The organism is Mycobacterium genavense ATCC 51234 (genome assembly GCF_000526915.1).
Taxonomy (GTDB): domain Bacteria; phylum Actinomycetota; class Actinomycetes; order Mycobacteriales; family Mycobacteriaceae; genus Mycobacterium; species Mycobacterium genavense.
Map to the genome: position 1 here is coordinate 287,283 of NZ_JAGZ01000002.1, position 57,671 is coordinate 344,953.

33 protein-coding genes, 9 pseudogenes and 1 riboswitch (2 of these 43 cut by a window edge) are annotated in these 57,671 nt (G+C 66.4%); of the genes and pseudogenes, 11 read left to right on the forward strand and 31 right to left on the reverse strand.

Going from position 1 to position 57,671, the window contains the following annotated elements:
• On the reverse strand, positions 1-280 hold the 5' portion of the coding sequence (locus T428_RS33485) for a hypothetical protein (protein ID WP_025735763.1). 245 nt of this gene lie to the left of the window's left edge; only the first 280 of its 525 coding nucleotides appear in the window; the start codon lies at positions 278-280; its stop codon lies off the left edge, out of view.
• A 535-nt stretch (positions 281-815) separates the two neighbouring features.
• On the opposite strand from T428_RS33485, the gene T428_RS35295 reads away from it, so the two are divergent.
• Both T428_RS35295 and T428_RS35300 read left to right on the forward strand, forming a co-directional pair.
• On the forward strand, positions 816-1,184 hold the full coding sequence (locus T428_RS35295) for a DUF5134 domain-containing protein (RefSeq protein ID WP_281173693.1): 369 nt from the start codon (positions 816-818) through the stop codon (positions 1,182-1,184).
• Complete coding sequence (locus T428_RS35300; protein ID WP_281173694.1) at positions 1,181-1,420, forward strand: DUF5134 domain-containing protein; 240 nt, start codon at positions 1,181-1,183, stop codon at positions 1,418-1,420. Before T428_RS35295 ends, T428_RS35300 begins: the two co-directional genes overlap by 4 nt.
• A gap of 9 nt (positions 1,421-1,429) precedes the next feature.
• Here the strand turns inward: T428_RS35300 and T428_RS0106075 are convergent, their stop codons facing one another.
• From T428_RS0106075 to T428_RS0106095, 5 genes are all read right to left on the reverse strand, one after another.
• The gene (locus T428_RS0106075) at positions 1,430-2,725 is read right to left on the reverse strand and encodes a fatty acid desaturase family protein (protein ID WP_025735764.1); all 1,296 of its coding nucleotides are present in this window, start codon (positions 2,723-2,725) and stop codon (positions 1,430-1,432) included.
• 85 nt (positions 2,726-2,810) lie between these two features.
• Positions 2,811-3,962 (reverse strand): ferredoxin reductase, encoded by a 1,152-nt coding sequence (locus T428_RS0106080; protein WP_025735765.1) that lies wholly within the window; start codon positions 3,960-3,962, stop codon positions 2,811-2,813.
• 76 nt (positions 3,963-4,038) lie between these two features.
• On the reverse strand, positions 4,039-4,563 hold the full coding sequence (locus tag T428_RS0106085) for a DUF6912 family protein (protein WP_025735766.1): 525 nt from the start codon (positions 4,561-4,563) through the stop codon (positions 4,039-4,041).
• Positions 4,560-5,423, reverse strand: coding sequence for a polyphosphate kinase 2 (gene ppk2 / locus T428_RS0106090; protein ID WP_036467239.1), 864 nt, complete (start codon positions 5,421-5,423; stop codon positions 4,560-4,562). Before ppk2 ends, T428_RS0106085 begins: the two co-directional genes overlap by 4 nt.
• Positions 5,424-5,467: 44 nt before the next feature.
• Positions 5,468-6,874, reverse strand: coding sequence for a WS/DGAT/MGAT family O-acyltransferase (locus tag T428_RS0106095; protein WP_025735768.1), 1,407 nt, complete (start codon positions 6,872-6,874; stop codon positions 5,468-5,470).
• A gap of 192 nt (positions 6,875-7,066) precedes the next feature.
• Here T428_RS0106095 and T428_RS0106100 point away from each other — a divergent pair, with 192 nt between their 5' ends.
• Positions 7,067-7,609, forward strand: coding sequence for an Rv3235 family protein (locus tag T428_RS0106100; protein WP_025735769.1), 543 nt, complete (start codon positions 7,067-7,069; stop codon positions 7,607-7,609).
• 4 nt (positions 7,610-7,613) lie between these two features.
• Here T428_RS0106100 and T428_RS0106105 read toward each other — a convergent pair whose 3' ends face one another.
• From T428_RS0106105 to T428_RS36000, 16 genes and pseudogenes are all read right to left on the reverse strand, one after another.
• Complete coding sequence (locus T428_RS0106105) at positions 7,614-8,771, reverse strand: cation:proton antiporter (protein WP_025735770.1); 1,158 nt, start codon at positions 8,769-8,771, stop codon at positions 7,614-7,616.
• 4 nt (positions 8,772-8,775) lie between these two features.
• Positions 8,776-9,258 (reverse strand): cation:proton antiporter regulatory subunit, encoded by a 483-nt coding sequence (locus T428_RS0106110; protein WP_025735771.1) that lies wholly within the window; start codon positions 9,256-9,258, stop codon positions 8,776-8,778.
• Positions 9,259-9,358: 100 nt separating this feature from the next.
• Positions 9,359-10,111 (reverse strand): annotated as a pseudogene (gene mddA / locus T428_RS26045) (methanethiol S-methyltransferase).
• A gap of 67 nt (positions 10,112-10,178) precedes the next feature.
• Positions 10,179-11,750: pseudogene (locus tag T428_RS26050) on the reverse strand (HD domain-containing phosphohydrolase).
• A gap of 31 nt (positions 11,751-11,781) precedes the next feature.
• A pseudogene (locus T428_RS26055) lies at positions 11,782-12,529 on the reverse strand (hypothetical protein).
• 76 nt (positions 12,530-12,605) lie between these two features.
• On the reverse strand, positions 12,606-15,455 hold the full coding sequence (gene secA, locus T428_RS0106130) for a preprotein translocase subunit SecA (protein ID WP_025735772.1): 2,850 nt from the start codon (positions 15,453-15,455) through the stop codon (positions 12,606-12,608).
• Between the two features lie 85 nt (positions 15,456-15,540).
• Positions 15,541-16,218, reverse strand: coding sequence for a ribosome hibernation-promoting factor, HPF/YfiA family (gene hpf, locus T428_RS0106135; RefSeq protein ID WP_425411987.1), 678 nt, complete (start codon positions 16,216-16,218; stop codon positions 15,541-15,543).
• A 322-nt stretch (positions 16,219-16,540) separates the two neighbouring features.
• Positions 16,541-17,165 (reverse strand): annotated as a pseudogene (locus tag T428_RS26060) (ComF family protein).
• A 248-nt stretch (positions 17,166-17,413) separates the two neighbouring features.
• Positions 17,414-18,202: an FAD-binding protein gene (locus T428_RS30940; RefSeq protein WP_051465138.1), complete on the reverse strand. Its 789-nt coding sequence runs from the start codon at positions 18,200-18,202 to the stop codon at positions 17,414-17,416.
• Between the two features lie 319 nt (positions 18,203-18,521).
• Positions 18,522-19,070 (reverse strand): annotated as a pseudogene (locus tag T428_RS31755) (FAD-binding protein); the annotation flags it as partial.
• Between the two features lie 15 nt (positions 19,071-19,085).
• Positions 19,086-19,805 (reverse strand): SDR family NAD(P)-dependent oxidoreductase, encoded by a 720-nt coding sequence (locus T428_RS0106155; RefSeq protein ID WP_025735774.1) that lies wholly within the window; start codon positions 19,803-19,805, stop codon positions 19,086-19,088.
• 24 nt (positions 19,806-19,829) lie between these two features.
• A complete protein-coding gene (locus T428_RS0106160; protein WP_025735775.1) occupies positions 19,830-20,855 on the reverse strand; it encodes a nitronate monooxygenase in 1,026 nt (341 codons plus the stop codon).
• Entirely contained in the window at positions 20,848-21,735 is an 888-nt protein-coding gene (locus T428_RS26070; RefSeq protein ID WP_025735776.1) for a Crp/Fnr family transcriptional regulator, read from the reverse strand. The genes T428_RS0106160 and T428_RS26070 overlap by 8 nt, the downstream gene beginning before the upstream one ends.
• A gap of 10 nt (positions 21,736-21,745) precedes the next feature.
• Positions 21,746-22,309, reverse strand: coding sequence for a helix-turn-helix domain-containing protein (locus T428_RS26075; RefSeq protein ID WP_156942869.1), 564 nt, complete (start codon positions 22,307-22,309; stop codon positions 21,746-21,748).
• Between the two features lie 351 nt (positions 22,310-22,660).
• Positions 22,661-23,158, reverse strand: a complete 498-nt coding sequence (locus tag T428_RS35995; protein ID WP_425411998.1) for a helix-turn-helix domain-containing protein — start codon at positions 23,156-23,158, stop codon at positions 22,661-22,663.
• Positions 23,156-23,752 (reverse strand): annotated as a pseudogene (locus T428_RS36000) (Y-family DNA polymerase); the annotation flags it as partial. The gene T428_RS35995 and the pseudogene T428_RS36000, both read right to left, overlap by 3 nt.
• A 39-nt stretch (positions 23,753-23,791) precedes the next feature.
• On the opposite strand from T428_RS36000, the gene T428_RS26085 reads away from it, so the two are divergent.
• Positions 23,792-24,364, forward strand: a complete 573-nt coding sequence (locus T428_RS26085; RefSeq protein ID WP_036467242.1) for a class I SAM-dependent methyltransferase — start codon at positions 23,792-23,794, stop codon at positions 24,362-24,364.
• Here T428_RS26085 and T428_RS26090 read toward each other — a convergent pair.
• Entirely contained in the window at positions 24,353-25,303 is a 951-nt protein-coding gene (locus T428_RS26090; RefSeq protein WP_036467244.1) for a dTDP-glucose 4,6-dehydratase, read from the reverse strand. The genes T428_RS26085 and T428_RS26090 overlap by 12 nt on opposite strands.
• A 170-nt stretch (positions 25,304-25,473) precedes the next feature.
• Between T428_RS26090 and T428_RS33155 the strand changes: the two are divergent.
• A pseudogene (locus tag T428_RS33155) lies at positions 25,474-26,462 on the forward strand (hypothetical protein).
• A gap of 9 nt (positions 26,463-26,471) precedes the next feature.
• On the opposite strand, the pseudogene T428_RS35655 reads toward T428_RS33155, so the two are convergent.
• The 8 genes and pseudogenes from T428_RS35655 to T428_RS0106230 form a co-directional block, all read right to left on the reverse strand.
• Positions 26,472-27,692 (reverse strand): annotated as a pseudogene (locus T428_RS35655) (peptidoglycan DD-metalloendopeptidase family protein).
• 111 nt (positions 27,693-27,803) lie between these two features.
• The gene (locus T428_RS0106200; protein WP_025735780.1) at positions 27,804-28,664 is read right to left on the reverse strand and encodes a hypothetical protein; all 861 of its coding nucleotides are present in this window, start codon (positions 28,662-28,664) and stop codon (positions 27,804-27,806) included.
• Between the two features lie 106 nt (positions 28,665-28,770).
• Complete coding sequence (gene ileS / locus T428_RS0106205; protein ID WP_025735781.1) at positions 28,771-31,896, reverse strand: isoleucine--tRNA ligase; 3,126 nt, start codon at positions 31,894-31,896, stop codon at positions 28,771-28,773.
• A gap of 282 nt (positions 31,897-32,178) precedes the next feature.
• Positions 32,179-32,415, reverse strand: a complete 237-nt coding sequence (locus T428_RS0106210; RefSeq protein ID WP_025735782.1) for an Rv1535 family protein — start codon at positions 32,413-32,415, stop codon at positions 32,179-32,181.
• A 277-nt stretch (positions 32,416-32,692) separates the two neighbouring features.
• A riboswitch (M-box (ykoK) riboswitch) is annotated at positions 32,693-32,862 on the reverse strand.
• Between the two features lie 155 nt (positions 32,863-33,017).
• Positions 33,018-34,140: pseudogene (locus T428_RS26105) on the reverse strand (NAD(P)H-dependent flavin oxidoreductase).
• 35 nt (positions 34,141-34,175) lie between these two features.
• Positions 34,176-34,745, reverse strand: coding sequence for a carboxymuconolactone decarboxylase family protein (locus T428_RS0106220; protein ID WP_025735783.1), 570 nt, complete (start codon positions 34,743-34,745; stop codon positions 34,176-34,178).
• Between the two features lie 59 nt (positions 34,746-34,804).
• Positions 34,805-48,229 carry an amino acid adenylation domain-containing protein gene (locus T428_RS26110; protein ID WP_025735784.1) on the reverse strand — a complete coding sequence of 4,475 codons (13,425 nt, stop codon included), beginning with the start codon at positions 48,227-48,229 and terminating at the stop codon, positions 34,805-34,807.
• 45 nt (positions 48,230-48,274) lie between these two features.
• Entirely contained in the window at positions 48,275-48,505 is a 231-nt protein-coding gene (locus T428_RS0106230; protein ID WP_025735785.1) for an MbtH family protein, read from the reverse strand.
• Between the two features lie 985 nt (positions 48,506-49,490).
• Between T428_RS0106230 and T428_RS0106235 the strand changes: the two genes are divergently transcribed.
• From T428_RS0106235 to T428_RS0106260, 6 genes are all read left to right on the forward strand, one after another.
• The gene (locus T428_RS0106235; protein ID WP_025735786.1) at positions 49,491-49,910 is read left to right on the forward strand and encodes an MmpS family transport accessory protein; all 420 of its coding nucleotides are present in this window, start codon (positions 49,491-49,493) and stop codon (positions 49,908-49,910) included.
• The gene (locus T428_RS0106240) at positions 49,907-52,792 is read left to right on the forward strand and encodes an MMPL/RND family transporter (RefSeq protein ID WP_025735787.1); all 2,886 of its coding nucleotides are present in this window, start codon (positions 49,907-49,909) and stop codon (positions 52,790-52,792) included. Before T428_RS0106235 ends, T428_RS0106240 begins: the two co-directional genes overlap by 4 nt.
• Before the next feature lie 7 nt (positions 52,793-52,799).
• Positions 52,800-55,736: an MMPL/RND family transporter gene (locus T428_RS0106245; RefSeq protein WP_025735788.1), complete on the forward strand. Its 2,937-nt coding sequence runs from the start codon at positions 52,800-52,802 to the stop codon at positions 55,734-55,736.
• Positions 55,737-55,860: 124 nt separating this feature from the next.
• On the forward strand, positions 55,861-56,808 hold the full coding sequence (locus T428_RS0106250) for a daunorubicin resistance protein DrrA family ABC transporter ATP-binding protein (protein WP_025735789.1): 948 nt from the start codon (positions 55,861-55,863) through the stop codon (positions 56,806-56,808).
• A complete protein-coding gene (locus T428_RS0106255) occupies positions 56,805-57,545 on the forward strand; it encodes an ABC transporter permease (protein ID WP_025735790.1) in 741 nt (246 codons plus the stop codon). The genes T428_RS0106250 and T428_RS0106255 overlap by 4 nt, the downstream gene beginning before the upstream one ends.
• On the forward strand, positions 57,545-57,671 hold the beginning of the coding sequence (locus T428_RS0106260) for an ABC transporter permease (RefSeq protein WP_025735791.1). It continues 668 nt past the right edge of the window; 127 of the gene's 795 nt are visible here — the first part of the coding sequence; its start codon is at positions 57,545-57,547; its stop codon lies off the right edge, out of view. The genes T428_RS0106255 and T428_RS0106260 overlap by 1 nt, the downstream gene beginning before the upstream one ends.

The following is a 57,671-nucleotide window of genomic DNA, read 5'->3' on the forward strand; positions in this document are numbered from 1 at the left end:
CGGGTTCCCAACCCTTGAATCGGGGATCGTGATGGGCCCGGTCCAACGTTCCCGGGGGACTCTCGGTGGATCCGAACAGGTCGACCCGCCACACCGGGCGGTTGAAGGCGATCGGGATGCCGGCATAGATCGAGCCCTGCGGCTCGGCCCGGTCGACGACACGCAGTTCCAGCCGTACTCCCCGTTCCGGGGTTTCCTGACCTTCGTTCGGGGTTGGGTCGACGAAGAACATGTCCCCGACGACGACACCCAGAGTTTCGAATCCAAACGCTGCAAGCATATTTCCGAGAGTAAACCCAGGCGGCAAGTGCGCCGCGACTACGACGCCACCGGTAACGCGGCCCCGAGAAGCTCGGCCAGGTGCTTCCCAGTACAGCCAGTCCCGGACGGCCCTGCGTGGCGCTCCCGAGTCGGCCGCGCAGCAGGCATCGTGGACAGCGATGTCGCGGGCGTGAGCTGCGTAGGCGTTGAAGGTCTCAGGTGCGGCACCTGTCGGCGAGGATCGCTGCTGACCATGGGTGTCATCACCGGTAGCCACAATCCGATGCACTGATCGGTGGGCGGGGTGGCTTCCGCCGGCGGCAGCAATCCGAGCAGGCTCGCGTCCGGCGTCTGCGCCAGCCGCCCAGCCTTGCACCGCCACCACCGGATATGTGGCCCAGCGGGCCCGCTCGGCGGCGGCTATCGCAGCGGATCGGCGCCGTGTCGGCGCGCGGCAACGTCGGTCTCCGCCGCGGCGCGCGGGTGGTCCGGTTGCTTGACCACAGTACCTAGGGGGGTACCGTTCGCCGCATGTCTACAGCTTCGGTGCCGAGTTGATCGGCGACGTCACGCTGCGGTGGGTTGTCACTGCGCTCTTCGGTATCAGTATTGCCATATACGTCTATCTCCTTGTCGCGCAACGTGTCCGATCGACGGACATCATCAACCATCTGCTCCACGTGGCAATGGCGGTGGCAATGATCCTGATGGCATGGCACATCGGACTGGATCTGCCGACCGTCGTGCCGATGACCTTCTTCACCGCGGCTGGGGCCTGGTTCGTGTGTACCGCCATCCGAGCTTCGTCGGCGACCGGCGAGCGACTCACCAACTCCTATTTCGCCTTGATGACGGCAGCAATGGCGTTCATGTACGCGGTGATGTGCGGCACGCTGCCGGGCCAGGCCAGCCACCGAGCGTGAATTCGTTGGCGATGAACATGTCCGGCATGGAGCTGCCCGAACACGAAATGTTCACGGCGCCAGCGGGACCCGGGTGGACCACCACCGCGAATTGGATCGCGGCTTTCGGGTTCGTGGTGGCGGCGCTGTATTGGTCAGGCCGGTGCGTAACCCGGCGGCAGTCCACCCGCGCGGAACCGGTGTATCAATTGTGCACTGCCGCCGGCACCGCCCTGATGTTCTTCGCCCAGGTCTAGGCGCCGGGCTCAGGCCGCCAGGTCGTTGGCGTCGGAGAGTAGCTGCTCCATTTTCTTCATCGCACGCTTGTTGCGACGCCAACCCCGAACGGTGGCGATGGCGGTCTTGAGTCCGCGGCGCCGGCCGGTCTGGGGATCGGTACCGGCGAAATCCGGGTCGAGTTCGGCGAACATCCGCTCGCTGCGGGTTTCCGGCGCGTCGTCGGCGTTGTCCAGCAGGTACTTGTTGGGCAACGACAACTTGGCCAGGGTGCGCCACGTCTTGCCGTACTGCACCAGGAAAGACCCTGTGGTGTAAGGCAAGTCGTACTTGTCGCAGACCTCGCGCACCCGCACCGAGATCTCATGCAGCCGGTTGCTCGGCAGATCCGGGTACAGGTGGTGCTCGATCTGGTGGCACAGGTTGCCGCTCATGAACCGCAGCGCCGGACCGGCTTCGAAGTTGGCACTGCCCAGCATTTGGCGCAGGTACCACTGACCCTTCGACTCCCCGATCATGTCGGTCTTGGTGAATTTCTCTGCGCCATCGGGGAAGTGGCCGCAGAAGATCACGGCGTTGGCCCACACGTTGCGGATCACGTTGGCCATGGCATTGGCCTTCAACGTGGACTTGTACGTCGCCCCGGGCGACAGCGAGGTCAGCGCCGGGAAAGCGATGTAGTCCTTGAGCACCTGCCGGCCCGCTTTGGCCAAGAACTCGTCCGTACGCTCGCGGGCTTCGTCGTGGTCCATGCGCTTCTTAACGATCTTGCCGATCTCGACGTGCTGCAAGCCGACGCCCCACTCAAAACCGAGGGCCAGCAAGGTATTCCACACCAAGTTGAACAGGTTGTACTCGCGCCAACGCTGGTCGCGGGTGACGCGCAGCATGCCGTAGCCCACGTCGTCGTCCATCCCGAGGATGTTCGTGTACTTGTGGTGCACGAAGTTGTGGGTGTAGCGCCAATGCTTGGACGACCCGCTCATGTCCCACTCCCACGAGGAGGAGTGGATCTCCGGATCGTTCATCCAGTCCCACTGGCCGTGCATGACGTTGTGGCCGATCTCCATGTTCTCGATGATCTTGGCCACGCCCAGGGTCACGGTTCCGGCCCACCACGCCGAACGCCGCGAACTCGCGGCCAGCAGCAGCCGGCCGGTCACCTCCAGCGCGCGCTGCGCCGCGATGGTGCGGTGGATGTAGCGGGCATCCCGCTCGCCGCGTGAGTCCTCTACGTCCTGGCGAATCGCGTCCAGCTCAACGGCCAGGGCGTCGATATCGGCCTCGGTCAAATGTGCGAATACGTCGACATCTGTGATCGCCATAGTTCTCACCTCCCGGCGGTTGTTCCTGTGGTCAGTACCTACGCTATCGTAATCTACGAATCCGTAGGTTACCTATGAGTAGCGGCTAAATGTCGAGCACACAATCGCCGGATGCGGCCGAGATGCAGGTCTGTACCCGGCTGCCGAGCTCGTGTTCCTGCCCGGTACGCAGGTCACGGACGTGGCCGTCCAGCAGGGGTACCACGCACGACTGGCAAATCCCCATCCGGCAGCCGAAAGGCATCTGGATTCCGGCGCCCTCCCCCGCGTCCATCAACGATGTCGCGGCGTCGGCGGTGACGGTGCGACCGCTTCGGCCGAAGGTCACGGTTCCGCCGGCTCCGGCCGGTGCGGCCTTGGCCACCGCGAACCGCTCCAGGTGCAGCCGGTCGCTGATGCCCGCGGCCGCCCACACCTTCTCGGCCTGGGCCAGCATGCCCTCCGGCCCGCACGCCCAGGTCTGACGTTGGCGCCAGTCCGGCACCTCGTCGTCGAGCCGGGCGAGGTCGAGCCGGCCCTGCGTCCGGGTCTCGCGAACCTGCAGCCGATATCCGGAATGCACCGACGCCAACGCGGTCAATTCGCTGCCGAACAGCACGTCCGATCCGGTGGGCGCCGAGTGCACGTGCCGGATGTCACCGATTTGGTTGCGGCGCACCAGCGTTCGCAGCATCGACATCACCGGCGTGATACCCGATCCGGCGGTGAGGAACAGGATCGACGGCGGCGCCGGGTCGGGCAGGACGAAGTTGCCCTGCGGCGCGGCCAGCCGCACGATCGTCCCGGGCGCGACCCCGGCCACCAGGTGGCTGGACAAAAAGCCTTCCGGCATCGCCTTGACGGTGATGGTCACGGTGCGCTCGGGCCCGGAGCCGGACCGCGCGACGGGGCTCGACGTCAGCGAATACGAACGCCAACGCCAGCGGCCGTCCATCCGCAGGCCGATCCCGATGTACTGCCCCGGCTCGAAGTCGAAGCTGAAGCCCCAGCCCGGTTTGATGACCAGGGTCGCGGAGTCCTCCGTCTCGCGGCGAACCTGCACGATGCGGCCGCGCAATTCCCGCGCCGACCACAGCGGATTGGCCAGCTGCAGATAGTCGTCGGGCAGCAGCGGCGTCGTGATGCGCGCGGCGATCTTGCGCAGCGCATGCCAGCCGGGATGCCGCTCAGCGCCCGCGACGGTGGGGCGCTTGGTATCGACCACGTTCGCGGTGAGCGATTGGTATTTCCTACCCATAACAAAGTCTACGGTACCGTAAGTTACGGTAATCTTTCCAGGCTTACTTGCCCGATTGCGTCACACCGCTCGGTCGTCACCACAGGTCGAGCAGGAACGGCAGCTCCTGGTTCGCATACCAGGCCAAATCGTGGTCCTGGGCGTCGCCGACGATCAGGTCGGCATCCTCGTCCCCCAGGTCAGCGGCATCGATGGCCTCGATCGCCTTCTCGACCGCCTCCTCCGCGGCGGCGGTGTCGACGTAGGCCGCGATCACCTGGTCCATCGAGACGGGCTCGGCGAGCCGGACCACCGCATCGTCGAGATCGGGACGGAAGGTGAGCCCAGACTCACCGGGATCGACCTCGGCCGCCAGCACCGCACGCCGCGGCCGCGCCGTCTGATCGGCTCCCCCGGCTTGGTCGTCCGCCAGCAGTCGCAGCGAGGCCAACGCCGCCTCACGCAGCGCGACGTCGGCGAGCTCGTCCTCGTCGCCCTCGGCGTAGGCCTCGCGCAGGGTCGGCGTCACCGCGAACGCGGTGCCGTTGACGGGCCGAAGCGAGCCGTCGGCGACGAGCCGCTGCAGCATCGCCACCGTGGCGGGAATGTAGACCTGAATCATGACTCGACCAGGGTGGCCACGTAGTCGTCGACGTATTTCGACAACTCGCGCGGCGGACGCCGGTAGTTGCCGCTGACGACCGGACGCTCGGGCAGCTCGACCTTCGGCTCTTCGACCTCGACGTAGGAGATGCTGGACAGCAGATGGTTCATCATGTTCAGCCGCGCGTGTTTCTTGATGTCGGATTCCACTACGTACCAAGGACTTACGGGAGTGTCGGTGTGCACCATCATCTCGTCTTTGGCGCGCGAATAGTCCTCCCAGCGATACACCGATTCCAGGTCCATCGCGGACAGTTTCCAGCGCCGTACCGGGTCGTTGCGGCGGGCCTTGAACCGGCGCAGTTGCTCGGCCTCCGATACCGAAAACCAGTACTTGCGCAGCAGAATCCCGTCGTCGATCAGCATCTGCTCGAATATCGGCGTCTGCCGCAAAAACAGCGCATGTTCTTGCGGCGTGCAGAATCCCATGACTTTCTCGATGCCGGCGCGGTTGTACCACGACCGGTCGAAGAGCACGATTTCGCCTTTGGTGGGCAGGTGGGCGATATACCGCTGGTAGTACCACTCGCCCCGCTCGCGATCCGTGGGTACCGGCAACGCGGCGATGCGGGCGGTACGGGGACTGAGGTATTCGGTGATCCGTTTGATGGCCCCGCCCTTGCCCGCCGCGTCCCGGCCTTCGAACAGCACCACGATTCGCGCGCCGGAATGCCGTACCCACTCCTGCAGCTTCACGAATTCTGTTTGTAGCCGGAACAATTCGGCTTCGTAGACGGCATCGGAGATGGTGGGTACGTCCCGCGCAGACGATTTCTTTTTCTTCGCCTTTGCCGGTGCGCCGTCGTTCGAGGTGCTCACATCAACGAATAGTAGATCCACATAGCGATTTTGAACGCCACCAACTAGCGGGAAGCGTCGAGTAGTTCCCCGAGTGATTGCTGCAACAACGCCGGCAGTAGGTCGACGTCACTCATCGCCTCGCGGTCGGCGTTGATTCCGAAATACAGCGTGCCGTTGTACGACGTCACACCGATGGCCAGCGCCTGGTTGTGCAGCAGCGGCGGCACCGCGTAGGTCTCCAGCAGTTTCGTCCCGGCCACGTACATCTGCGACTGCGCCCCGGGCGCATTGGTGATCAGCAAGTTGAACAACCGCGCCGAGAAACTGGTGGCAACCCGGATGCGCATGGCGTGCAGCGTCGGTGGCGCGAAACCGGACAACGTGACGATGGTGCGGGCGTCGACCAGACGGGCGGCCGACGGATTGGATTCGGTGGCGTGCGCGATCTGAGAAAGCCGCACCACCGCGTTGCCCTCGCCCACCGGCAGGTCGACCAGGAACGGAGTGACCTGACTGATCTGACCCGGGCCGGTCGAGTCATGCTGGCCCTCGGCATACACCGACAGCGGCGCCATCGCCCGGATGGTCGCGCTCGACGACACGCCTTCCCCGCGCGACATCAGCCAGTTGCCCAGGGCGCCGGTCACGACGGCCAACACCACGTCGTTGATGTCGCGGTCATATCGGGCGCGCACCGTCCGAAAGTCCTCGAGACTTCCGCGGGCGACGGTGAACCGCCGATGGCGTGACACGGGCGCATTGAGCGGGCTACTCGGCGCGGTGCCGCGCGCGACGGTGCGCGCGATATCGAAGACCCGGCGGCCGACGTTGAGCAGTTCGCCGTAGTTGGTCGCTGCGCCGGCCAACGCGGAGCCGACCGCCTGCAGCTGCGTGCCCGGTCCCACCACCCAGTCGGAGAGCGCACCCAGCAACAGCCGCGTCGAGCCGGGCTCGCGTTCCGGAATCCAGATGTCTTCGGGGAACGGCGCCGGCTGCCGGGTCCGGTCGGCGATCACGTGGCCGATCTCCAGTGCGGTCAACCCGTTGATCAGCGCCTGGTGCGACTTGGTGTACAGCGCGACCCGGTTCTTGGCCAGGCCTTCGACGAGGTACATCTCCCACAGCGGCCGCGTCTTGTCCAGTGGCCGGGCGGCCAGCCGGGCGATCAGCTCGTGCAGCTGCTCGTCGCTGCCCGGCGACGGCAGCGCCGAGCGCCGTACGTGGTAGGTGATGTCGAAATCGGCGTCGTCGATCCACACCGGCCGGGCCATGCCGACGGCCACTTCGCGGACCTTCTGGCGATAGCGGGGTATTTGCGGGAGTCGCTGTTCTACGGTGGCCAGCAGCGTCTCGTAGCTCAGTCCGGCCCGCGGGCGCTGCAGGATTGACAGCGATCCGACGTACATCGGGGTGGCGGTGTTCTCCAGCCGGTAGAAGGCCGCGTCCGCTGTGGACAACCGGGTCACCATTGCGGCCCTGGCCTCCTAGGTCGATCCTTGGCGTTCCCCGATGCTCTCGCTCACCGTAATCGTCCGCTAGGGCGCACCACGGCGCGGGTACGCGCGATGTCGAATTGTGCGATGATGACCGGCAATTAAAGATTCAATTGTCTGCCACTCTCCTGCAGATCGCTCGTTCACCGTCGACTTGGAGAGTGCACGTTGACCATCGGGCCCGTAAACCCCGCTCACCGTGGCGATTTCGCCGTCGTGCCCGTCGTCGAGTACGAACCGCCGCCGCGGGAGGTGCCGCGCAACGTCGCCGAATGCCGGCGGTCGACCGTGGCGCGCAGGACCGGCGGCGCGCCGCGGTACAGCGGGCGGGCCGTCAGACGAGCGGAGCCGACGGCGCCGACCTGGTCGGTGCCGATGCGCCAGGCCGCGCTGTTCGCCGACGCCGCGCTGCGCCGGGTGCTGGAAGTCATCGACCACCGCCGGCCGGTGACCGCGCTGCGGCCGTTGCTGGTGCCCGGTCTCGTCGACTCCGTGCTGGCGGTCAGCCAATCGCGTGCCGGGCGCCAGGCCGCCGCGGTGTTGCGCCGGATGCGGCTGCAACCGGTTGGGCACCGGGATCCGCAGAGCGCTGCGGAGGTGTTCGGCTGCTACAGCCGCGGGGATCGCGTCCACGCCATCGCCGCCCGGGTGGAGCGGCTGCCCACCGGCAGCGGGGTGCGGTGGCAGGTGGTGGCCCTGGACATCGGGTGACGCGTCAGGCCGGTGCGGCGGCGCTCCCGGGCGGGGGCCCGCCGGAGAACCGGGCCAGCACCGGGCCCAGCAGCGCCATGACGAACACATACGTCGTCGCCAGCGCGGCCACGGCGGGGATCGTCGCGCCCACCAATCCGATAATGATCAGCGAGAACTCCCCCCGCGCGACGAGCGCGGTGCCGGCCCGCAACTGGCCGCGCCGGGCAACCCCGTCGCGCCGCGCGGCGAAGATCCCGGTGGCCACCTTCGTGGCGGCGGTGACGACGGCGAGGGCCAGGGCGACCGGCAGCATCGGAACCAGCTCGTGCGGGTCCACCTGCAGGCCGATCACCACGAAGAACGTCGCGGCGAACAGGTCGCGCAACGGGACCAGCACGTTGCGCGCCCGTTTCGCGGTGTCACCGGTCAAGGTGAGCCCGACCAGGAAGGCGCCGACGGCCGCCGAGGCGTGCAGCGATTCGGCCAGCGCAGCCACCATCAGGGTGACGCCGAGGACCCGCAGCAACAGCTGCTCCGAGTCGGCGTTCGCCACCAGCCGGCCCACGTGATGGCCCCAGTAGTACGACGCGAAGAACGCCGCGAACAGGGCACCGATCGCGACGGCCATCCCGGCAACCGCCTCCAGCCCGGTGCCGCCCGAGGCGAGGACCGCGAACAGCGGCAGGTAGGCGGCCATCGCGAAGTCTTCGAGCACCAGCACCGACAGCACGGCCGGGGTTTCGCGGTTACCGAGCCGGCGCAGGTCCTCGAGCAGGCGTGCGATCACGCCCGAGGACGAGATGTAGGTGACCCCGGCCAGGGCCAGGATCGCGATGCCGTCGAAGCCCAGCAGCCACCCCGCGACCGCTCCGGGGGTGGCGTTGAGAACCACGTCGACCCCGGCCGAGGGCAGGTGGTGACGCAAGCTGGCGGCGAACTCCGTCGCGGAGAACTCCAGCCCTAGGGTCAGCAGTAGCAGCACGACGCCGATGGGCGCGCCCGTCATGAGGAAGTCGCCGGCGGCGGCCACCGGCCAGATGCCGCCCTTGCCCAGCGAAAGACCGGCCATCAGATAGACGGGGATCGGCGACAGTGCGAACCGCCGCGAGACGGCGCCCAGCACCGCGAGTGCGGCGAGCAGGGCGCCTAGCTGAAACAGCAGCGCCCCCGAAACTTGCACTTGCTCAGCCCTTGTCGACGATCTGCTCTACTGCAGAGATGCCGTCTTCGGTGCCGATGACGATCAAAACGTCTCGCTCCCGCAGGATCTCGGCCGGACCCGGTGAGGCGAGCACATCCTCGTCGCGCACGATCGCGACGATCGACGCCCCGGTGCGGGTGCGCGCGTGGGTGTCCCCCAACGGCTTGTCGACGAACGGGCTGCCCGGCTCGATGTCGACCTGACCCGCCTCCAGGCCCGGCACCTCGCGGGTCAGCTCGGTGAACCGCTCGGCGATGCGGGGAGCGCCCAGGATCTGGGCCATGGTGTCGGCCTCTTCGTCGGTGAGGTGAAACACCGGCCGGGCCTGATCGGGGTCGTCGGAGCCGTACAGGACGACGTCGAAGTCGCCGCCGCGCCGCGCGATGATGCCGATCCGGTCGCCCTGGTGGCTGGTGAACTCATATCGCAGGCCGACGCCCGGGAGTAGCACCTCCTTGACATCCATATCCGCAACATACCGGGAATCCGCAACCGATTACCGCATTACTCCTCTGCCAGTGGTCTTTGCGCTGCCGGCCGGACCGCGTCGCGACGCTGCCCGAGGGTTAGTGCTGACCCGCCGCCGCGTTCGGACGACGGCGTGCCCCCGGCACCAGCGCCGGCACCTCGCGTCGGTAGGCAACGTATTGCTCGCCCAGTGCCTCGACCAGGTCGTGTTCTTCCAGCCGCAACGCGATCAGAATGTAACCCGTTGTGGCGACACTGAACAGCAGGTGCCCGACCGTCATCACCGGCGTCGCCCAGAACGCGATCAAAAACCCCAGCATCAGCGGATGCCGCACCAGCCGGTACAGATACCTAACACGAAAGTCCAAGTCGCAGTAAGGCTTTCCACGCCAGGCCAGGTATACCTGCCGCAGCTCGAACAGGTCGAAGTAGCTCACCATGAAGGAGGAGAAGAACACCGTCGCCCAACCGAGCCAGAAACGCCCACAGCAGCACCCGGCCCGCGGGCAGCCCCACGTCCCACACGATGCCCGGCAGGGTCCGCCACTGCCAGTAAAGCAGCAGCAGCGCGCCGCTTGCCAGCACCACATAGGTGCTGCGCTCGATCGACGACAGCACAAAGCGCGTCCACCACCGCTTGAACGCGGGCCGCGCCATCACGCTGTGCTGGATCGCGAAAACACCAAGCAGCGCTACATCGATCAGCACCGCCAGGCCGACGGGGGCCGAGAGCACGTTGTCGACACTGCGCGGCACCCAGATGCTGCCGACGATCCGATTGCATACGTAAACGACACCAAAAACAGCAGATAAGCCACTGCGCCGTAACAGACTGTCAAATATCGACTCATGTACTGAGTGTCCGCCGAATTTCGCGTAATGGAATGGGGCAGCTGCCTCAATTTTCATCGCCACCCGCTACGGGGCTGACAACCCCTGTTGCAGGGCATACATGCTGGCCCCGATGCGATTTGAGACGCCGATCTTCGCGTATGTCCGCCCCACATGATTGCGCGCGGTCTTCTCGCTGATCACCAATGCCGCCGCGATTTCCTTGTTCGACGCGCCGCCTGCGACCAGGCGAAGCACTTCGATCTCACGCGGGGTGAGTCCACCCGGACGCGGCTTGGGCCGCTGGGCGGGCTGGCCCGCGGCATGCAGCACCGCGTCGACCGCGACGGGGTCGAGTTCGCCGGCGTTCACCCGCTCGCGCAGCCGCCGGGCCGCGGCACCGGGCGACATTTCGGCGCGGTATGGCCTTGGTTCACAACCGGATTGGTAACTGACCGCGGCGACCAGGATACGGTCGGGCAAGCTCAGCGCGGTACCGGCAAGACCGCGTGGATATCCCGACCCGTTCAGGCATTCATGGTGGTTTCCGGCGACTTCGGCCAGCCGGCCCAGACCGCGGACCTGGTTGAGGATCCGGGCGGTCAGATAGGGATGCAGCCGCACCCGCTCGAACTAGCCTGCGGTCAAAGAGCCTGGCTTGGACCAGATTTGGTTCGACACCCCGATGCGGCCCAGGTCGTGTACATGGCCCGCCCGCCGAGTCAGCGCCGCCGCGTCGGCATCGAGCCCGGCCGCAAGCGCCGCGTCGCCGGCAAGACCCGCCACCGCGCGCGAATGTCCAAGCGTGAACGGACATTTGAGGTCGACGAAGTCTCCGAACGCGACCAGCAGCGCGTCCAGCGCGTTGTCGTCGAGCCGTTGGTGGCGGTCGGGGGCCTCGCGCAGTGCCGCGGGCCACGCATCGCCGGGCGCGGGGCCGGCCAGGATCGCGTCGGCGTTGTGGATGAACGTGTCGACGACCTTCGGGTCGAACTGGCCACCGCGGCGGCCGCGCGCCATCGCCACGGCGCCCTCGAGCCCGTAGGTGCGGTGGTGCACCTCCACCATCTCGGCGAGCTGGGCAACCCGCATCTGGATCGGAATTTCGTCGCCGTGCGCGCCGGCGGGCAGGCCACCGCCGTCGTAGCGCTCGAAAGCGAAGACGAACGAGGCCTGCACGTCGGGACCCAGGCCGATGCGATCCGCCAGCAGCGCCGCGGAGGTGCAGTGCGAGTGGATCAGCCGGGACAACTGGCCGCGCGCGTTGGCGAACAGCGTCGCCATAATGGTCAGCCGCTGCGTCAACGGCTGACCACGGCCGATGTTGCCCAACAGGAACCGCCAGTAGGGCAGCCCGGACCAGTCGACCAGGTACGAGTCATGCCGCACCGCGATGTCGTCGCCGAACCACCGCGCGTATTCATGCGAGTCGGCGTGACACCCAATCCACATGACCAGCGTCGTGTAGTAGACGCAATCCCGCTGGGCGCCGGTGAGCCCCAACCGATCCGCCAGCCGGGTCGCGATCGTCGCCGCACGCAGCATGTGCTCGGCGAGCTGTCCCAGACCAAGATCGATAGCCACGGACAGCGCCGCCAGCAGCTCGGCCCGGCTGGGCGCCTCGCCGACCGACGCCGGCTCGGCTGCATGCGACACCATCGGCTCATTGTCCCCTTCGGTCGCGACCGCGTCAGCAAATCGAAATTGTGCGCCCTACGGCGTGGTGGCGGCTCGGGTCGAACACCTCCAGCCGGCCCACCCCCGGTCACGAAGAGCCCGCGCTGAGGCCCCCAGAAGTCGGCCAGGCGCGACTGCTGCGGCAGCGGTGCGACGGCGCCGAGGTCCGCGCCGCGCCACACCGCGCGCGACTCGGTGACGGCTCAGAATCGTTTGGAGGCGATCATGAATCGCTGACCGTTGGGTGCGCTGCCGGACAGCCGGACCCGCCCGGTGCCCATCATCGGTCCGGCGATCCGGCCGAGGGCAGCGAGCGCCAGCCGATTACTCCATGCCCAGCCGGACAGCCGCGGGGCGATCCCGCTCATCAACCTGGTGGACGGGCTGGTACCGAGGTCGAGCTGCCACTCCAGCAAGCCGGCGATCCGGACGAACAACGACCACGGGGTGACCCACGCGACGTCGATGTCGCACCGCACGGCGTCGTTCGGCGTGGCCGCACTGAAGAAGCGCGAGCAACTGAGTTCGCCGGGGCTCGTCGCGTAAAACGTCCACACCCCGGCCGCGTCGCGATGCCACACCGATCGGTAGCCGGGCGCGAACGACGACGTCGGTATGCAGCGCAGCGCGAGATAGTGCCCGCTGGCGAAGGGAAGCCCCAAAACCCCGAAGCCGGCGAATCTTTCGTCGTCGCCGGGGTGCAACACGGCGTCGTGCAGGACGGCCGAGGCCGCATCGGCGGGAGTGTGCAACGTAGTCATGCGCCGATGCTGCGCGGCGGTCCCGGGCCGGCGCATGAGGCTTATGCCTCAAATCGCCGGGGCGCTAGGGTGACGATCAGCGCTTATTGACCGACTTCGGCGGTTTGGCGCCCCGGCCTTGCTGGCGGGCGGCGGCGCGGCGCTCGCGCCGGCTGGCGCCGGCGGGCACCCCGGCCGGGGTCTTCTGCGCGCCACCGCCATTGCGCTGAACCTCCGCCGAACCGTCCTCCGCCGGACCGGAGTACGTCAGCGCGAGAGCTTCGCTGTCAATACCCTTGGCGCGCAACATACTTGGAGCCCGCTCGGGCTCCGGTGCGGGCGTGGCACCGGAGTCGCCCTCCTGCTGGGCGGCAGCAGCGGCGGCGGTCGCGAACTCGGCCAGCCCGTCCGGCGTCTGCACCGGGGCGACCTGCGGCGCGGGGACAGCCTCCACGCTGACGTTGAACAAGAAGCCGACCGACTCCTCCTTCATGCCGTCGAGCATGGCCATGAACATGTCGTAACCCTCGCGCTGGTACTCGACCAGCGGGTCGCGCTGCGCCATCGCGCGCAGCCCGATGCCCTCTTTGAGGTAGTCCATCTCGTAGAGGTGCTCGCGCCACTTGCGGTCGATCACGTTGAGCAGCACGTTGCGTTCCAGCTGCCGCATCGCCCCCTCGCCGGCGATTTGCTCCAGCTCGGCTTCCCTTGTGGCATAAGCCCTTTCGGCGTCCTTGATGAGCGCTTCGAGCAACTCCTCGCGGGTGAGGTCGTCATGCTCGGAGTACGCGTCGCGACGGGTGAGCGACTCGTGTTCGATCCCGACCGGGTACAGCGTCTTCAGCGCCGACCACAACGCGTCGAGGTCCCAGTCCTCGGCGTAGCCCTCGCTGGTCGCCCCGTTCACATAGGCGGTGATGACGTCGCGCACCATCTCGAACGCCTGTTCCTGCAGGTTCTCGCCCTCGAGGATGCGGCGGCGCTCGGCGTAGATCACCTTGCGCTGCTGGTTCATCACCTCGTCGTACTTGAGGACGTTCCTGCGGACCTCGAAGTTCTGCTGCTCGACCTGGGTTTGCGCGCTCTTGATGGCGCGGGTGACCATCTTGGCTTCGATCGGCACGTCGTCGGGCAGGTTCAGCCTGGTCAACAACGATTCCAGGGCGGCGCCGTTGAACCGGCGCATCAATTCGTCGCCGAGCGACAGGTAGAAGCGGGACTCGCCCGGGTCACCCTGCCGGCCCGAGCGGCCGCGCAGCTGGTTGTCGATGCGGCGCGACTCGTGGCGTTCGGTGCCCAGCACGTACAACCCGCCGGCCTCGATCACTTCGGCGGCCTCGGCGCTGGCTTCCTCTTTGACCTTGGGCAACTCCTCGTGCCAGGCCGCCTCGTACTCGTCGGGCGTCTCGACCGGGTCCAGGCCGCGGGCGCGCAGCCGCTGGTCGGTGAGGAAGTCGACGTTGCCGCCCAGCACGATGTCGGTACCGCGGCCGGCCATGTTGGTGGCCACCGTGATGCCGCCCCGGCGCCCGGCCACCGCGATGATGCCGGCTTCCTGCTCGTGATACTTCGCGTTGAGCACGTTGTGCGGGATGCGCCGCTTGGTGAACTGCCGCGACAGGTACTCCGAGCGCTCGACGCTGGTGGTGCCGATCAGGACCGGCTGGCCCTTCTCGTAGCGTTCGGCGACGTCGTCGACCACCGCGATGTACTTGGCCTCTTCGGTCTTGTAGATCAGGTCGGACTGGTCGGTGCGGATCATCGGCTTGTTGGTCGGGATGCTGGCCACGTCGAGCTTGTAGATCTCGTGCAGCTCGGCCGCCTCGGTCTGGGCGGTACCGGTCATCCCGGCCAGCTTGTCGTAGAGCCGGAAGTAGTTCTGCAGCGTGATCGTGGCCAGCGTCTGGTTCTCGGCCTTGATCTCGACGTGCTCCTTGGCCTCGATGGCCTGGTGCATGCCCTCGTTGTAGCGGCGGCCGATCAGCACGCGACCGGTGAACTCGTCGACGATCAGCACCTCGCCGTCGCGGACGATGTAGTCCTTGTCGCGGTGGAACAGCTCCTTGGCCTTCAGCGCGTTGTTCAGGTAGCTGACCAGCGGGGAGTTGGCGGCCTCGTACAGGTTGTCGATGCCGAGCTGGTCCTCGACGAACTCCACCCCGAGTTCGTGCACACCGACGGTGCGTTTACGCAGGTCCACCTCGTAATGGGTGTCCTTTTGCATCAGCGGGGCCAGCCGGGCGAACTCGAGGTACCAGTTCGACGCGCCGTCGGCGGGCCCGGAGATGATCAGCGGCGTGCGGGCCTCGTCGATCAGGATGGAGTCGACCTCGTCGACGATCGCGAAGGCGTGTCCGCGCTGCACCATGTCGTCGACCGAGTGCGCCATGTTGTCGCGCAGGTAGTCGAAGCCGAACTCGTTGTTGGTGCCGTAGGTGATGTCGGCGTTGTAGGCCACCCGTCGCTCGTCGGGGGTCATGTTGGCCAAGATCACCCCGACCTGCAGGCCCAGGAAGCGGTGCACCCGGCCCATCCACTCGCTGTCACGTTTGGCCAGGTAGTCGTTGACGGTGACGATGTGCACGCCCTTGCCGGCCAGCGCGTTGAGGTAGGCCGGCAGCACGCAGGTCAGCGTCTTGCCCTCACCGGTCTTCATCTCGGCGACGTTGCCCAGGTGCAGGGCGGCCGCCCCCATCACCTGCACGTCGAACGGACGCTGATCCAGCACCCGCCAGGCCGCTTCGCGCGCCACCGCGAACGCCTCGGGCAGCAGGTCGTCGAGGGTTTCGCCGTCGTTGAGGCGGCTGCGGAACTCGTCGGTCTTGGCCCGCAGCTCCGCGTCGGTGAGTTTCTCGACGTCGTCAGACAACGTGTTGACATAGTCGGCCACGCGCTTGAGGCGCTTGACCATGCGACCTTCGCCAAGGCGCAGCAGCTTCGACAGCACAGCTAGGTCCCCTGTGGGTAGGAGTCTGGTTTTCCGATGAGGCGACTCCCATCGTAGGGGACGACCTGCTGATGGCCCCCGATCCTCAGGACAGCCTGATCAGTCCGTAGTCGTAGGCGTGACGGCGGTAGACGACGGACGGCCGCTCGGTCTGCTTGTCGTAGAACAAGAAGAAGTCGTGCCCGACGAGCTCCATCTCGTAGAGCGCGTCGTCGACCGACATCGGGGTGGCCTGGTGTTCCTTGGTGCGCACCACCCGGCCCGGCTGATGGTCTCGATCCTCGTCGCCGTCGTGTTGGTGCGCCGGCTCGGGGGCGTGGTTGTTGCGGAACGCCATTTCCGGTGGGGTCACCGCGGTGGCCTCGGCCAGGGACACGGGCGTCTTTTCGCCGTAGTGCACCTTGCGGCGGTCCTTGCCGCGGCGCAGCCGGCTTTCCAGCCGCACCACTGCCGATTCGAGCGCGGCATAGAAGCTGTCAGCGCACGCCTCGCCGCGGACTACCGGGCCACGGCCCCGCGCGGTGATCTCCACGCGCTGACAGGACTTGCGTTGGCGACGGTTGCGTTCATGCTTGAGTTCGACATCGAAGAGGTAGATGGTCTTGTCGAATCGTTCCAAGCGAGCGAGTTTCTGCGAGACATAGACGCGGAAGTGTTCGGGGATCTCGACGTTGCGGCCCTTGAAGACAACCTCGGCGGTTGTCCCGGGTTCCTGCGTGTCGGCCCGTGCCGGTAGTTCGTCCAGAAGCTGAGTGGAATCCACGGTTAGCCTTGGCATACGTGACAACTCGTTTCTCTTGGCGTTGATGAGAAAGCTCCGACGGGGTTGGAAGCGGTGTCGAAACTGTCACCGCCGCAGGCAGCCCGCCGTCGCAAGGTGTCGAATACTCACCCCCTCCGTAGTGCGGTCTCAACGTGCGAAATCGCGACCCGCGAGTCGGAACCGGTAGGTCCCGAAGAGTTGTTGAAGGTTGTTCTCGACGTTAGCTCGTGTTCGCCTCGCCGTGCCACCGATTTGATGAACCCGTAGCGAGTTCTCCACGTCTTCTTGGCAACTTTACTGGTTTATCCCGAGATTGGCCGACTCAGGCCGCCGCGATGGCCAGCACCGCCGCCACGCGCACTCCCGCCGCGGACAACACCCGCACCGACTCGGACGCCGTCGCGCCGGTGGTGACGATGTCGTCGACGAGCAGCACCTCGGTGTGCGGCGGCCGGCCGCGCAGCGATACCCGGCCCGCGACGTTGCGCTCGCGTTCGGCGGTGCCGAGATCCACCGAGTCGCGGGTCAGTGCCTTCACGCGCAAGGCCGCACGGACGCCGACATCCGGATGCCGGGACACCGCGGCTTGCGCCAGCCGGGCGACCGGGTCTCCGCCGCGCCGCCGAGCGCCGGGTCGGCGCGGGCACGATCGTCAACGGGGTCTCGACGATGCCCCACGCCAGCAGCCGGTGCACGCCGACGGCCAGCGCCTGGGCCAACGGCACGACCAGATCCCCGCGGCCGTGCTCCTTGATCGCGAGAATCGCCTGGCGACGGGCACCGACGTAGCGCCCGAGTGCGAACACCGGTGCGCGTGGATCGATGCGCGGGTTGATCAGGTGCGGTTCGTCGGGCTTGACGACGAGTTCCCTGGCGCACGCATCGCACCAGCGCGCCGACGGGGTCCGGCAGCCGCCGCACTCCAGCGGCAGGATCAAGTCGAGCATGGCCCCAGTCTTGCGGGCACCGGTGACATCTAGCCGTCGCTAGTCGTTCGCCTTGTCGATGATGGACTGCAGCATCTTGCGCGGCTGCTTCTTGACCGTCATGCTCGGCTTCTGCCGAACACCAGGGCCGCGGAGGTGATTCTTCGTTCGGTCACACGGTACGGAAGCCGGGTCACCGACAGCCACACCACGTATTTGGGCAGCGCTATCTCGAACAACATGATCAGGTAGCGCCATCCGCGCGGTAATCAGTCGACACCGGTTGCCCCCCTGAACAATTCGTGCATCCCGGTGAGGCTGCTAATCGCGGCGTGTTCACCCGCCCGGATGCCTGAGAACACGCAGTCCGCCAGCGACAGTCCACTGACATAGGAGTTCGAACACACACCCACCGCGGTGCGGCCGGCGGCGTAGAGCCCGCGAATGGGAGACCTCGCCTCGTCCAATACCTGACCGGTCGCCCCGTCCACCTGCAAGCCACCCAACGTCATGCCGGGAACGAAGTAGGCCAGCGATCCCCGCAGGATTATATCGATGCCGTAGTACGGCGGATGCCTGAGCGGGCGGCACATCGACGGCGTCTTGTGCGCGGGATCTTCGCGCGCCGCCTCGGCGGCGTCGTTGTAGGCCGCCACCGTGGCGACCAAGCCCGATGTCGAAATGCCTAGCCCTGCAGCAAGTTCGGCCAACGTGGCGGCCTTGCGATGATCGGCACTGAAAACGAGCGACATGTGCAGTCGTAGCAGCGGCGAAGTCCGGCTGGTCACCAGCTCGGTCCGCGCCCGCTTCCACATCAGCGAATCGAGAACGATGAATCCGCGTCCGCCGAACTTGGCCACCATGATGCCGGCGTGGGTGGCACCGCACAGGTCTTCGTTGGCGATGCGTTCGCCGCTGAGTTCGACGGCGATGCCGTGCAGCATCGACGAGGGCGGACAAGGAAACCACCAGGCGGCCACGCTGTTCAGCTGTGCGGTCGCTCCCCCGACCCCGGTCCCGAGCATGATGCCGCTGCCGTCGTCGGCCGGTGTTCCCACCGGGGTTATCCCGGCAAAGGATGGTGCGTAACGCGGCAACATGTCGCGATTGAACGATGTCGCGATTGAACGCAAATCCGCCGGCGGCCAGGATCACGTTCGGTGTAACCAGCATCAGCTCGATCATGCGCCGCCAGAGTCGGGCCGCCCCGGTGGGAAACGCACGCCCGACGTTGGGAGCCCAGTTGGTCAACTTGTGCCGTAACGGCGCCGTGCGCCAATAGTGCTGCAGCAGCAACGGATTGAAGTCCGTCACGGTGCGACAACGCAGCCCCGCCACTCGGCCGTCTGCCATCACCACTTCCTCGACGCGGGTCAGCGGCAGGAACTGGACGCCCAGTCCTTCGGCGGAGCGGCGCAGCGCGCGGTAAAGCGCGCGACCGAAGCCCATGCCCTTGCCGACCTGCCGGTGTCCGCGCGGAACCGGTGTGGCGTGCAGTCGGTAGGGGTAGGCGCGCTCGCTGCCGGAGAAAAACAGGTTGTGCCGATCGTCGGTCGGGTAGCACATCTTGTTGTCGCCCATCGGGCCGGCGAACCGGGCGCCGTGCCGCTCCAGCCACGAAAGCCGTTGCGCGCTACCGGCGTAGAACGTGCGCAGGGTCTCGTCGTCGACCGCGCCGTCGACCTCTTGGCGCAGATAGTCGAACATGTTCTGCGGGGTGTCTTCGAAGCCGGCGACTCGCTGATAGCGCGTTCCGCCACCCGCGTACACCACGCCACGCGACAAGACCGTGGCACCTCCGCCGACCGACCGATCCACCACAAGCACCCGGGCACCACGCTCGGCCGCGGCGATGGCCGCGCACGCGCCCGCCGCGCCGAAGCAGACGATCACGACGTCGAAGGTATTGTCTTCGGGAACAACCACATTGGCTCCGATCCCTCAGCGGCCGGCGCTCTGGCCGCCGTCGACGTGCAGGATCTCGCCGGTGACGAAGGACGCCGCCTCGAGATACAGCGCACCGTGCACGATGTCGCTGACGGTGCCGATCCGGTGCTGCGGATGCATCCCCGCGTACGCGGTGACCGCATCGACGCCGCTGTGCATGGGAGTGTCGATGACGCCGGGAGATATTGCGTTGAACCGGATTCCGTTGGCGGCGTATTCGATCGCCAGCAATTTCGTCGCCGCGATCAGGCCGCCTTTGGTCAATGCCGTCAAGGCCGAGGGTACGACGGTGTGTGCCTGCTCGGCCAGCGTTGCAGCGATGGTGATGACGTGGCCTCCCTCGCCCTGAGCGAGCAGCTGGGCGACCACCTGCTGCGTGATCCCGAAGAAGCCCGCGGTGTTCACCGAGGTGATCAGTGCGTAGTCGTCGTAGGTGTAGAGGGTGAAGGGTTTCGGGATGAACACCCCCGCGTTGTTGATCAGCGTGTCGATCCGGCCGAACCGCGCCAGCGCCTCCTCGATGATTCGCTCCGCCGTCCGCGGGTCGGCGATATCGCCTGCGACGCTGACCACTTCGGGATGCGGCGACTCCTCGATGGCTCGCGAGTTGGCGATCACCCGGTAGTCGTGTTTGCGGTACGCCTCGACCAGGCCGGCGCCGATTCCGCGTGAGGCACCGGTGACGATCGCGACCTTCTGCTCCGTGCGTCCCATGGTCAGTACCTTTCCGCCAGGCGGTCAGCCCGCCAGCTCTTGCACGATGTCGGTTGCCGAACCGGTTCGTAGGTGGCCGAACGCCGCGCCGGTCCACATGCCGACGCCGTGCGGGTCGCCCAGCTTCACCGCGGCCGCCTGGATGGGACCGGTGATCATGGCTGCCTGGGGAAAGCCGAACACCGCGTCAGCGTCGTGCTTGTCGATGAATCGGTTGCGCAACGCGCGGGCATACCGCCCGGTGAACGCGCGCGTCACGACGGTTTCGGTGAACTGCGGATCGCGCAATGCCGCACGGTGCACCAGGTTTGTCCCGGCCTCGTCGGCGAGCAGGAACGCCGTCCCGATCTGCACCGCCGACGCACCCGCGTCCCGCACCTGCCGCACCGCGGCGGGAGTCCCCAGCCCCCCGGCCGCGACGACCGGACAGTCGAAGCAGGCGACCAATGCCGACACCAGATCGTCGAGAGGGTCGGTGGCCGGCGCGGCGATCTGGTCGAACGTAGCCCGATGTCCGCCCGCATCGGGTCCCTGCGCCACCAGCCCACTCACCCCAAAGCTGACCGCGATCAACGCTTCTCGCACCGTGGTCACCGTGACCAGGGTCAGGATGCCGGCGTCGCCGAGTCGTATGCACGCCGCCTCGCTCGGCGAGCCGAACGTGAAGGAAACTACCTCCGGCCGCAGATCGCACACCACGTCGAGCGTCGCCGCGTACTCGTCGTCGTCGCCGCCGTGCGGTTCGCCCAGCGCCACGCCGTAGAATTCGGCCTCGTCCTCCAGCGCCGCCGCGAACGTGCCCAACTCGTCGGGAGTGGCAACCCGCGCTTGGGGCACAAACAGATTCACGCCCAGTGGGCCCGAGGTCAGCCTGCGGGCCGCCAGGATCGCATCGGCCAGCTCTTCGGCCGACAGCATGCCCCCGGCCAGAAATCCCAGACCGCCACCGTTGGACACGGCGGCCGCCAAGGCTGGGGTCGACGGGCCCCCCGCCATGGGTGCGCCGAGAACTCGAACAGTCAAATCCCCCAACGCAAATCGATCAAACATTACAAACCTCCCCCATACTCACCTGCCGTACCTGACTAAGAGCGTGCCCGTCGACGATGACGATGCTGTCGCCCTCCAGACGGATCCAGCCGTTGGCCTCGAATCCGCGAAGTGTCACACCGATGGTCTCCAGATCGACGCCGGCCAGCGAAGAGAAGTCGTCGGCGCTGAGATCGTGTACCACCCGCACGACATCACCGTCGTGGCGGCCGAACCGTTTTCGTAGCGACAACAACCGGCTCGCGACGCGGCCCTGCGCGTCGGCAAACCCGAAGTCGACCAACGAGTTCGTCATCGCCTTCACCCACCGCGCGAACAGCCGCAGCACCTGATCGCACACTTCCGGGCGTTGGACCATCCACGTCAGGAGCTGATCACGGGCGATCGGCATTGCCAGCACTTCGGTGAGCGTGATCATGCTCATGTCTTGTGGACCCGGGTCGAAAAGCGTGATGGCACCGAATATTTCCGAGGGCCCCAGAATGTTGAGCACGATCTCGTCGCCGCTGGATCGCCGGTAGCAGGCCTTGACCTTCCCGCGGACGATCACGTACACGTAGCCGCCGAAGTCACTTCGCGCGCTCATCACCCGACCCGGTGAGAAGTTCTCGAGATGCAGCTTCCCGGACAGGGCGGCGACCACGTCGGGACTGGTCCTGCCGAATATTCCCGACGTGATCAGCGCCCGGCGCGCATCGTTGTCCTCGGTGCGGGCTGTCGGGGCCGGGTACTCGGTGGCGCTCAGCGGCACCGGACCCGGCGTGTTTGCCTCGTGCTTGGCCCTGCCGAACGTCAACCCCGCGGAACTCGTTGTCTCCCACCACAACAACGCCACCACCATCAGGATGGGCGTCAGCGCGATCGCGGCGCGGCTATGCACGTCGTTAACACTAAGGGGCACAAAGCAAATGAAGTAGCCACTGCGCGCGCTCCGTTGGACAGATTGCGTAGTGCAGTGCGCGCAGGTACGCCATCGGGGTGACACCGAGGTGATCGCGAAAACCTTGCTGTAGCGTGCGGACACTCACATAGCTGCGCTCGGCCAGCACCGAGGCCGTCAGCGGTTGGTCCGCCTCGGTCTCAATGACGTCGATCGCGGCCCGGACCGCGGGCGGCTCAGGCTCGGCTTCCAGTGCCGCCCGGTAGGAGTGGTCGGTGGCGAGCAGCAGGCCGTGGACGATGCTCTCGGCGAACGGCAATCCGACCATCGGCTGCTGCAGTGGGCTGCCGGGCTCGAACAGTTGTTCGGTGAACAACGACACCATGGTGAGCCAGCTGCGGACCGCCGGAGCCGTCGTCGCTATGACCGGCCGGCAGTCGATCTGGGAAGTGATGGAACGTCTCAGCGCGCCGGCGAGCGCATCCTCGACGGCGTGCCGATCGATCATCACCGCCAGCATCCGGCCGACGTAACGGGAGACGCAGGCCTTGCCCTCCCGGCCGTATACCCCCACCTAGCCCGGTTCCGGACGAAGCACGGACGGCTATCCTTGCCCATCACGGACGCCGCGGCCGGCACCGTGACATGATAGTGCGGACGAACCTCCCTGCCGTTCACCCACACGTCGTCGTGAAAATTGATGTCCAGCACGGTAATCGGGCCGAGGCGGCGCATCCGGTGCATGAACGAGAACGAGCCCGTGTCGCCGTGTGGCCCGATATCGGGCCACCAGTGCGACGGCGTCGCCGACTGGCTGGTGCGCAACGCGCCGAAGTCTTCCAGCGACCGCACGGCCACCCAAGCGCAGTTGTCTGCCGTCATCCGGTTACCTCCAGTCCAAATCGTCGTAGCTGGGAGGCGCAACCTAACACCGGCGAGCGGATCTCAGGTGATTCCGTTCTTCGGTGGTGAAGCGTTGGAACGCCTTGCGGCGCAAGGTCTCCGTCGGCGTCTCACGGTAGCGGGCGGAGTGGGCCGCGGCGAACCGGCCGAGGTTGGTGAAACCCCAGCGATAGACGACCGAGGCGACGGTCACCTGCGACGGGTCCGACCTCAGCAGCGCCTGGTGGGCCCGCCGCAGTCGGACCTCGCGCAGATAGGCCATCGGCGAGGTGTCCAGGTGCCGCTGAAAACCCTGCTGCAAAGTCCGCACGCTGATGTGGGTCCGGGTGGCGATCGACGCCAAGGTCAGCGGGAGATGCGCCTCCTCTTCGATGATTTCGATCGCCGATCGAATCGCGCGGGGTGCGAACAACCGGACGTCTTTGGCAAGAGCTTCGCGGTGGGGATGGTCGGCCGCGAGTAGAAACCCGCGGACCAAGCTGTCGACGAACGGCAATCCGACCAGCGGCTGGTTCAGCACACTGTCGGGCCGGAAGACCTGTTCCTTGAACAGCGCCATCATGTTGATCCAGCTTCGGGTCGGGGCGGAATCGGTCCGCATAACCGGCGAGAAGTCGGGCTGGGACATCACCTGCCAGTCCAGTGCATCGCTGAGCGCGTCGTCGGCGGCGGACCGCTCGATCTTGAACGAGATGAATCTGCTTCCGGCACTCCACTTTCCCGACGCGCGACCGTGCGGCGGGTACACAGTGGCCGCATCCGGCCCCGCCGCGTAAGAAAGACCCCGATACAGACCCTCGGCATATCCCGTCCGCATCACCACGATCCGATAGGCCCCGCACAGCTCGCCGGCGTCCACCGACATGTGGGACTCGACCGCGGTTTCGGCGACGGTCGCCGGACCGAGTCGGCCCACCATGCGGCGGGCCTGGTGCATCGGCATGGCCGAACGGGCCCCGAACACCCGCGCCTCGTAGCTCGCGCCGGCCACCACTCCCCGGCCGCCCAGCCCGCCGACCAGCACCGGCCGGCCGCGCAGCGTCGGGCGGGTGAGCTGCTCGACGGAGGCGAAGAACGCGTCCATGTCCAGGTGCAGGACCCAACGCGACTCCATCCGATAAATGCTATTGCGCTACTGGGCTAACGTTTTTCCATGGCCATGAATCTCGCGCACCGACGGATTTGCAGCTCGGACCGCTGGGCTAAGGCAGTCGAAGACGATCTGCTGCCCTGGGCGCTGGCCGACGTCGACCTGGGCGACAACACCCTGGAGATCGGGCCTGGCTACGGCGCCATCCTGCGGGTGCTGGTCGACAAGACGCCGAGGGTCACCTCGGTCGAACTCGACACCCCGATGGCGCAGCGTCTGCAGCGCCGCTACGGCGACCGGGTGCGAATCATCAACGGCGACCCCACCAATACCGGGTTGCCGGTCGACGAGTTCAGCTCGGTGGTGTCGTTCACGATGCTGCACCACGTCCCGACGGTCGAGCTGCAGGACAAGCTGTTCGCCGAGGCGTTCCGCGTGCTGCGCCCCGGTGGCGTGTTCGCCGGCAGCGACAGCGTGAATTCGTTGCGGTCCCGGATCCTGCATTTCCGCGACATCTGCAACACCGTGCCACCGGACACCTTGCCGGATCGCTTGCGCGCGGCGGGATTTGGATACGTCGAGGTCGAGGTCCGCGGCGGGCGGCTGCGCTGGCGCGCGGTCAAACTAGCCGGCTAGTTGTTGCGGCTGCTCTTTTGCCCACTCGATGTAGCGGTCGATCCCTTCCCAGATGTCGACCTTCGGTGCGAAGCCGAGGCTTTGCGCCAAGGCGATGCCGGCGGGGAATCGGCTCACCTCGCCCGGACGGGCGGGTCCGTTGACCACGCGGGTGCCGAATTTCGCGCCGATGTATGCGGCGATGTCGCGCACCCGGGTATTGGTGCCGCTGGCGAAATTGATGGCGCGGCCCTCGAGGTCCGGGGTGTCGAGCACCAGCAGGTAGGCGTTCACCGCGTCGCTGACGTGAAGGTAGTCCCGGGTGGCCGAGCCGTCACCGAAGACGGTGAGGTCCAGACCCGCGATCGCGCGGCGCACCAGGATCGGGATCAGCGCGCCGAACGCCCCGCTCTTCTGCCGCTCGCCAAAGATGTTGAAGGGCCGCACCATTGTGATGTCCATGCCGAAGGAGCGGAAGTACGAGTAGCACAGCCGGTCGGCGGCGGCCTTCGACACGGCGTAGGGGCTGTTCGGTCGCAGCTCGGCGGTTTCGTCGAGCTGCGCGTCGGCGCCGAGGCTGTGCCCGTCGCCGTACACCTCGCAGGTCGACGCGTAGATGACTCGTGACCCGTGCTCGCGCGCGGCCTCGAGAATATGGTGGGTGCCCATCACATTGGTCTCGAGGAACCTTTTCGGATCGTCAAGTGACTTGTTCACGTTGACGTTTGCCGCCAGATGGAAAATGACGTCGTGGTCGCGCGCGGTCTTGCTGACCAATTCCCAATCGATCACCGAGCCGAACACGATGTCGGCCGATTCGTTCATCTCGAAAACACGCAAATTTCGTTTGGCAGCAATGCTCAATGTGTTGAGGACGGTCACGCGGTGTCCGCCGACGAGCAGGGCCTCGGACAGATGGCTGCCCTGAAAGCCCGCCCCGCCAGTTACGAGAATTCGCACTACATTCCGCTCCCCGTCGTGTGAGTCTTTGCCGCATCCTAGCCACCCAGCGGGCCGTATATTGTCGCTACCGCAAAAATCGGTGAAGTGGGCGATTATCGGCCGTTGTTGGCGGTACGTTGTGAATCGCCCAATGAGCGCCCCGCTTTCGAAGGAACAGGGAGCACCACGTGTGTTCGTCCCATGTCGGGTCCGCCGCGATCGACACATCCGAGCTGCGCCGGCAGGTCGCGGTGTGGTCTGCGCACCCCGCGCTGGCGGAGCTGGTCGAATTGTTCGGCGGCGCCGTTCCCGACGGACTGAGCCTGCGCGACCGGTTGGCGTTTCTCGACGAGTTCAGCGACGCATGGGACTATCGTGGCCGGGCCCGCGCGGCCGCCGCGGAACGACTCAGCAGTCAGGACGCCGCGGGGGCCGCCAGGTGGCTGATCCCCCGGTTGACGCTGCCCGCCGAACAGCTGGACAGGATCGCCGCGGCGACGGCCGCGCTGGGCGTGACGAACGAAACCACGCCCGCGGGAACGGATTTCGATTACGTCCTGGTGATCGGTAGCGCCCGATACACCAACCTGCTGCGTGCTCGCTACGCGCGTGAGATGGCCGGCGGCCGGTGCATCGGCCATGTGGTGCTGGCCGCGGCGTCGCGGCCGGTGCTCAACTCCGAGCAGGACGCCATCGACACGTGCGCACCGGGTGCCCGCACCGAATTCGAGCTGATGACCGCCGGGGCGGCCGACGCATTCGGGCTCGACACCCGCGATCTGATGGAGCACACCCGCCGGCGGGCCGGCCGGCCGCAGGGCGACGAGACGGTGTGGCGCTTCGCGCCGGACAGCAACGAGCTGGGCGTGCCGATCACGCTGCTCGAGACGCCGTCGCCCGACCCGGACCGGCGCAGGGCGAACTCCGCGGACACCTACACCTTCGCCGCGCGGACGGTCGGCATGGCCGGTTCGTCCTGCCTGATGGGGACCGGCCAGCCGTCGGCCTTTACCTGCATTTCGAGGCGCTGCGCTCGCTGGCCGTGCCGTTCGGGATAGGGGTGGAATCGGCAAGTTTCGGTGTCGAGCGGTACAACAGGCTCGGCGACAGGGACGAACAGCATCACGCCAAGGTGCTGCAGGAGGTCCGCTCGGCGATCCGATCCGCCGTGGGCTAATCGAACAGCTCACTCCGTGATGGTGCACGGCGACGAGGCCGGGAACGTGCCCGACACCGGTCGCGGGCGCCCCGCCGGAGGCCACGGTTGCAGCCCCAGGTTGCCCAGATAGCGCACCGGACTGGTGTGTTCGCCGTCGACGCGGACCTCGAAATGCAAGAAGCCGTCCCGGGATTGGGGCTCGGGGCCCAGTGCGCCGAGCCGTGCTCCCGCGGCCACCCGGTCGTCGACCGCGATGCGGAGTTCGTCGCCCGGGCGGAACACGTAGACGGTGTCGAGGTCGCCGCGTGAGACGGTCACCGATCGAAGCCCGCTGTCGTCGAGATCGTGTGCGGCCGAGACGATTCCAGATGTCACCGCGTGAATCGGGGTGCCGGGGTCCGCGGCGAAGTCGACGCCGGGGTGAAACGCCGCGGCCCGGCGCCCATAGCCGGAGCCGATCGCCAGGCTGTCCCGGTCGATGGGTAGCCGGGCCCCCGGCTCGGTCGGGTCGAAATCGCCCCGCACCCGGCGCCGATAGTCGGCGTTGAGCAGGTCGATCTCCTCGTAGGCGTAGCCGAACAGCAGGGCGCGGTCGTAGGGCACGCCGTAGTTCATCTCGGCGTCCGGATCGATCTTGCGGTAGTGCTCGACCTTGCCGATCCGTTCGGCCAGGGTGGCCCACCCGGTGTGGTGTAACCGGATCTCGTTCACCAGGCCGATGCCGCCGTGCTCGGTGATGTTGGCGGGCCAGTGCGGGTTGTGGATCACCCGGGTGCCGGCGCGCAGCCCGGGGCGCTAGCGCCAGAACGGCCCGCGCACCGATTCCGCCGTGCCCATCACCGGGATCATCTCCGGGTAGTCCGGGTCGTTCCAGGCCGGGATCATCGGGCACATCAGCGCCGCGACATCGTCGGGCGTGCTCGCCAGCACCTCGCGGATGTCGGCGTCGGCCTCGACGATCTGGTCGGAGTCGATCATCACGATCCAGTCTGGCCGGCAGAAATCGGCCATCCGGTACAGCAATTCCAATCCGGGTGGTTCGGGGGTCAGCCACGGCGTGCGCGGCAGGTCGGAGCGGGCCCGCACCAGGTTGGTCACCGACGGGTGCCGGCGCAGGATCTCCGCGCTGGCGTCGGTGCTGCGGTCGTCGATCGCGTAGATGTCGTCGCACCAGCCGGACAGCGCGTCCAGGACCCGAGGCAACACGTCCGCACCGTTGTGCACCCGAAATACGCCCAGAATCCGCAACTACGCCTCCTCTGCCGGTGTCTGCTAACGGACGCTACCGCTAACGCTCCGCGAGACTGCAAGTAGCGACGCCGCCTCTCGGAAAATGCGTCAGCGCTTACAGTCTCGCGGTCACAACGGGCAGCCCGCAGCCAGCAATGCACTTCGGGCTCGGTCGACGAGCACGTCTGGCCGGTGACGCAGCAGATCAGCACTGACCCGCACCAGGCGCCATCTCCTCCGCTCCAGTTCGACCGTGCGGTCGATGTCGTTGGCACGGATGCGCGCATCGGTCCAGTGCTGAGCCCCGTCGTATTCAACGCCGACGAGCCATTCCTCCCAGCCCATGTCGATGCGCGCCACCACCGAGCCCCAGTGGTTGCGCATCACGATCTGGGTCTGCGGCCTCGGTAAGCCGCCGTTGATCAGCACGAGCCTGGTCCTGCTCTCCTGCGGCGACTCCGCGTCCGCATCGATGAGAGGCAAAACCCGTCGCAGCTGCCTCAGGCCGCGTGCCCCGCGGTGATCGTCGATGACGGGATAGACATCGGCCGCGGCGATGCCGGTGGCCCGCGCCAGCGAGTCGATCCGGATGACCGCGGCTTGCAGTCCGGGGCGCCGACCGAGATCGAACGCAGTGCGGGCGGGCGACGTCACGGGCACCCCGTCCACTTCCGCCGTCTCGCCCGCCAGCAACGTGTCGTTCCGGGTGATGATCAACGTCGGCGGGCGAGTGCGCCCGCACACCAATTCCGCCGGCGAGAGAGCATCGATCCACTCAGCGCCCAGTAGCGCGGCAGCCGAAACACCGGCCACCACCGCTTCTTTCCCCGACCATAGCCACGCGGCCACCGCCCGATCCCGCGCGGTCAGTGCGCTGCCCCGCCGTTGGTAGACGTTGCGGTAGATCCGCTGGCACGAGCGCCGCAGCTCGCGCTGTGTCCACGCTCCTGCGCGAACCGCGTCAGTTCCGACAAAGTGCTCCGAGGTCACCCGGGCAGCGTGCCACGCCAGACCGACATGCCGCGAGACTGCAAGTAGCGACGGCGCCTCTCGGGAAATGCGTCGCGGAATACAGTTTCGCGATTGGAGGCCAGGCTCAGGCTTTGGCGATGCTCACTCGCACGCCGTCGCCGATCTCGGCGCCGTCGGCGGGATCGCCGAATTCGAAGCTGGTCGCCAGGATTTCGCCGGCGATCAGCTCGCGGTGCGCGCTCGCCCAGCCGGCCCGTTCGGTGGGTACCGCCATCACCACCCGGATGCGATCCGACACGTCGAGCCCGGTCGACTTGCGCAACTCCTGCAGCTCGCGGATGCGGTCCTTGGCCCAGCCCTCGGCCTCCAGCTCAGCGGTGACGGTGCCGTCCAGCACGACCAGCCCGGCTCCCCCGGGCAATGCGGCGGTGAACTCGGGGTCGGCGGCCACCAGCCGCGAGCTGTACTCCTCGGGCTGCAGCACCGCGGGGCCCGCGGTCAGGGTGCCGTCGGGATTGACGACGCCCTCGCCGGCCTTGACGGCCTTGATCGCGGCCTGCACGTCCTTGCCCAGCCGCGGTCCGGCGACCCGGGCGTTGACGGTGAGCTCGAAGCGGCCGTAGGTGTCGATCGCGTCGGTCAGCTCCACGCTCTTGACGTTGAGCTCGTCGGCGATCAGGTCGGTGAACGGCACCAGCTGTTGCGGATCCTCCACGGCCACAGTCAGTTTCGGTAGCGGAAGCCGGACTCGTAATTTCTTGGCCTTGCGCAGCGACGAGCCGGCCGAGCACACCTCGCGCACCCGGTCCATCGCGGCGACCAGGCTGGCATCGTGGGGCACCACGTCGGCGTGCGGCCAGTCCGTCAGGTGCACGGACCGCTCGGCGGTCAGGCCTCGCCATATGATCTCGGTGATCAACGGCAGCAGCGGGGCGGCCAGTCGGGCGGTCACCTCCAGCACGGTGTGCAGGGTGTCGATCGTGTCGGCGTCTTCCTCCCAGAACCGCGAACGAGACCGTCGCACATACCAATTCGTCAAAGCCTCGGTGAACTGGCGCAGCTGCTCGCAGGCCCCGGAGATGTCACAGATCTCCAGCGAGCCGGTGAGCTCGTCGCGCAGCACGGCCAGCTTCGCCAGGATGTAGCGGTCCAGCACGTTGCTCGAATCCACGCGCCAGGTCCCGACTTTCGGCGCGTACAGCGCGAGGAAGCTGTAGGCGTTCCACAGCGGCAGCAACACCTGGCGCACGCCTTCGCGGATGCCCTGCTCGGTGACGATCAGGTTGCCGCCGCGCAGGATCGGCGAGACCATCAGGAACCAGCGCATCGCGTCGGAGCCGTCGCGGTCGAACACCTCGGAGACATCCGGGTAGTTGCGCAGCGACTTGCTCATCTTCTGCCCGTCGGATCCGAGCACAATACCGTGTGCCACACAGGTTTTGAAGGCGGGCCGGTCGAACAGCGCGGTGGCCAGCACGTGCAGCGTGTAGAACCAGCCGCGGGTCTGCCCGATGTATTCGACGATGAAGTCACCGGGGTAGTGACCGTCGAACCAGTCCGCGTTCTCGAACGGGAAGTGCACCTGCGCATACGGCATCGAGCCCGAGTCGAACCACACGTCCAGGACGTCGGGGATGCGCCGCATCATCGAACGCCCGCTCGGGTCGTCCGGGTTGGGCCGGGTCAGCTCGTCGATGAAGGGCCGGTGCAAATTGGTGGGCCGCACCCCGAAGTCGCGTTCCAGCTCGTCGAGACTGCCGTAGACGTCGATGCGTGGGTAGGCCGGGTCGTCGGACTTCCACACCGGAATCGGGGTGCCCCAGTAGCGGTTTCGCGAGATCGACCAGTCGCGGGCGCCCTGCAGCCACTTGCCGAACTGGCCGTCCTTGACGTGTTCGGGATACCAGGTGATCTGCTGGTTGAGCTCCACCATGCGATCCCGGAATTCGGTGACCGTGACGAACCACGACGAAACCGCCCGGTAGATCAACGGGTTGCGGCATCGCCAACAGTGCGGGTAGGAGTGTTCGTGGGTTTCGTGGCGGATCAGGATCGGCTGGTTCACCGCCGCCGGCCCGCTCTGGCTTTTCAGGTCGCGGATGATCTGCGGGTTGGCGTCAAAGACGTGCTGCCCCCGGTAATCCGGGACGGTGACGTCGAAGCGGCCCTTGGAGTCGACCGGGGTGACCGGCGCGATGCCGCCCGCATCGCAAACCGCCATGTCGTCCTCGCCGTAGGCCGGTGCCATGTGCACGATCCCGGTGCCGTCGTCGGTGGTGACGAAATCCCCGGGCAGCACGACGAATGCGTTGGCGGTGTCCATGAAGTACGGGAACGGCGGCAGGTAGCGCGTGCCCAGTAACTCCGCGCCGCGATACCTGCCCAGCACCTCGGGCTCTTCCCCGAACTCGCGGGCGTAGGCGGCCAGCCTGGGCTCGGCCAGCACGAAACGATGGTCGCCCGACCGGATCTGCACGTAGCTGATTTCCGGGTTGACGGCGACGGCCAGGTTGGACGGCAGCGTCCACGGCGTGGTCGTCCACACCAGCAGATGGGCGCCGTCGAGTTCGCCGCCGACCACCTTGAAGCCCACCGTGACGGCCGGGTCCTGGCGGCTTTGGTAGACGTCGTCGTCCATCCGCAATTCGTGGTTGGACAGCGGGGTTTCGTCGCGCCAGCAGTACGGCAGCACGCGGTAGCCCTCGTAGGCCAGGCCCTTGTCCCACAGCTGTTTGAACGCCCAGATCACCGACTCCATGTAGGGCAGGTCGAGTGTCTTGTAGTCGTTGTCGAAGTCGACCCAGCGCGCCTGGCGGGTGACGTAGGCCTGCCATTCGTCGGTGTAGCGCAACACCGATTCCCGGCAGGCATCGTTGAATGCGGCGATGCCCATGTCGTCGATCTGCGATTTGTCGGTGATGCCCAGCTGTCGTTCGACTTCGAGTTCGGCCGGCAGCCCGTGGGTGTCCCAGCCGAAGCGACGGTCCACCTTGTAGCCGCGCATCGTGCGATACCGCGGAACGATGTCTTTCACGTAGCCGGTGAGCAGATGCCCGTAGTGCGGCAGCCCGTTGGCGAAAGGTGGCCCGTCGTAGAACACGTACTCGTCGGCGCCGTCGCGGCGGGAGATGCTGGCCCGGAAGGTGTCGTCGCGAGTCCAGTAGTCGAGGACCTCGAGTTCCAGCGCCGGGAAGTCGGGGGCTCCCCCGGCGAGCTTGGGATAAGCCCTGGCGTCAGCATTTTCGGTCACGGTGCGCGTCGTCTCCTGCGTGCCTACGGTCAGGCCGGGGACGAGGCCGCGCAACCTGCGCGAGCACCGCGGTACCACCCCGCTTGCCACGCTCACGCGCGGCCGCTCGATTCGGGCTGTGACGGGCCTACCCGTTCGGTTCTACTGGGCTGTGAGGCTGTTCTTCCGAAGGCTCCCCGGTGATGGCCGGATCAACGCCGCTTTACTCTACCGCGAGACTGCAACTGCCCACGCAAACGCCGAGTGACGACGTCGGCAGATGCAGTCTCGCGGTAGGCAAGCTCACGCCCGGACCTCGAGCACACCGGCGCGCAGCAGGGCCGCGTACACGTGGCGCACCGGGTAGGTCAGCAGGATCGCGACGCCGTCGACGATCGGGTCGTGGCCGAGGCCGAACGGCAGGGCGCTGGCGGGCCGGGCGTTCTTCTTGGGCGCGGGGGCCTTGGTAATGTCGGGCACGACACGCAGGTTGCGGGCGGGCGCTACGGCAACGACTTCGTCGAAGAGTACTGCGGTCATGATCGTCTCCTAACGGAATTGCAAAACGGGTACGTGATTGGACTGAGACGTCCCGACCCGTCCGGGTTCCGATCCGAAAACGCTTGAGCACTAAGCTGATTCGTTAGCTCGAGGCGTCGGGCCGGAGGTCGGCTTGGGACGGAGCGTGTCCGGATATCCATCCGGACTGCCACTGGAACTCATACGTCCCTCACCTCCTCTACGGCTACGACGCGCGCGGTTACCGCGTCTATTTGCCCGCACCACAAGGAGTTCAGAATCCGGCGACCGCCGGAAATCCGCACCCCTCTCGTCAGAGCTTTGGCACCACACGACGTGTCCGGAACTCCGGAAGCCACTTTGGCTCAACCCTTAAGCCGGGAGGAGCTGTCCTGACCCGGGGCGTCTTTCGACGTTCGGGGTCAGTGGCCTGTGTTCGTGTAGCCGCCTCACCTAACGAGGTGCTTCCGCAATACTCCACCAGGGCCCCGACCCGGTCAATGTGATCTGGCGTGTATTGCGCAACTTTTAGGCGTCTTCACAGCTTTCGATCAGCTGTAACGCCCCTGACCAGGCTAAACACCGCGCTGTGGCATCGTTCACATCTAGGGAAAACGCGACAGTTAGTTGTCCGCTAAGTTTTCCAGCCGTCCGATGGTGTCGACGAACTCCTCGATCATGTCGAGCACGACCGAACGGGTCGGCCGCACCCGGTCGAGCGAGCCGACCACCTGGCCGACGAAATAGGTTGCCAGTTCGCGTGCCTTGGCGCCGGGATGGGCGGCGGCCTGATTGATGCGCAGCTGCGGTTCGGTGACCAGGGTGGTCTGCAACGGCATTCCGAGCGAGGCCGGGTTTTCCGGCCGCTCCCATTCGTCGGTCCAGGCCGTCCGCAGCATCCGGGCCGGCTTGTCCGTCATCGACCGCGAGCGCACCGTGTCGGAGGAACTGGCGGCCAGGAACTTCTCCTTGACCACCGGGTCGGTCTCGGCTTCCTCGGTGGTCAGCCACTCCGAGCCACACCACACGCCCTCGGCGCCCAGGGCCAGGGCCGCCGCGATCTGGCGGCCGCGGGCGATGCCGCCGGCCGCCAGCACCGGAACCGGTGCGACGGCGTCGACGACTTCGGGCACCAGCACCATGGTCGCCACCTCGCCGGTGTGGCCGCCCGCCTCGGTGCCCTGCGCGACGATCAGGTCGACACCGGCCGCGGCGTGCCGTCGCGCGTGCGCGGTGGTCCCGGCCAGCGCGGCCACCAACACATCGTGTTTGTGGGCGCGTTCGACGAGGTCGGCCGGCGGCGGCCCGAGCGCACTGGCGATCAACCGAATGTGGTGTGTGAAGGCCACTTCCAGTAGCGGCTCGTAGCCCTTGGGCGAGATGTTCAGGCTCCCGACGGATGGGCGCGGGGGTTCGGCGGGCGCCGTGATGCCGTAGCGGGCGAGCAGGTCTTCGACGAACGCGCGGTGCTCCTCGGGCAGTAGATCCCTGACGTGCTTGGCCTCGATGCCGCCCTGCTCGGCGCCGACGTATTTCGGTGGCAGCAGCAGGTCGACCCCGTAGGGTTTGCCGCCGGTCTCCTCGATCCAGGTCAGCTCGTTGCGCAGCCGTTGCGGGCTGTGTGCGACGGCGCCGAGCACCCCGAATCCGCCCGCGTTGGTGACCGCGGCGACGACGTCACGACAGTGGCTGAAGGCGCAATATCGGGAACTCCACACCGAGCAGCTCGGCGACCCTGGTCCGCATTCCTCGACGCTAAGAGGTATCGGCTGACATGGCAATCAACCCGCGGGCGCACGCCCGTCGGGCGGCCAGCCCGTCACACCGTCCTCCAACGGGACCTCGAGACTCTTCAGTATCGACGAGACCATGCGCCACGCGCTGATCGCGGTCACGAGCTCGACGAGAATCGTTTTGTCGCTTCGTAATTCGCGCTCACAGGCGGCCCAGCTCGGCGTGCTGACCGCGCCGTCGCGCACCACGTCGTCGGTGACGGCCAGCACCGCGCGCTCGGCGGGCCCGAACCCGTCGTGCCGTTGCCAGTCGCGCACCCCGAGCAGGTCCTCGGCGGTGACACCCAGCGCAGTGGCGACCCGCCAATGCTGCGTCCACTCGTATTCGCATGCGGTGAGCCAACCGATCCGCATGATCACCAGCTCCCGCAGCCGCGCGTCCAACGAACCGTGCCACAGCATGGTCGCGAGCAGGTCGTCGACCGCGCGCGCTAGCGGCGGATGGTTCAGCAACACCTGGAAGATGCTGAGCTCGGCCATGTAGTCGGGTACGGTCGCTTCGTCGGCGGCGGCCTTGGCCTCGCCGAGCGGCAGTCCGGGTACGCGGGCGGTTGTCATCGCGTGGGCACTCCGATCAACTGGCGGAACGACTTTTAATCGTAGTCAGCGGCAGTTGGCTAGAGCAGTCCCACCAATTGCAGGTCGGTGACGTACTTGATGATCACCGGCGCCGAAATGTGCGGGATGTCGTTGTCCGCACCGATTTTCGCTTCCTGCACCGCGGCGCGGAACCGGTCCGTCGGTGCGAACGACCCGCGGGTCGGCTCGAGTGGCTGGATCTGCTCGGGGTTGTGCAGCATCAACTGCAGCATCTGCAGCACCGAGTGCTGGCGCTGCCGGTCCGGCAGAGCCCGCAAACCGGCCTCGAACTGGCGCACCCACTCGGCGAAGTCGTCGATGCGCTGGATCGGATAGCCGGCCTCGATCAGCCAGTCGACGTAGGTGTCGAGTCCGATGCCGTCGTCGTGCGGGTTCATCACGTGATAGGTCTCGAACCCGTCGACCACCTGGGCCCCGAGGGTGGCGATCGCCTCGGCGACGAATTCGACCGGCAGGCCGTCGAAGTGCGCCCGCTGCCGGTTGCCGTTGTCGTCGCGCCGGTAGAACGAACCGGGCGCCACGCCGGTGGCGACCACGCTCAGGATCATCCGCGTGACCACGTCCGTCATGTTGAACTGGCCGGCGTAGCTGACGTCGGACAGGATCATGTCGCTGCGGAACACCGAAACCGGAAGCCCGAACGCGCCGTTGGCTTCCCGCAGCAGCACCTCGCCGGCCCACTTGCTGTTGCCGTAGCCGTTGGCGTAGCTGCCGTCCAGGACGCGGGTCGGACTGATGACCCGGATATCGGCGTCCTCGGTGAACAACGCCGGCTCGATCTGACGCCCCAGGTCCGAGGTCGACACGTACGCGTACGGCTTCATCCGCGAGGTCAGCGCGAACTTGATCAGCTCGGCGGTGCCAACGACGTTGGGCCCGAACAGCTCTCGATAGGGCAGCACGCCGTTGACCACGGCGGCCGAGTCGACGATCAGGTCGACGGTGTCGGCCAGTCGTTGATAGGTCTGCTCGTCGAGGCCCAGGTTGGCTTCGCCCTTGTCGCCGGCGACGACCTCGAGGTGATCGGCGGCCAGCTGGTGGAAGTGGTCCACCAACCGCGGGTCGCCGGTGTCGAAGGTCTTCTCCAGCCGGCGCCACGCCTCCTGATCGGAGCCGGCCCGCACCAGGCAGATCAGCTTGCCGTCGACCCGCTTGAGTTGCTTGAGCCACTCCAGGGCCAGGTATCGCCCGAGGAAGCCGGTCGCGCCGGTCAGCAGCACCGTGCGCGCTTCGGCGCTCGGCCCCGGCAGTGCCGGGGCGGTGAGCAGCGTCGTCTCGTCGATGAACTTGTCCAGCGTGAGGTCACTGGCGCGCAGCCCCTCGGTGTCGCGGCCGTGCACGGCAACGTAACTCGGGCCGTGGGCATCGGTCTCGTCGGCGTCGGGGTCGCGGTCCAACCGCTCGCTGATGGTGCGCACCGACGGCGCCTCGAACAGCGTCCGCACCGACAGGGTGGCATCGAACGCCGTGTTGATCGCGGCGACCACGCGCATCGCCGACAGCGAGTCACCGCCCAGGTCGAAGAAGGAGTTCTCGACGCCGACCCGCTCGATGTCCAGCACCTGGCCGTAGATCCCGGCCACGATCTCCTCGGTCGGCGTCGCGGGCGGGGTGTAGCGCACGGCGCTCTGGTATTCGGGTGCGGGCAGCGCGCGCTTGTCGAGCTTGCCGTTGACGGTCCGCGGCAAGGTGTCGAGCACCACGATCGCCGTCGGAACCATGTAGGCCGGCAACCGCTTGCCCAGCCGGGCGCGCATCTGGGCGGTGTCGACGTCGCCGGTGACGGTGACGTACCCGACCAGTCGCTTGTCACCGGGACGGTCCTCGCGGGCGACGACCGCGGCGGCCTGCACCCCGTCCAGGGCGGCCAGCGCCGCCTGCACCTCGCCGAGCTCGATGCGGTAGCCGCGGATCTTGACCTGCTCGTCGGCGCGCCCCAGGTACTGCAGCTGCCCGTCGGCGCCCCAGCGCACCAGGTCGCCGGTGCGATACATCCGCGCGCCCGGCCCGCCGAACGGGCAGGCCACGAACCGCGACGCGGTCAGCCCGGCCCGGCGCAGGTACCCGACGGCCACACCGCGACCGGCGATGTACAACTCGCCGACCACCCCTTCGGGCGCCGGCCGTAGCGACTTGTCCAGCACGAACAGGGCCGCGCCGGGTACGGGAACACCGATCGGGGCGCCCTCGCCGGCCTTCATCGGCTTGCTGATGGCCGCATAGATGGTGGCCTCGGTCGGGCCGTAGGCGTTGATCATCACCCGGCCCGGCGCCCACTTGTCCACCAGCTCGTTCGGGCTGGCCTCCCCCGCCATCACCAGGGTCACCGATTCCAGCCCTTCGCCCGGCATCATCGCCAGCGCCGACGGCGTTTGACCCACCACGGTCACCTGCTCGGCGACCAGCAAGTCGCGCAGCTCGTGGGCCGACGCCGCCGATTCGGGCACCACCACCAGCCGCGCGCCGTGCAGCAGGGCGCTGAAGATCTCCCACACCGAGACGTCGAAGCTGTAGGAGTGCCACTGCGACCATACCTGCCCGGGCCCGGTGGGTGCGCCGGGGTCGGGCACCTCCAGCAGTGACGTCGCGTTCCCGTGGGTGATGGCCACACCCTTGGGCACCCCGGTCGTTCCCGACGTGTAGATCGTGTAGGCCAGGTCCTCCGGCGCGGCCACCGGGAAGCTGATGTCCGACGGGATCGACAGGTCCGGGTCGTGGACGTCGATCACCGGCAGGTCGGCGCCGTCGAAACGGGACCGCATGGTCGCGTCGGTCATCGCGGCGACCGGGGTGGCGTCGCCGAGCATGAAGTCCAGTCGCGCGTCGGGCATTGCCGGGTCGATCGGCAGGTAGGCCGCGCCGGACTTGAGCACCGCCACCATCGCGATGATCGCCTCGGCCGACCGGTTGAACAGCAGTGCCACACATTCACCCGGCCGGGCGCCGTCGCTGACCAGCACCCGGGCCAGCCGGTCGGCCTCGTCGTCGAGCTCGCGGTAGGTCCAGGACCGCTCGCCGTCCACCAGCGCGACGCCGTCCGGGGTGCGTGCCACCTGCGCGGCGAACATCGCCGGGATCGTCGTGCCCTGCGCGGGCTGCGTCAGCACGGCGCGGTTGCCCCACTCGTCCAGCCGGGCGTGCTCACCGGCATCCAGCACGTCCATCGACGACAACCGCTGGGCCGGGTCGACGGTCATGGCGACCAGCACCCGCTGGAACCGCTCCACCAGGGTTTCGATGCTGGCCGGGTCGAACACGTCGGTGTCGTACTCGACGCGGATGCCCAGTTCGTGGCCCGGCAGCGCCATCACCGAAAGCGGATAGTGGTTGTACTCGCGATTGGTGACGTCGGTGATGGCCAGTTCGTGCACGCCCACCGGCACGTTGGTGTCGATCGGGTAGTTCTCGTACAGGAACAGCGTGTCGAACAACTGGTCGTGGCCGGTGGCGCGGTGAATGTCGGACAGGCCCAGGTGCTCGTGCTCGAGCCGGTTGTTGTGCGCGGTCTGCAGCTGGTCGAGCAGCTCGGCGACCGTGGTGGCCACGATGGTGTTCGCCCGCACCGCAACGGTGTTGATCAGCAGGCCGACAATCGATTCCGAGCCCAGCACCTCGGGCGGCCGTCCCGACACCGTGGTGCCGAACGCGACGTCGCGCTGCCCGGTCAGCCACATCAGCAGCTGCGCCCACCCGGCCTGCAGCACCGTGTTGACGGTGGTGTGGCAGGAGCGGGCGAGCGTGCTCAGCGCCCGGGTGGTCTCGGCGGACACCCGGTAGGAGTCGACGCGCCGGCGTCCCAGCCCCATCCGGGTCGCGGGCCCGACCAGCGTCGGGTTGTCGAAACCTTCGAACATCTGCCGCCACGCCGCCTGGGCGGCGGGACGGTCCTGTTCGGCGAGCCAGGTCAGAATGCTGCGGTAGGACGCGGGCGCGGGCAGCCGCTCGCCATAGTAGCTGGCGAAGATCTCGCGCAGCAGGATCGGCAGCGACCAGCCGTCCATCACGATGTGGTGGTTGGTGAGCACGAACCGGTGCTTGTTCTCGGCGATCCGGATCAACGCCGCGCGGAACGCCGGACGGCCGAGCAGGTCGCTGACCGCGTCGCGCTCGTCCGCGCACGGCTGCTCGATCTGCTCGTCGTGGCCGGCTTCGTCACTGTCGAGCTGGATGTACCGCCAGGCCATGACGGGTTCGGCGGGAATGACCTGCACCGGCTCGTCGAACTGCGCGCTGAAGCGGGCCGCCAGGTTGGGGTGCCGGTTGACCACCGTCTGCACCGCCTCGCGGAGACGCTGCGGGTCGATCGAACCGGAAATGGTGATGCCCAGCTGCACCGCGTAGACGTCGTCGCCGTTGTCGCCGCCCTGGGCGACGCTGGCGTGGAACAGCAGGCCCTGCTGCACCGGGGTCAGCGGCAGCACGTCGGCCAGCTGGTACTGCTGCTCGAGTTGGTCGAGCTGCTGCTGGGTCAGCCGCGCGGGCAGCAGGTCCGACGGGGTCAGGCCGCCGCCGCCGTTGCGCACGTGCGCGCAGATGCCGGTCAGCGCCTCGAACCACAGCCGGCTCAGCCGGCTGATCTGCTCGCCGTCCAGCGCCGAGGGCGCCCAGGTCCAGCTGGCGTGCAGGTGTGGGCCCGCGTCGGTGTCCATGGTGCCGGCGTTGAGGTCGACGGTGTGCATCAGCGGCAGCGGCACCGCGGTGGCCGCGCCGGCGACCGAAAGGCCTTCTTCGGAGATCCGCCACAGATCGCCGGTGAGCTCCGCCGCCGTGCCGGCGCCGAGCCGGCCCAGGTAGTTGAACCCGATCGCCGGGTCATTGCCGTGCAGGTCGACGTCGTGGTTCGCGTAGCGCAGCAGTCCGTAGGTCAGCGGGTCGGGCAGGCCGCGCAGCTGTTCCTTGGCGTCCTTGATCACCGGCCCCAGCGCGGTGTCGCCGGCGACCACCTGCGCCCAATCCAGACCGCCGACGGCCAGCGAGACCGGGTACTTGGTGGTGAACCAGCCGACCGTGCGCGACAGATCGACGCCCGGAGCCAATTCCTCGTGACGGCCGTGGCCCTCGACGCCGATGCCGATCGGCGCGCCCTTGCTGCCCAGGAACTCCGCCCAGGCCAACCCGAACGCGATCAACAGAATGTCTTGCACCCCAGCGTGAAACGCCGCCGGCACCTCACCCAACAGCAGCCGAGTCGTCTCGACGTCGAGCTCGGCCGACATCTGCTCGGCGCTGACGTAGGTGTCCACCTCGGGGCGCACCGCCGGCAGGGCGGCGGGCACGGCGGCCACCTGCCGCCACGCCTCGGCCTGCTCGGTCACCGCGGGGCGCTGCGCGTACTCCTGCAGCAGCGACGACCAGCGGGCAAACGACGTCCCGCCGGGCGGCAGTGCGACGGGCTGCCCGCTGTGGTGCTGGGCCCAGGCAATGTTCAAGTCTTCCAACAGGATTCGCCACGACACCCCGTCGACGGCCAGGTGGTGGACGATCAGCACCAGCTGCGAGGTGGAGCTCACCCACAGCGCGCTCAGCATCACCCCGGCGGACGGGCTCAGCCGGTCGCGCGCCTCGACGAGCGCCTCGTCGGACAGCGTGTCGACCGAGCGCAGCAGCGCGGCGGCGTCCACCGAGCCGACCTCGGGCACCCACAACGACCAGCCACCGTCGCCGTCGTCGTCCACCCGCAGCCGCAGCATCGCGTGCCGGTCCACCAGGGCCTGCAGCACCGCGACCGCGTCGGCCTCGGTCACCCCGTCGGGCGCCTGCACCACCATGGTCTGGTTGAACTGCTCGACCGGGCCGTCGGTTTCCTGCAGCCAGCGAATGATCGGGGTGGCGATGACCTCACCGAGGCCCTCGTCGGCCACACCGTCGCCCTCGGTGCCCATCCGGGCCACCCGGGCCAGCCGCGCGACGGTCTGCTCGACGAAAACGTCACGGGGACGGCACAACACGCCGGCCGCCCGGGCCTGCGCCACCACCTGCATGGACAGGATGCTGTCGCCGCCCAGGTCGAAGAAGGAGTCGTCGACACCGACCCGCTCCACACCCAGCACCTGGGCGTAGATCCCGGCCAGGATCTCCTCGACCGCGTCGCTCGGCGCGCGATATTCGTTAACGCCGGCGTATTCCGGTGCGGGCAGGGCGCGCGTGTCGAGCTTGCCGTTGACCGTCAACGGCAGCGCGTCCAACACCACCACCGCGACGGGCACCATGTACGACGGCAGCCGCTCGGCCAGCTGACCGCGGATCTCGGTCGGGTCCGCGGTCCCGGTGACATAGCCGACCAGGCGCTTGTCGCCGGCGCGGTCCTCGCGGGCGATCACCACGGCCTGCGAGACGCCGTCCACCCCGGCCAGCGCGGCCTGGATCTCACCGAGTTCGATGCGGTAGCCGCGGATCTTGACCTGCTTGTCGGCGCGTCCCATGTACCGCAGCTGCCCGTCGGTGCCCCAGGACACCAGGTCGCCGGTGCGGTACATCCGCGATCCGGGCCCGCCGAACGGGCAGGCGACGAACCGCGTCGTCGTCAGGTCCGGGCGGCCGACGTATCCGCTCGCCACGCCGGCGCCGGCCACGTACAGCTCGCCGACCACCCCGGGCGCGACGGGCCGCAGCCAGCCGTCCAGCACGAAGAAGGCGAGATGCGCCAACGGCACCCCGATGGGGCTGTTGTTGCTGTCGATGTCGGAGCCGACGATCTCGCGGAATGAGGCGTGCACGGTCGTCTCGGTGATGCCGTACATGTTGATCATCCGCGGCAGTCCCGGGTGGTTGTGCAACCACGTCTGAAGACGTTGCGGCTCAAGCGCTTCGCCACCGAAGACCACGGTTTGCAGCTTCAGCTGCTGTCCCAGCTCGGGCTGCAGCGCATCGGCGGCCTGCAACGCGTAGAACGCCGACTGGCTCAGCACGCTGACCTGCTCGCTGACCAGCAGCGCGTGCAGGTCTTCCGGCGAGCGGACCACGGCGTCGGGGACCACGATCACCCGGCCGCCGTGCAGCAGTGCTCCCCAGATCTCCCACACCGAGTAGTCGAACGCCAGCGAATGGCATTGCGTCCAAACCTGTCCCAGCTCCATCTCGGCGTCCAGCGACTCCAGCAGCTGGGTCACATTGCGGTGTGTGACGGCCACGCCCTTGGGCTTACCCGTGGTGCCCGAGGTGTAGATGATGTAGGCAACGTGATCGGCCGCCGGGGTCGGCAATGCGGTGTTGGGTGCGGCGCCGATCGCCGGGTCCTCGATATCGATGATCGGCAGGTCGGCGTTGTCCAACCGGGGCCGCAGGTCCGCGGTGGTCAGAGCGGCGATCGGCGCGGAGTCCGCCAGCATGAACTCCATCCGCGCGGTCGGGTGCGCCGGATCCATCGGCAGATACGCCGCGCCCGTCTTCAGCACCGCCAGCAGCGAGACGATCGCTTCGGCAGATCGGTTGAGCAGCACCGCCACTCGCTCGCCGGGTCCGGCGCCGCGGTCGGATAGCGTGTGCGCCAACCGATTTGCGGCCTCGTCGAGTTCGCGGTACGTCCACGACCCCTCGCCGCTGTTGACCGCGACGGCCTCCGGGGCGCGGGCGACCTGAGCGGCGAACAGTTCCGGAATCGACACCGGGGTGCTGGCGGGCAGCGTCAGCACCCCGCGGTTGCCCCATTTTTCGAGCCGGGCATGCTCGTCGGCGTCGAGCAGGTCGATCGACGACAGCCGACGGGTGGGATCGGTGGTCATCGTCACCAGCACCCGCCGGTACCGCTCGATCAGCGAGTCGATGGTGGCGACATCGAAGACGTGGCTGTCGAATTCGACGCGCAGGCTCAGTTCATGGCCCGGCGACACGACCACCGACAGCGGGTAGTGGTTGAATTCGCGACTGCTGAAATCGGTGATGGCCAACTCGTGCACGCCCAACAGCGCGCCGGCGTCGACCGGGTAGTTCTCGTAGAGGAAGAGCGTGTCGAACAGCTGGTCGTGACCGGTCACCCGGTGGATGTCCCGCAGCGCCAGGTGGTCGTACTCGAGGGTGTCGTTGTGGTACCGCTGCAACTGGGCCAACAGGTCGGCGATCGTGGTGATGGCCGTGGCGCTGGCCCGCACCGGAATGGTGTTGATCAGCAGACCCACCAACGCGTCCGCGCCGGGCAGATCGCTGGGCCGGCCGGAAACCGCGGTGCCAAAGACAACATCGTGGTGGCCGGTCAGCCACATCAGCACCTGCGCCCACGCCGCCTGCAGCACGTTGCTGACGGTGGTGTGGTTCGCGCGCGCCAGCTCGGTCAGGGCCTGGGTGACATCGGCTGGCACCCGATACGATTCCACGCCGCGCTCGGCGGCCTGCCCGGGCGGGCTCACCAGCGTCGGCGTGTCGAAGCCGGCCAGCAGTTTGCCCCAGTCGGCCTGTGCGGCGTCGCGATCCTGCTCGGCGAGCCAGGTGACAAAGCTGCGATACGACGGGGGCGCGGCCAACCGCTGCCCGTAGTAGAGCGTGAATATCTCCTGCAGCAGGATCGGCAGCGACCAGCCATCGACCACGATGTGGTGGATGGTCATCACAAACCGGTGCTGGTTGTCCCCGGTGCGGATCAGCGCCACCCGGAAAGCCGGCTCCCCCGCGATGTCGCACACCGCGGCGCGTTCTGCCGCACACAGCTGTTGGACCCGCTGGTCGACTTCCGTTTCACCGCCAGCCATTTCGACGTACTGCCACGCCATGACGGGCTCGGCCGGGATGATCTGGATCGGCTCGTCGAACTGTTGGCAGAACTGCGCGGCCAGGTTGGGGTGGCGGTCGACCACGGTCTGCACCGCCTCGCGCAGCCGCTTCTGGTCGAGCGGGCCGGTCACCGTGATACCCAACTGCACCGCGTACAAGTCGTCGCCGGAACCCTCGGCGAGCGCGCTGTGGAACAACAGCCCCTGCTGCACCGGGGTCAGCGGAAGCACGTCAGCGACCCGCAGTTGCCGGGACAGCTCATCGATTTGCTGCTGGCTCAGCCGCGCCGGGGCCACGTCGGACGGCGTCAGGCCGCCGCCACCGCCACGCACGTGCGCGCAGATGCCGGCCAGCGCCTCGAACCACAGCTGGCTGAGCCGGTTGATCTGGGTCTCGTCGAGTGCCGACGGCGCCCAGGTCCAGTTGGCGTGCAGATGCGGGCCGGCTTCGCTGTCGACGGTGCCGACGTTGAGTTCGACGGTGTGCGCCAACGGCATCGGGATCGAGGCGGCCGCACCGGCCAGCGCGAGGCTGTCCTGGCTGACGCGCCACAGGTCCTCGGAGAGCTCGGCGGCCGAGGCACCCATGCGGCCCAAGTAGTTGAAACCAATCGCCGGATCGGCTCCGCCCAGGTCGACCTCGTCATTCAGATACCGCAGCAGACCGTAGGTCAGTCCGTCGGGCAGGGCGCGCAGCTGTTCCTTGACTTCCTTGATCACCGCGCCCAGAGCCGGGTCGCCGGCGGTCACCCGCGACCAGTCCAGGCCACCCACGGTCAGCGATACCGGGTACTTGGAGGTGAACCAGCCGACCGTGCGCGACAGGTCCACGTAGGGAGTGAGCTCCTCGTTGCGCCCGTGCCCCTCGACGTCGATGGCGAGCGGCCGGCCCGGGGAGCCGAGGAATTCGGCCCAGGCCAACCCGAACGCGATCAACAGAATGTCTTGCACCCCAGCGTGAAACGCGGCGGGGACCTCACCCAGCAGCTGACGGGTGGTGTCGACGTCCAGGTCCACCGCCAGCCGTCCGGCGTTGGCGTGCGTATCGACCGCCGGCTGCACCGCCGGCAACACGGCCGGGGTCGACGCCACCTGCCGCCAGGCGTCCGCGTGCGCCACGACGGCTGCGTCGCGGGCGTGCTCCGCCAGCAGTGCGGACCACCGGGCGAACGACGTCCCCGGCGCCGGCAACTGGACCTCTTGCCCGCTGTGATGCTGGGCCCACGCGATGTTCAAGTCTTCCAACAGGATTCGCCACGACACGCCATCGACGGCCAGGTGGTGAATGATAAACGCCAGCTGGTTGGTGGAGGTCACCCACAGGGCGCTGAGCATCGCCCCGGTGGCCGGGTTCAGCCGCGAGCGCGCCTGCGCGAGCGCCTCGTCGGTCAGCACGTCGACCGTGTGCACCAGACCGGCGCCTTCCAGCGACTCGACCTCGGGCACCCACAACGACCAGCCGCCGGCGCCGTCGTCGTCGGCCCGCATCCGCAGGGTGGCATGCCGGTCCACCAGCGCCTGAAGCACCACCGCCACGTCCGGCTCGGTCACTTCGGCCGGGGCTTGCACCACCATCGCCTGGTTGAACTGCTCGACCGGGCCGTCGACGTCTTGTAGCCAGCGGATGATCGGGGTGGACACCACCTCGCCCAGACCCTCGTCGGCCACCCCGATCTCGCCGGTGGCCACGCTGGCCACTTGGGCCAGCCGCGCCACGGACTGCTCGACGAAGATGTCGCGCGGGCGCAGCAGCACTCCGGCCGCCCGGGCGCGCGCCACGACCTGCATCGACAGGATGCTGTCGCCGCCCAGGTCGAAGAACGAGTCGTCGATTCCGACCCGCTCGAGGCCGAGGATTTCGGAGTAGATGCCGGCCAGCACCTCTTCGACGGCCGTGGTCGGGGCACGGTAGGCGCCGCCGACGTTGTGGTATTCGGGCGCCGGCAGGGCGCGGGTGTCCAGCTTGCCGTTAGGCGTCAGCGGCAGCGCCGGCAAGACGACGACCGCGGCGGGCACCATGTACGCGGGCAGCCGCTCGGCCAGCTTGGCCCGGGCCGCGGCGGGATCGACGGTACCGGTGACGTAGCCGACCAGCCGCTTGTCGCCGGGCCGGTCCTCGCGGGCGATGACCGCGGCCTGCCTGACGTCGTCCAGCACGGCCAAGGCGGCCTGCACCTCGCCCAGCTCGATGCGGTAGCCGCGGATCTTGACCTGCTCGTCTGCGCGGCCGAGGTAGAGCAGCTGCCCGTCGTCGCCCCAGGAGACCAGGTCTCCGGTCCGGTACATCCGCTCCCCCGGCTGCCCGAACGGGCATGCCACGAACCGCGACGCCGTCAAACCGGCGCGGCGCACATAGCCGCACGCCACGCCGGCGCCGGCCACGTACAACTCGCCGACCACGCCGAGCGGCACCGGCTTCAACCACCGGTCCAGCACGAACAACGCCGCGCCCGGAACGGGCGAACCGATTGGCACCACACCGGATCCCGGCACCAGCGGCGCGCTGATCGCCACACACACCGTGGTCTCGGTGGGGCCGTAGCCGTTGACCATCACCCGGCCGGGCGCCCACTGGTCCATGATTTCCGGCGGGCAGGCCTCGCCGGCGACCACCAACGCCGCGGTCTCCAAACCCTCGGGCGATAGCATCCCCACCGCCGACGGCGTCTGGGTGAGCACGCTGACATGTTCGCGAACGAGCAAGGCGTGGAAGTCTTCTGGCGAACGGGTCACCGACTCCGGCACCACCACCAGCCGACGGCCCCCGAGCAGGGCGGCCCAGATCTCCCACACCGAGAAGTCGAAGGCCAACGAGTGGCACTGCGACCACACGCCGGTGCGGGGCAGGCCGGCATCGAAGCAGGCGAACAGCTGCGTGACGTTGTGATGGGTGACCGCAACACCTTTGGGGGTGCCCGTGGTGCCGGACGTGTAGATGACGTGGGCGAGGTTGTCCGGGTCCGGTATCGGCAGGGCCGTGCTGGGCTGGGCCGCGATGCGAGGATCGGCGACGTCAATGACGACCAGATCCTGTCCGTCCAGCCGCGACCGCAGGTCGGTGGTGGTCACCGCCGCCGTCGGCGCGGCGTCGGCGAGCATGAACTCGGTGCGCGCAGGTGGCAGCGCAGGATCGATCGGCAGGTATGCCGCACCGGTCTTCAAAACGGCCAGGATCGCGATGATCGCGTCGGCGGACCGGGAAAACTGAAGTGCCACAACGTGGCCCGGGCCGACGCCCTCGCTGACCAGCAGGTGCGCCAACCGGTTGGCGGCCTCGTCGAGTTCCCGGTAGGTCGTGGATCGCCCCTCGAAGGTGATGGCGACCGCCTCGGGGGTGCGCTCGACGTGTTTGGCGAACGTCTCCGGAATCGACACCTTCGCCGGAGCGAGCTCGGTCAGGACGGCCCGGTTGCCGATCTCGTCGAGGCGGGTCATGTCGTCGGCGTCGAGCGCTGCGATCGACGACAGGGGCGCCGTCGGATCCTCGACCATGGCCAACAGCACATGCTGCAACTTCGCCGCCAGGTCGGCGACGTCGAAATTCGCGAACGGTTGCCCAGGACCGGCCGTGCTCAGGAACAGTTGATCGCCGGCCCCCAGGAAGAAAAACCCGAAGTGACCCACCGGGCCGTGGTTGGTGTACCCAGCGTGTGCCGGGGCGCCAGCGAGGTTCAGGGTCAGCCGGGACGGGATGAAATTGACACCCACCCGGTTTGCACCCTGACGGGCCCCGCCCTCGCCTTCCAAGGCATGCACCGGAAAACGCTGATGTTGCAACAGTTCCCGAATACGCGTGTCGACATGGGCGACGAAATCGCCGACCGTCGAATCCGGAGCCGTCGTCAACACCAGCGGGACAACCCCGGCCAGCATCGCGGGCAGCGTCTTCGACTCCGGAGTCACTCGGCGGCTGACCGGGAAGTCCAGCGTCACCTCGGACGCATTTCCGGACCAGCCACGCACCAATAGCGCACACGCGGCGGTAATGGCCGAATACCGCCGGACCCGCAACTGTTTGGTCAGCTGTTGCATTCGGCCCACCACGGCCGGATCCAACTGCACCGAGGCCGACGTCAGATAGGGGTCGCGCTCGGTGGTGAGTTGCGGCAGCCGGTAGTGGAATCCCGATTCAGTGGGCAGGTGTTCCTGCCAATAGGCCTGGTCATCGGAGTAGTCGGTGGACGCCTCGTAAGCCGACTCGCAGTCGATCAGGTCCTGCAGCGACCCGAAGTACGCGTCCGGGACGGGCTCGCCGGCCACCAGTGCGGTGTAGACGGTGGCGACGCGGCGGCTCACCAGCGCCATGCCCATGCCGTCTACGGCGATGTGGTGGCAGCAAGCGAATAAATAGAATTCGTCGTCTTGCGTCTGGAATAGCGTAAAAATGAAAAGCGGGCCCGAGAATGGCATTGGCGTGCGCTGAATTGCGGACGCCATTTCGCGGACTTTTCGCACGGGGTCGTCGGCGCCCCGGAAATCATAGAAGCCCAGCTCTGCATCCGGATAATCGACGGCCTTCTGTAATACATGACCCTCGGACTCGAAGAACGCAACCCGGCCCGACTCGGACTCCGCGACGACTTGCCTGATCGCCTGCTGCAGCAAATCATGATGGACCGGGCCCTCGATCAACACCAAAAGACCGAGCTGCCACTCGGTACCCGCGAAACCCGTTTCCTGCGAGAGCCAAATATCGAGCTGTCCACGCGTCAGCGGGTGTGCCCGCTCACCACGTTCCATGTGAGTCCCCCAAAGCTCCACCCGAGTCCCCATACCCAGGCCGGTTTACTTATCAAAACTCCGACCCGCTGCCAGCCGCTCGCGCAGACTCTTCGGCCGGATATCGGGCCAGTTCTGCTCGATGTACTCGAGACACGCCGCTCGGTCGGCCTCGCCATATACCACCCGCCATCCGGCGGGGACATCGGCGAAGGTCGGCCACAGGCTGTGTTGCTCCTCATCATTGACCAACACGAAAAAACTGCCATTATCGTCGTCGAATGGATTCGTGCTCACAGTTCTCCAGGCGTTCTCTCGATATAGGTGGGGTCGTTCCAAACCATACTGGAGGCCTACAGGCTCGGTCGGAGGTTTCGACAAAGTTCCTGCTGTGATCTGCTAAGCACTCGGGGCACCTCTTGGCAAATCGGCGCGCGGCGCAACACTTGGACGTTGGCGCCCCGGAGCGCAGTGACCTGCAGCGACGGTACGGGCTGTCTGCCGCCCGCCAAGAGTACGGTACCGGCGGCCAGAAAACGACCGAGTTACGCTCTCGTTGCTCGTTAGTTGCCGCGCCGAAATACCGTCGCCGACCTCCGGGGGTGGACCCGCAGATCAGACCGGAAACGACCGCAGAACATCACCAGCAAATGCCGGGGCGGCACGGTAGCTGCCGAAGCCGAGCGTCGGTGTCTGCTTTGCCGCTGCGCTGGTTCACAAGACGTTGGTCTGACGCCGACAAATCGCATGCTCACCGCCCTCGGCGACCAAGATTGGTAGATGACTCTTCTGCGCGAGGCCACGCGATAATGTAATATGTGTCACCATTGCTCGGGCCAATGACGCATACAACACCTGCCGCGGGGGGCGGATTTCACTGATTGCTACCGTGCTCGTACGCACACGGTACGAGTCATGATCCCACATCGGGTTTCCAAAGATCTGATGTCGGGGCCAATGGCATGGTTTACTCATCAAGATCTGGTTGCACTGGTCGAACGCCACTCGATTGAGCCGACCGCCGCAGGTCTGGCGTGGTGCGATCGAGATTTGGGTACTGTCCGAGCGGTTGAAATAGCGAGTCTGTGAACGGGTTGAAGGGGGTGTGGTGGTCGAACACGATGTTCGAGCCCGGTCCGACGTCGCCGCCGATGGCAGCCAGGGCGTGAGCGAGCCTGCGGGGCGCTTGCGGCGGTTCGGCCGCCAGTCCGGTCCCCAAGAGCCCCCGACCGGTGCGCCTCGAAAGGGCAGGCGGAATCCGGGAGCTGGGATCGTCAAGCTGCTGGGGCGGCTGTGGATCCCGTTGCTGATCCTGGCGGTGCTCACCGCCGGCGGATTCACCGTTTCGCGCCTACACGGGATATTCGGCTCCGAAAAGCGCCAGTCCTATGCCGACACCCGGGTCAAGGACAGCAAACCGTTCAACCCCAAGCATTTGAAGTACGAGGTCTTCGGTGCACCGGGCACCGTTGCCGACATCAGCTATTTCGACGTCAACGCCGACCCTCAGCACATCAACGGCGTCACCCTGCCGTGGTCGATGGATTTGTCGACCACCCTGCCGTCGATCGTGGGAAACGTAGTGGCACAAGGTGATACCGATACCATCGGCTGCCGCATCATCGTCGACGGCACCGTCAAGTCCGAGAAGGTATCCCACGAGGTGAACGCCTTCACGTACTGCGTGCTGACGGCTGCATGAGCGACGAAAACATGGGCACGGAGCGGCCGTTCATAGCGCGGACGATCCACCGGTTTTCGATACTCATCATCCTGGCGTGGCTGGGTTTCGCCGTCTTCGTCACGGTCGGCATCCCGCCGCTGGAGGTTGTCGAGCAACAGCATTCGGTGTCGCTGAATCCCGTCGAGGCGCCGTCCTTCAAGGCGATGGCGCGCCTCGGCCAGGATTTCAAGGAATCCAACTCCGGCGCCCTGGCGATGATTGTCCTGGAGGCGGACCGGGCTCTCGGCCAGGAAGATCACAAGTACTACGACGAATTGGTCCGCCGGCTCGAGGCCGATACCAAACACGTTCAGCATGTCCAGAACTTCTGGGGAGATCCGGTCACGGCGGCCGCGGCGCAAAGCATCGACGGCAAGGCCGCGTATGTGCAGCTGAACCTCGGCGGTAGCCAGGGCGCGACCGCGGGAGACGAATCTGTGGCGGCCGTCCGAGGCATCGTCGCGGGACTGAAAACTCCGCCGGGCCTCAAGGTCTATGTCACCGGACCGGCTGCCACCGTGGCGGATATGAACAAGGCGGGTCAGGAGACGGTCACAACTGTCACACTGGCGAGCCTTTCGGTGATCTTCATTATGTTGCTGCTCGTCTATCGTTCGATCTTCACCGTCATTCTGTTGTTGCTCATGGTCGGGCTGCAATTGACGGTATCCCGTGGAATGGTGGCACTTCTCGCCTATCACGGGGTTCTTGGCCTCACCACCTTCGCGGTCAACCTGCTCGTAGCGGCGGTCATCGCCACCGGGACCGACTACGGAATTTTCTTCGTCGGGCGGTATCAGGAGGCCCGCCAGGCCGGCGAGGACAAGGAAACCGCGTTCTATACCACCTTCAGCAGTGTCGCCAAGGTGGTGTTGGCCTCAGGAATGACAATCGCCGGCGCTGTTCTGTGCCTGAGCTTCACTCGCCTCCCCTATTTCCAGCCGCTAGGCCTTCCCAACGCGGTGGGTATCGCCGTTGCGGTCTTAGTAGCTCTCACGCTCACGCCGGCACTGATCGCCGTCGGAAGCCGGTTCGGCCTGTTCGAGCCAAAGCGGAGGCTCCAGGTGCGCGGTTGGCGGCGAATAGGCACGGCGATCGTTCGCTGGCCCGCGCCCATTTTTATAGCCACATTAGCCGTTGCCCTGGTCGGGCTGCTGACACTGCCGGGGTACAACCCGAGTTACGACGACCAGAAATTCATTCCCGAAGATATTCCCGCCAGCGTCGGAAATGCGGCCGCGGGACGGCACTTCCCCGAGTCGCGCATGATGATGCCGGAAATCCTCTTGGTGCAAGCCGATCACGACCTGCGGAACCCGACCGACATGCTGGTATTGAACCAATTGGCCAAGGGTGTCCTCGCGGTGCCGGGCGTTTCAACGGTTCAGAGCGTGACTAGGCCGGAGGGAACCCCGCTGGCGCACACCAGCATTCCCTACATCATGAGCATGTCGCAGTCGAACCAGCTGACAAATATGGCGTTCCAAAAGGACCGCATGAACGACATGATGAAACAGGCCGAAGAAATGGCCAAGATGATTGCGCTGATGCAGCACATGCTGGGACTGTTGAAAGAGCTCACCGCCACCACCCACGACATGGTCGCCCGGACACATGAAATACAGAAGACCACCGCAGAATTGCGTGACCGTGTTTCGAATTTCGAAGATTTTTTTAGGCCGCTACGCAGCTATTTCTACTGGGAGAAACACTGCTACGATATTCCCGCCTGCTATGCAATCAGGTCGGTATTCGACGCAATCGATGGCGTCGACGAGGTGAACGACAAGTTTCGCGAATTGGTGGTCGACCTCGATAAGCTAGACATGCTTTTGCCGCAGATCCTCGTACAGATCCCGCAAATGATCGAAACCATGCAGAGCATGCGGACCATGATGCTGACAATGCACAGCACCATGGAAGGAACTCTTGGCCAGATGGAGGTTAATGGCGGCCAAAACCCGAATGCCATGGGGCAGGCATTCGACACCTCCAAGAATGACGATAGCTTCTACATTCCGCCGAGCATTATCGACGGCTCGGATACTTTCAAGCGGGTCATGAAGATCTTCCTGTCGCCTGACGGGAAGAACGCCCGCATGCTGATTTCGCAAAAAGGTGACCCAGCAACGCCCGAGGGGCTTTCGCGTGTGGAACCGATCAGGACGGCGGCCGAGGAGGCACTCAAGGGCACGCCTCTAGAAGACGCGAAGGTTTATCTCACCGGAACCGCCGCGGTGGTGAAAGACTTGGTCGACGGCGCCAAATACGACCTCTTAATCGCCGGAGTCGCCGCCCTCTGCCTCATTTTCATCATCATGCTGATCATGACGCGGAGTTTCCTCGCCGCGCTAGTCATCGTCGGTACGGTATTGCTCTCACTGGGCGCTTCCTTCGGGATGTCCATCCTCGTTTGGCAGTATTTGCTTGGACTGCAAATTCACTGGACCGTGCTTTCCATGTCGGTGATCGTGCTTTTGGCGGTGGGTTCTGACTACAACCTGCTGCTGGTTTCCCGGATGAAAGAGGAATTAGCCGCCGGCATCCACACCGGGATCATCCGCGCCATGGCGGGTACCGGAAAGGTTGTTACCAACGCGGGTCTGGTGTTCGCGTTCACGATGGCCTCGATGGCGGTCAGTGACCTGCGCAGCATCGCCCAGTTGGGCACCACGATCGGGATGGGCCTGATGTTCGACACCCTGGTGGTGCGCGCCTTCATGACACCCGCCGTCGCGGCACTGCTCGGGCGTTGGTTCTGGTGGCCGCAACGAGTGCGCACCCGCCCCGCTAGCCAGATGCTGCGCCCGTTGGGATCGCGGCCGTTGGTGCGCTCGTTGTTGCTGAAGGAAACGCGGTGAGGCGCGCATGACCACCGAACCGATAGTGACCCAAAGCGCCGAAACTCCGGTCCAGAAGCCGTTCGCCGCGCGGACGATCCGCAATCTTTCGCTGCTCTTCATCCTCGGGTGGGTAGGGCTGACGCTGCTGGTGACTTTCGCGGTTCCGTCGCTGGAGCGGGTGGGCCGGGAGCACTCGGTGCCGTTGGCGCCGCAAGATGCGCCCGCGGTGCAGGCCATGATGCGGATGGGCAAGGTCTTCAAAGAGTCCGACTCGGACAGCTTCGTGATGCTCGTGATCGAAGGGCAGAACGAGCTGGGGGACGGCGCCCACAAGTACTACGACAAGTTGATGCGCCTGCTGAAGGCCGATACGAAACATGTTGAACACGTTCAGGATTTGTGGGGCGATCGGCTCACTGCGGCGGGCGCGCAAAGCGCTGACAGTAAGGCCGTCTACGTCCAGATGAACCTGGACGGTAACCAAGGCACGACGCAGGCCCAAAACTCCATTGCCGCCGTCCGCGACATGATCGCGAAGAATCCACCGCCGCCCGGCCTCAAGGCCTATGTCACCGGCCCTTCGGCACTGTTTTCAGACATGCAGGAGGCCGGCGATCGATCGATTCTGAAGATGACCGCGGTCGGGGCAGCGATCATTTTCGTGGTGCTGTTATTCGTCTACCGGTCGATCGCCACGGTGATCCTGTTGTTAATCACGGTCGGGGTCGAGGTGCTTGCGGCCCGTGGAATCGTGGCCTTCCTCGGCGACCACAGCCTCGTGCAACTGTCGACATTCGCCGTCAACCTGCTGGTGGCGCTCGCGATGGCGGCCGGAACCGACTACGGGATCTTCTTCTTCGGCCGGTACCAGGAGTCGCGGCAGGCCGGCGAGGATCGGGAAACCGCCTACTACAACACATTTCGCGGGGTCGTGCCCGTCGTCCTGGGTTCTGGTTTGACGATCGCCGGAGCAATGTTGTGTCTGAGCTTTACCCGGCTGCCCATCTTCCAGACGATGGGCGTACCGTGCGCCATCGGCTTGGTCATCTCTGTCGTGATCGCGCTGACACTGGTTCCGGCGGTTCTTACCGTCGGCGGCCGCTTCGGGCTGCTCGATCCCACCCGCGCCATCCGGTTCGGTCGGTGGCGGCGAATTGGCACGGCAATCGTCCGGTGGCCGGTGCCCATCCTCGTCGCGACCATCGCAGTCGCGCTAGTCGGATTGGTAACGCTGCCGGGGTATCAGACCAGCTACAACAACCGCCTTTATATGCCCGACGACATCCCGGCGAACATCGGCTATGCCGCCGCCGACCGGCACTTCTCGCAGGCGCGGATGCTGCCGGAAATTCTGATGATCGAGTCCGATCACGACATGCGCAACCCGGCCGATTTCATCGTGCTGCACAGGCTGGCCAGGGCCATATTTAAGATTCCCGGAATAGCCCGGGTTCAGGGCATAACCCGGCCCGAGGGGACGCCGATCGAGCACACCTCGATCCCCTTCATGCTGGCCATGCAGAACTCGGCCCAGTCACAAAACATCAAATACATGAAGGCTCGCATGGACGACATGCTCGAGCAGGTCCACATGATGGACATACAGATCGCGTCAATGAAGCGCCTTTACGAACTTCAGAAGCAACTGACCGCACTTACGCACGAATCGATCACCAAGACCGACGAGATGACAGTGCTCTTGTATGAGTTGAGAGACCATTTTGCGGACTTTGAAGATTTCCTCCGGCCGATCAAGAGCTACTTTTACTGGGAAAAACACTGTTTTGATATCCCGATTTGCTGGTCCTTGAGATCGATCTTCGACACACTCGACGAGGTCGACGAGCTCAGCGACAAACTGAAGGATTTGCTCGTCGATCTCCACAAGATGGATGCATTGCTGCCTCAGCTGCTTGAGCAATACCCGCAAATGATCGCTACGATGCAGTTCTTCAAGACGACGACGCTGACGATGCACAGCACCATGGCAGGAATCATCGGCCAGGTCAACGTCGACAACAAAGACGCGGTTACGATGGGCCAGGCGTTCGACAACTCGAAGAACGACGATTCCTTCTATCTGCCACCGGAGATTTTCAAAAACGCCGACTTTCAGAAGGCGATGAGCCAGTTCCTGTCGCCCGACGGGAAAGCGGCGCGGTTCATCATTTCCCACAAGGGTGACCCGGCGACGCCCGAAAGCGTGGACCGGGTGGACAAGATCAAGACGGCGGCGGAAGAGGCACTCAAGACGACGCCGCTCGAAGACGCCAAGATCTATCTGGCCGGCACCGCGTCGACCTTCAAGGACTTCAAGGACGGCTCCAAGTTCGACCTGTTGATCGCGGGAATCGGCGCACTCTGCCTGATCTTCACGATCATGCTCATCATCACGCGAAGTTTCGTGGCCGCGCTGGTAATCGTTGGGACAGTGGCACTTTCGCTGGGCTCATCGTTCGGGCTTTCGGTGCTGATCTGGCAGTACATTCTGGGCATCAAGCTGTACTGGATGGTGCTGCCGATGTCGGTGATCGTCCTACTGGCGGTGGGGTCTGACTACAACCTGCTGCTGGTATCCCGGATGAAAGAAGAAATAAGCGCGGGTATCAACACCGGCATCATTCGGGCAATGGGCGGTACCGGCAAGGTCGTGACCAACGCGGGTCTGGTGTTCGCATTCACAATGGCCTCGATGGCGACCAGCGACTTGCGCATCATCGGTCAGGTCGGTACGACCATTGGCCTGGGTCTGATGTTCGACACCTTGATCGTGCGCTCGTTCATGACGCCGTCCATTGCCGCAATCCTCGGACGCTGGTTCTGGTGGCCGCAGGTGGTTCGTCCACGCCCGGCCAGTTCGATGCTGCGGCCGGAAGGTCCGCGTCCCCTGGTGCGCGCCCTGCTGGGTCAGGAGCATCCCGACGACGCGCCTACGGCCGAGATCCCAAGGCAATCCGTCTGATTGGCGACGCCGTTTTCGCTCCCGCGCCGGCGGCCACCGCGACGAGGGCTGTGCCAACCAGGACGTTGTCATCCGCTAGCGATACCGCCAACATGCAGACACCCAGCATGAAATACTCCGAAATATGAGCCCACTGGCCATCGAGGTTGTCGACCTCACGAAGACTTTCGGGCGAAACGTCTCAGCACTGAGTGGCGTGAGTTTCTCCGTTCCGCCCGGCACCGTGTGCGGCGTCCTCGGCCATAACGGCGCGGGCAAGACAACCACGATCAACATTCTGTCTACGCTGATCCGCCCATCCTCAGGCCAAGCCCGTGTCAACGGATATGACGTCGTCCGCCAGCCCGCCCAGGTACGAGGCAGCATCGGGTTGACCGGTCAGACCAGCGCGATGGATCCCCTGCTCACTGGCCGGGAGAACCTGGTGTTGTTTGGCAGGCTGCGTGGTCTGAGCCGTCGGCAATCAAAAGCTCGCGCCGACGAGCTGCTCGAACAATTCGATCTCGGTGCCGCAGCGGACCGGCGGGTATCGACCTACTCCGGAGGCATGTGGCGGCGCGTCGACCTTGCCAGCACTCTAATGGTGCTGCCAGAGGTCCTATTTCTCGACGAACCGACCGTCGGGTTGGACCCACGGAGTCGCCGCGGCATGTGGGGCCTGGTAACTTCGCTGGCTCAACAAGGCGTCGCCGTGCTGCTGACCACGCAGTACCTGGAGGAGGCCGACGTGCTGAGCGACTCCATCGTCGTCATCGACCACGGTCGGGTGATCGCCAGCGGCACCGCCGAGGATCTCAAGCGCAGAGTGGGTACTAGCTACTGTCAGGTGAGTCCGGCCGATCCCGCTGATCTGGCTGATGTCGCGTCGGCGTTGACGGGTCTCAGAGGCGTCGACATCGACCCCGACACAAACTCGGTATCGGTGTTCGCACCCGACGGGGTGTCCACACTGGCTGATGTGTTACGCCGGATCGATGCGCGCGGCATTGAACTCGCCGACATCTCGCTGCGGAAGCCCTCCCTCGATGAGGCCTTCCTGCACCTCACCGAAAATACCGTTGCTCAATCATGAGCGCCCTCGCAGCACTGACCGAACGTTCATTGATGGCTGCGGCCCGCGATGGCGGGTTGATGTTCGAAATTCTGTCGCCCGTTGCGTATTTGGCCGGATTCAGCGTTGCGCTGCACGGACTGGTGGACACCGGTCATACGAGTTATTCGCAATACTTAGCGCCGGCGGTGGTGGTGCAGTCGGTGATTTTCGTAGGGCTGCTTACCGCCGACCGCGCGGCGCGGGACCGCCTCCTGGGAGTTGGTGAAAGGATGCGGACACTACCGTTCTCCGCGGCCGTCCCCGTGAGCGCCAGGATGGTCGCAACCTTGATTCGAGGTCTGCTCGTCCTGTCGGTGGCGATCACAGCCGGCTATGCATTCGGATTCCGAATGACGGGCGGACTGGGCTATGCGTTAGCTTTCGTACTCATTGCGCTGCTGTTGTGCTTAGCAGTGGCCTTCGGCGCCGATGCGTTGGGATCAAGTGCGAGCAGCGTCCAAGCGGCCAGCCAAGCGCTGTTTGTCCCGCAGGTAATGCTGTTTTTGCTTTCGACTGGAATTGCGCCCGAAGATACGTTTCCGCATTGGTTGCGTCCGTTCGTGCGGAATCAGCCGGTGTCGCAGGCCGCCGAAACATTGCGCGGACTCGCCAGCGGACGGGTAATCGTAGGCAATTTCGTGGCCACGCTGGCCTGGTGCGTGGGCATGGTATTGATCTTCGGGACGATCACCCTGCGCGTGCAGAGGCGGCGATAGTGGTAGCGCAGCAACACAGCATACGAAGCGCGTGGCTGACCGAGACCTGGCTGCATGCCGGTCGGCTCCTCACCCGGTGGCGTCGGGACCGGGGCGTACTGGTCGGGTCGCTTAGCATTCCCGTCT

Bases quoted from the DNA above. Each gene is read 5' to 3' on its own strand.
- T428_RS0106085 (WP_025735766.1), bottom strand. From the start codon at position 4,563: ATGATTCAGGTCTACATTCCCGCCACGGTGGCGATGCTGCAGCGGCTC.
- T428_RS0106255 (WP_025735790.1), top strand. From the start codon at position 56,805: ATGAGCGCCCTCGCAGCACTGACCGAACGTTCATTGATGGCTGCGGCC.
- T428_RS0106075 (WP_025735764.1), bottom strand. From the start codon at position 2,725: ATGGCGATCACAGATGTCGACGTATTCGCACATTTGACCGAGGCCGAT.
- T428_RS0106110 (WP_025735771.1), bottom strand. From the start codon at position 9,258: ATGGATGTCAAGGAGGTGCTACTCCCGGGCGTCGGCCTGCGATATGAG.
- T428_RS26085 (WP_036467242.1), top strand. From the start codon at position 23,792: ATGGCCATGAATCTCGCGCACCGACGGATTTGCAGCTCGGACCGCTGG.
- T428_RS0106095 (WP_025735768.1), bottom strand. From the start codon at position 6,874: ATGGTGACCCGGTTGTCCACAGCGGACGCGGCCTTCTACCGGCTGGAG.
- T428_RS0106240 (WP_025735787.1), top strand. From the start codon at position 49,907: ATGAGCGACGAAAACATGGGCACGGAGCGGCCGTTCATAGCGCGGACG.
- T428_RS0106220 (WP_025735783.1), bottom strand. From the start codon at position 34,745: ATGACAACCGCCCGCGTACCCGGACTGCCGCTCGGCGAGGCCAAGGCC.
- T428_RS0106250 (WP_025735789.1), top strand. From the start codon at position 55,861: ATGAGCCCACTGGCCATCGAGGTTGTCGACCTCACGAAGACTTTCGGG.
- T428_RS0106210 (WP_025735782.1), bottom strand. From the start codon at position 32,415: ATGACCGCAGTACTCTTCGACGAAGTCGTTGCCGTAGCGCCCGCCCGC.
- T428_RS0106245 (WP_025735788.1), top strand. From the start codon at position 52,800: ATGACCACCGAACCGATAGTGACCCAAAGCGCCGAAACTCCGGTCCAG.
- T428_RS0106160 (WP_025735775.1), bottom strand. From the start codon at position 20,855: ATGTTTGATCGATTTGCGTTGGGGGATTTGACTGTTCGAGTTCTCGGC.
- T428_RS0106080 (WP_025735765.1), bottom strand. From the start codon at position 3,962: ATGGGTAGGAAATACCAATCGCTCACCGCGAACGTGGTCGATACCAAG.
- T428_RS26110 (WP_025735784.1), bottom strand. From the start codon at position 48,229: ATGGAACGTGGTGAGCGGGCACACCCGCTGACGCGTGGACAGCTCGAT.
- T428_RS0106155 (WP_025735774.1), bottom strand. From the start codon at position 19,805: ATGGGACGCACGGAGCAGAAGGTCGCGATCGTCACCGGTGCCTCACGC.